The sequence below is a fragment of the Nonomuraea sp. NPDC026600 genome (assembly GCF_040638335.1).
GTDB lineage: Bacteria > Actinomycetota > Actinomycetes > Streptosporangiales > Streptosporangiaceae > Nonomuraea.
Map to the genome: position 1 here is coordinate 170,537 of NZ_JBEZYD010000001.1, position 54,762 is coordinate 225,298.

General features: G+C 70.5%; 57 protein-coding genes and 1 riboswitch (2 of these 58 only partly in view). Of the genes, 19 read left to right on the forward strand and 38 right to left on the reverse strand.

Going from position 1 to position 54,762, the window contains the following annotated elements:
• A protein-coding gene (locus AB0F17_RS00780; protein WP_358015637.1) for a LuxR C-terminal-related transcriptional regulator crosses the window boundary here: on the forward strand, window positions 1-2,388 show its 3' portion. It extends 9 nt beyond the left edge of the window; the window shows 2,388 of its 2,397 coding nt (coding positions 10-2,397); the start codon falls outside the window, past its left edge; it ends in the stop codon at window positions 2,386-2,388.
• Between the two features lie 7 nt (window positions 2,389-2,395).
• Here AB0F17_RS00780 and AB0F17_RS00785 read toward each other — a convergent pair whose 3' ends face one another.
• The 10 genes from AB0F17_RS00785 to AB0F17_RS00830 form a co-directional block, all read right to left on the reverse strand.
• On the reverse strand, window positions 2,396-3,586 hold the full coding sequence (locus AB0F17_RS00785) for an acyl-CoA dehydrogenase family protein (protein ID WP_358014002.1): 1,191 nt from the start codon (window positions 3,584-3,586) through the stop codon (window positions 2,396-2,398).
• 29 nt (window positions 3,587-3,615) lie between these two features.
• A complete protein-coding gene (locus AB0F17_RS00790; protein WP_358014004.1) occupies window positions 3,616-4,734 on the reverse strand; it encodes an alcohol dehydrogenase catalytic domain-containing protein in 1,119 nt (372 codons plus the stop codon).
• Window positions 4,735-4,811: 77 nt separating this feature from the next.
• Window positions 4,812-6,254, reverse strand: a complete 1,443-nt coding sequence (locus AB0F17_RS00795) for an AMP-binding protein (protein ID WP_358014006.1) — start codon at window positions 6,252-6,254, stop codon at window positions 4,812-4,814.
• Entirely contained in the window at window positions 6,251-7,522 is a 1,272-nt protein-coding gene (locus tag AB0F17_RS00800) for an FAD-dependent oxidoreductase (RefSeq protein ID WP_358014008.1), read from the reverse strand. Before AB0F17_RS00800 ends, AB0F17_RS00795 begins: the two co-directional genes overlap by 4 nt.
• The gene (locus AB0F17_RS00805) at window positions 7,519-7,842 is read right to left on the reverse strand and encodes a 2Fe-2S iron-sulfur cluster-binding protein (protein WP_358014010.1); all 324 of its coding nucleotides are present in this window, start codon (window positions 7,840-7,842) and stop codon (window positions 7,519-7,521) included. The genes AB0F17_RS00800 and AB0F17_RS00805 overlap by 4 nt, the downstream gene beginning before the upstream one ends.
• 22 nt (window positions 7,843-7,864) lie before the next feature.
• Window positions 7,865-9,058, reverse strand: coding sequence for a cytochrome P450 (locus AB0F17_RS00810; protein WP_358014011.1), 1,194 nt, complete (start codon window positions 9,056-9,058; stop codon window positions 7,865-7,867).
• Window positions 9,055-9,579 (reverse strand): cupin domain-containing protein, encoded by a 525-nt coding sequence (locus AB0F17_RS00815; RefSeq protein WP_358014013.1) that lies wholly within the window; start codon window positions 9,577-9,579, stop codon window positions 9,055-9,057. The genes AB0F17_RS00810 and AB0F17_RS00815 overlap by 4 nt, the downstream gene beginning before the upstream one ends.
• Before the next feature lie 159 nt (window positions 9,580-9,738).
• The gene (locus tag AB0F17_RS00820) at window positions 9,739-10,281 is read right to left on the reverse strand and encodes a MarR family transcriptional regulator (RefSeq protein WP_358014015.1); all 543 of its coding nucleotides are present in this window, start codon (window positions 10,279-10,281) and stop codon (window positions 9,739-9,741) included.
• Between the two features lie 76 nt (window positions 10,282-10,357).
• Window positions 10,358-11,206 carry a fumarylacetoacetate hydrolase family protein gene (locus AB0F17_RS00825; RefSeq protein ID WP_358014017.1) on the reverse strand — a complete coding sequence of 283 codons (849 nt, stop codon included), beginning with the start codon at window positions 11,204-11,206 and terminating at the stop codon, window positions 10,358-10,360.
• Window positions 11,203-11,790, reverse strand: a complete 588-nt coding sequence (locus AB0F17_RS00830) for a carboxymuconolactone decarboxylase family protein (RefSeq protein WP_358014019.1) — start codon at window positions 11,788-11,790, stop codon at window positions 11,203-11,205. The genes AB0F17_RS00825 and AB0F17_RS00830 overlap by 4 nt, the downstream gene beginning before the upstream one ends.
• Before the next feature lie 81 nt (window positions 11,791-11,871).
• Between AB0F17_RS00830 and AB0F17_RS00835 the strand changes: the two genes are divergently transcribed.
• Together AB0F17_RS00835 and paaZ are read left to right on the forward strand one after the other, a co-directional pair.
• Window positions 11,872-12,732, forward strand: coding sequence for a VOC family protein (locus tag AB0F17_RS00835; protein WP_358014021.1), 861 nt, complete (start codon window positions 11,872-11,874; stop codon window positions 12,730-12,732).
• Between the two features lie 40 nt (window positions 12,733-12,772).
• Window positions 12,773-14,320, forward strand: coding sequence for a phenylacetic acid degradation bifunctional protein PaaZ (gene paaZ / locus AB0F17_RS00840; RefSeq protein ID WP_358014023.1), 1,548 nt, complete (start codon window positions 12,773-12,775; stop codon window positions 14,318-14,320).
• A 178-nt stretch (window positions 14,321-14,498) separates the two neighbouring features.
• Here the strand turns inward: paaZ and AB0F17_RS00845 are convergent, their stop codons facing one another.
• The 4 genes from AB0F17_RS00845 to AB0F17_RS00860 all read right to left on the reverse strand — a co-directional run bounded on the left by AB0F17_RS00845 (window position 14,499) and on the right by AB0F17_RS00860 (window position 18,101).
• On the reverse strand, window positions 14,499-15,107 hold the full coding sequence (locus tag AB0F17_RS00845; protein WP_358014025.1) for an NYN domain-containing protein: 609 nt from the start codon (window positions 15,105-15,107) through the stop codon (window positions 14,499-14,501).
• A gap of 218 nt (window positions 15,108-15,325) precedes the next feature.
• A complete protein-coding gene (locus tag AB0F17_RS00850; protein ID WP_358014027.1) occupies window positions 15,326-16,081 on the reverse strand; it encodes an ATP-binding cassette domain-containing protein in 756 nt (251 codons plus the stop codon).
• The gene (locus AB0F17_RS00855; RefSeq protein WP_358014029.1) at window positions 16,078-17,121 is read right to left on the reverse strand and encodes an ABC transporter permease; all 1,044 of its coding nucleotides are present in this window, start codon (window positions 17,119-17,121) and stop codon (window positions 16,078-16,080) included. The genes AB0F17_RS00850 and AB0F17_RS00855 overlap by 4 nt, the downstream gene beginning before the upstream one ends.
• Window positions 17,118-18,101: a sugar ABC transporter substrate-binding protein gene (locus tag AB0F17_RS00860; RefSeq protein ID WP_358014031.1), complete on the reverse strand. Its 984-nt coding sequence runs from the start codon at window positions 18,099-18,101 to the stop codon at window positions 17,118-17,120. The genes AB0F17_RS00855 and AB0F17_RS00860 overlap by 4 nt, the downstream gene beginning before the upstream one ends.
• A 142-nt stretch (window positions 18,102-18,243) precedes the next feature.
• Between AB0F17_RS00860 and AB0F17_RS00865 the strand changes: the two genes are divergently transcribed.
• Window positions 18,244-18,885 (forward strand): TetR/AcrR family transcriptional regulator, encoded by a 642-nt coding sequence (locus AB0F17_RS00865; RefSeq protein WP_358014033.1) that lies wholly within the window; start codon window positions 18,244-18,246, stop codon window positions 18,883-18,885.
• Here AB0F17_RS00865 and AB0F17_RS00870 read toward each other — a convergent pair.
• From AB0F17_RS00870 to AB0F17_RS00885, 4 genes are read right to left on the reverse strand one after another with little or no spacing between them, the layout of a single operon-like run.
• A complete protein-coding gene (locus AB0F17_RS00870; protein WP_358014035.1) occupies window positions 18,882-19,118 on the reverse strand; it encodes a hypothetical protein in 237 nt (78 codons plus the stop codon). The two genes, AB0F17_RS00865 and AB0F17_RS00870, sit on opposite strands and share 4 nt — an antisense overlap.
• A gap of 17 nt (window positions 19,119-19,135) precedes the next feature.
• Window positions 19,136-20,473: a TRAP transporter large permease subunit gene (locus AB0F17_RS00875; RefSeq protein WP_358014036.1), complete on the reverse strand. Its 1,338-nt coding sequence runs from the start codon at window positions 20,471-20,473 to the stop codon at window positions 19,136-19,138.
• 46 nt (window positions 20,474-20,519) lie between these two features.
• A complete protein-coding gene (locus AB0F17_RS00880; RefSeq protein ID WP_358014038.1) occupies window positions 20,520-21,341 on the reverse strand; it encodes a CoA ester lyase in 822 nt (273 codons plus the stop codon).
• The gene (locus AB0F17_RS00885) at window positions 21,338-22,525 is read right to left on the reverse strand and encodes a CoA transferase (protein ID WP_358015641.1); all 1,188 of its coding nucleotides are present in this window, start codon (window positions 22,523-22,525) and stop codon (window positions 21,338-21,340) included. Before AB0F17_RS00885 ends, AB0F17_RS00880 begins: the two co-directional genes overlap by 4 nt.
• Before the next feature lie 68 nt (window positions 22,526-22,593).
• Between AB0F17_RS00885 and AB0F17_RS00890 the strand changes: the two genes are divergently transcribed.
• Window positions 22,594-23,247 carry a GntR family transcriptional regulator gene (locus AB0F17_RS00890; RefSeq protein ID WP_358014040.1) on the forward strand — a complete coding sequence of 218 codons (654 nt, stop codon included), beginning with the start codon at window positions 22,594-22,596 and terminating at the stop codon, window positions 23,245-23,247.
• A 12-nt stretch (window positions 23,248-23,259) separates the two neighbouring features.
• Here AB0F17_RS00890 and AB0F17_RS00895 read toward each other — a convergent pair whose 3' ends face one another.
• The gene (locus AB0F17_RS00895; RefSeq protein WP_358014042.1) at window positions 23,260-24,057 is read right to left on the reverse strand and encodes an SAM-dependent methyltransferase; all 798 of its coding nucleotides are present in this window, start codon (window positions 24,055-24,057) and stop codon (window positions 23,260-23,262) included.
• 48 nt (window positions 24,058-24,105) lie between these two features.
• Complete coding sequence (locus tag AB0F17_RS00900; RefSeq protein ID WP_358014044.1) at window positions 24,106-24,936, reverse strand: helix-turn-helix transcriptional regulator; 831 nt, start codon at window positions 24,934-24,936, stop codon at window positions 24,106-24,108.
• A 112-nt stretch (window positions 24,937-25,048) separates the two neighbouring features.
• On the opposite strand from AB0F17_RS00900, the gene AB0F17_RS00905 reads away from it, so the two are divergent.
• Window positions 25,049-25,828: a hypothetical protein gene (locus AB0F17_RS00905; RefSeq protein WP_358014046.1), complete on the forward strand. Its 780-nt coding sequence runs from the start codon at window positions 25,049-25,051 to the stop codon at window positions 25,826-25,828.
• Window positions 25,829-25,840: 12 nt separating this feature from the next.
• Here the strand turns inward: AB0F17_RS00905 and AB0F17_RS00910 are convergent, their stop codons facing one another.
• Window positions 25,841-26,611 carry an inositol monophosphatase family protein gene (locus tag AB0F17_RS00910; protein ID WP_358014048.1) on the reverse strand — a complete coding sequence of 257 codons (771 nt, stop codon included), beginning with the start codon at window positions 26,609-26,611 and terminating at the stop codon, window positions 25,841-25,843.
• Window positions 26,602-27,354, reverse strand: a complete 753-nt coding sequence (locus AB0F17_RS00915; protein ID WP_358014050.1) for an HAD family hydrolase — start codon at window positions 27,352-27,354, stop codon at window positions 26,602-26,604. Before AB0F17_RS00915 ends, AB0F17_RS00910 begins: the two co-directional genes overlap by 10 nt.
• Before the next feature lie 161 nt (window positions 27,355-27,515).
• Here AB0F17_RS00915 and AB0F17_RS00920 point away from each other — a divergent pair, with 161 nt between their 5' ends.
• Complete coding sequence (locus AB0F17_RS00920) at window positions 27,516-28,256, forward strand: GntR family transcriptional regulator (protein ID WP_358014053.1); 741 nt, start codon at window positions 27,516-27,518, stop codon at window positions 28,254-28,256.
• On the opposite strand, the gene AB0F17_RS00925 is transcribed toward AB0F17_RS00920, so the two are convergent.
• Window positions 28,200-28,847, reverse strand: coding sequence for a DedA family protein (locus tag AB0F17_RS00925; protein ID WP_358014056.1), 648 nt, complete (start codon window positions 28,845-28,847; stop codon window positions 28,200-28,202). The two genes, AB0F17_RS00920 and AB0F17_RS00925, sit on opposite strands and share 57 nt — an antisense overlap.
• A gap of 128 nt (window positions 28,848-28,975) precedes the next feature.
• On the opposite strand from AB0F17_RS00925, the gene AB0F17_RS00930 reads away from it, so the two are divergent.
• The 5 genes from AB0F17_RS00930 to AB0F17_RS00950 all read left to right on the forward strand — a co-directional run bounded on the left by AB0F17_RS00930 (window position 28,976) and on the right by AB0F17_RS00950 (window position 33,544).
• On the forward strand, window positions 28,976-29,332 hold the full coding sequence (locus tag AB0F17_RS00930) for a hypothetical protein (protein WP_358014059.1): 357 nt from the start codon (window positions 28,976-28,978) through the stop codon (window positions 29,330-29,332).
• Between the two features lie 42 nt (window positions 29,333-29,374).
• Window positions 29,375-30,364, forward strand: a complete 990-nt coding sequence (locus AB0F17_RS00935) for an aldo/keto reductase (protein ID WP_358014061.1) — start codon at window positions 29,375-29,377, stop codon at window positions 30,362-30,364.
• Window positions 30,365-30,377: 13 nt separating this feature from the next.
• On the forward strand, window positions 30,378-30,962 hold the full coding sequence (locus AB0F17_RS00940) for a TetR family transcriptional regulator (protein ID WP_358014064.1): 585 nt from the start codon (window positions 30,378-30,380) through the stop codon (window positions 30,960-30,962).
• Between the two features lie 533 nt (window positions 30,963-31,495).
• Entirely contained in the window at window positions 31,496-31,855 is a 360-nt protein-coding gene (locus tag AB0F17_RS00945; RefSeq protein WP_358014067.1) for an STAS domain-containing protein, read from the forward strand.
• 276 nt (window positions 31,856-32,131) lie between these two features.
• The gene (locus AB0F17_RS00950) at window positions 32,132-33,544 is read left to right on the forward strand and encodes a WGR domain-containing protein (RefSeq protein WP_358014070.1); all 1,413 of its coding nucleotides are present in this window, start codon (window positions 32,132-32,134) and stop codon (window positions 33,542-33,544) included.
• A gap of 24 nt (window positions 33,545-33,568) precedes the next feature.
• On the opposite strand, the gene AB0F17_RS00955 is transcribed toward AB0F17_RS00950, so the two are convergent.
• The 4 genes from AB0F17_RS00955 to AB0F17_RS00970 all read right to left on the reverse strand — a co-directional run bounded on the left by AB0F17_RS00955 (window position 33,569) and on the right by AB0F17_RS00970 (window position 37,823).
• Window positions 33,569-34,399: a GAF and ANTAR domain-containing protein gene (locus AB0F17_RS00955; RefSeq protein WP_358014073.1), complete on the reverse strand. Its 831-nt coding sequence runs from the start codon at window positions 34,397-34,399 to the stop codon at window positions 33,569-33,571.
• 38 nt (window positions 34,400-34,437) lie between these two features.
• Complete coding sequence (locus AB0F17_RS00960) at window positions 34,438-35,139, reverse strand: GAF domain-containing protein (RefSeq protein ID WP_358014076.1); 702 nt, start codon at window positions 35,137-35,139, stop codon at window positions 34,438-34,440.
• An 84-nt stretch (window positions 35,140-35,223) separates the two neighbouring features.
• Window positions 35,224-36,882: a 2-succinyl-5-enolpyruvyl-6-hydroxy-3-cyclohexene-1-carboxylic-acid synthase gene (gene menD, locus AB0F17_RS00965; RefSeq protein ID WP_358014079.1), complete on the reverse strand. Its 1,659-nt coding sequence runs from the start codon at window positions 36,880-36,882 to the stop codon at window positions 35,224-35,226.
• On the reverse strand, window positions 36,879-37,823 hold the full coding sequence (locus AB0F17_RS00970) for an o-succinylbenzoate synthase (protein WP_358014082.1): 945 nt from the start codon (window positions 37,821-37,823) through the stop codon (window positions 36,879-36,881). Before AB0F17_RS00970 ends, menD begins: the two co-directional genes overlap by 4 nt.
• 48 nt (window positions 37,824-37,871) lie before the next feature.
• Here AB0F17_RS00970 and AB0F17_RS00975 point away from each other — a divergent pair, with 48 nt between their 5' ends.
• The 3 genes from AB0F17_RS00975 to AB0F17_RS00985 all read left to right on the forward strand — a co-directional run bounded on the left by AB0F17_RS00975 (window position 37,872) and on the right by AB0F17_RS00985 (window position 40,916).
• Window positions 37,872-39,020, forward strand: coding sequence for an AMP-binding protein (locus tag AB0F17_RS00975; RefSeq protein ID WP_358014085.1), 1,149 nt, complete (start codon window positions 37,872-37,874; stop codon window positions 39,018-39,020).
• A 43-nt stretch (window positions 39,021-39,063) separates the two neighbouring features.
• Window positions 39,064-39,408, forward strand: a complete 345-nt coding sequence (locus AB0F17_RS00980; protein WP_358014088.1) for a hypothetical protein — start codon at window positions 39,064-39,066, stop codon at window positions 39,406-39,408.
• Between the two features lie 170 nt (window positions 39,409-39,578).
• On the forward strand, window positions 39,579-40,916 hold the full coding sequence (locus AB0F17_RS00985) for an RNA polymerase sigma factor (protein WP_358014091.1): 1,338 nt from the start codon (window positions 39,579-39,581) through the stop codon (window positions 40,914-40,916).
• A 60-nt stretch (window positions 40,917-40,976) separates the two neighbouring features.
• On the opposite strand, the gene AB0F17_RS00990 is transcribed toward AB0F17_RS00985, so the two are convergent.
• Complete coding sequence (locus AB0F17_RS00990) at window positions 40,977-41,375, reverse strand: hypothetical protein (RefSeq protein WP_358014094.1); 399 nt, start codon at window positions 41,373-41,375, stop codon at window positions 40,977-40,979.
• Between the two features lie 112 nt (window positions 41,376-41,487).
• Here AB0F17_RS00990 and AB0F17_RS00995 point away from each other — a divergent pair, with 112 nt between their 5' ends.
• Window positions 41,488-42,048: a TetR family transcriptional regulator gene (locus AB0F17_RS00995; RefSeq protein WP_358014097.1), complete on the forward strand. Its 561-nt coding sequence runs from the start codon at window positions 41,488-41,490 to the stop codon at window positions 42,046-42,048.
• 202 nt (window positions 42,049-42,250) lie between these two features.
• Window positions 42,251-42,448 carry a DUF5999 family protein gene (locus AB0F17_RS01000; protein WP_214634349.1) on the forward strand — a complete coding sequence of 66 codons (198 nt, stop codon included), beginning with the start codon at window positions 42,251-42,253 and terminating at the stop codon, window positions 42,446-42,448.
• Window positions 42,449-42,516: 68 nt separating this feature from the next.
• Here AB0F17_RS01000 and AB0F17_RS01005 read toward each other — a convergent pair whose 3' ends face one another.
• Window positions 42,517-43,107 (reverse strand): alpha/beta family hydrolase, encoded by a 591-nt coding sequence (locus tag AB0F17_RS01005; RefSeq protein ID WP_358014100.1) that lies wholly within the window; start codon window positions 43,105-43,107, stop codon window positions 42,517-42,519.
• A gap of 81 nt (window positions 43,108-43,188) precedes the next feature.
• On the opposite strand from AB0F17_RS01005, the gene AB0F17_RS01010 reads away from it, so the two are divergent.
• Window positions 43,189-43,536 (forward strand): hypothetical protein, encoded by a 348-nt coding sequence (locus tag AB0F17_RS01010; RefSeq protein WP_358014103.1) that lies wholly within the window; start codon window positions 43,189-43,191, stop codon window positions 43,534-43,536.
• 21 nt (window positions 43,537-43,557) lie between these two features.
• On the opposite strand, the gene AB0F17_RS01015 is transcribed toward AB0F17_RS01010, so the two are convergent.
• The 8 genes from AB0F17_RS01015 to AB0F17_RS01050 all read right to left on the reverse strand — a co-directional run bounded on the left by AB0F17_RS01015 (window position 43,558) and on the right by AB0F17_RS01050 (window position 53,701).
• Window positions 43,558-44,355, reverse strand: coding sequence for a tetratricopeptide repeat protein (locus tag AB0F17_RS01015; RefSeq protein ID WP_358014106.1), 798 nt, complete (start codon window positions 44,353-44,355; stop codon window positions 43,558-43,560).
• Window positions 44,356-44,539: 184 nt separating this feature from the next.
• Entirely contained in the window at window positions 44,540-47,377 is a 2,838-nt protein-coding gene (gcvP, locus tag AB0F17_RS01020; protein ID WP_358014108.1) for an aminomethyl-transferring glycine dehydrogenase, read from the reverse strand.
• 151 nt (window positions 47,378-47,528) lie between these two features.
• Window positions 47,529-47,621: riboswitch (glycine riboswitch) on the reverse strand.
• 34 nt (window positions 47,622-47,655) lie between these two features.
• Window positions 47,656-48,276, reverse strand: coding sequence for a MerR family transcriptional regulator (locus AB0F17_RS01025; RefSeq protein WP_358014111.1), 621 nt, complete (start codon window positions 48,274-48,276; stop codon window positions 47,656-47,658).
• A 148-nt stretch (window positions 48,277-48,424) separates the two neighbouring features.
• Window positions 48,425-48,895, reverse strand: a complete 471-nt coding sequence (locus AB0F17_RS01030; RefSeq protein ID WP_214634355.1) for a bifunctional nuclease family protein — start codon at window positions 48,893-48,895, stop codon at window positions 48,425-48,427.
• A 109-nt stretch (window positions 48,896-49,004) separates the two neighbouring features.
• Complete coding sequence (locus AB0F17_RS01035) at window positions 49,005-49,667, reverse strand: MerR family transcriptional regulator (protein WP_358014114.1); 663 nt, start codon at window positions 49,665-49,667, stop codon at window positions 49,005-49,007.
• A 157-nt stretch (window positions 49,668-49,824) separates the two neighbouring features.
• Window positions 49,825-50,337, reverse strand: a complete 513-nt coding sequence (locus AB0F17_RS01040) for an FHA domain-containing protein (protein WP_358014118.1) — start codon at window positions 50,335-50,337, stop codon at window positions 49,825-49,827.
• 273 nt (window positions 50,338-50,610) lie between these two features.
• Window positions 50,611-53,115 (reverse strand): mannose-1-phosphate guanyltransferase, encoded by a 2,505-nt coding sequence (locus tag AB0F17_RS01045; protein WP_358014121.1) that lies wholly within the window; start codon window positions 53,113-53,115, stop codon window positions 50,611-50,613.
• A 4-nt stretch (window positions 53,116-53,119) separates the two neighbouring features.
• Window positions 53,120-53,701, reverse strand: coding sequence for a CDP-alcohol phosphatidyltransferase family protein (locus AB0F17_RS01050; RefSeq protein WP_358014124.1), 582 nt, complete (start codon window positions 53,699-53,701; stop codon window positions 53,120-53,122).
• 424 nt (window positions 53,702-54,125) lie between these two features.
• Between AB0F17_RS01050 and AB0F17_RS01055 the strand changes: the two genes are divergently transcribed.
• Window positions 54,126-54,665: a cupin domain-containing protein gene (locus AB0F17_RS01055; protein ID WP_358014127.1), complete on the forward strand. Its 540-nt coding sequence runs from the start codon at window positions 54,126-54,128 to the stop codon at window positions 54,663-54,665.
• A 7-nt stretch (window positions 54,666-54,672) separates the two neighbouring features.
• Here the strand turns inward: AB0F17_RS01055 and AB0F17_RS01060 are convergent, their stop codons facing one another.
• Window positions 54,673-54,762, reverse strand: the 3' end of a protein-coding gene (locus tag AB0F17_RS01060) for an alpha/beta fold hydrolase (RefSeq protein WP_358014130.1). 1,065 nt of this gene lie beyond the right edge of the window; only the last 90 of its 1,155 coding nucleotides appear in the window; its start codon lies beyond the right edge, outside the window; its stop codon occupies window positions 54,673-54,675.

Here is a 54,762-nt window from a genome sequence, read left to right on the forward strand (position 1 = left end):
TCGCCTTTCATCAGGTTTGACCTGTTCGTCACCGATGCTCGGCATGATGGAACCATGGCCGGTGTGGCGTTCACGCGGCAGGTTGGCAATCTTCCTGCTGAAGTGACCAGCTTCGTGGGGCGTCGGCATGAGATGGCCGCAGTCAAGCAGCTCATGTCGACTTCGCGTCTGGTGACGCTGACCGGTGTGGGGGGCGTGGGCAAAACGCGGCTGGCGCTGCGGGTGGCTGTCGAACGCCATAGGGCGTTCGACGCGGTGTGGCTGGTGGATCTGACCGAGCTCAATGATCCGTCGCTGATTTCCCAGACGGTGGCCGCCGTCGTCGGGCTGCGGGATCAGCCGGCGTGCTCACCGACTGACGCTCTCGGTGAGTTCTTCGGCTCTCAGCGCGCCTTGCTGGTGTTGGACAATTGCGAGCACCTGATCGACTCTTGTGCTGTCTTGACCGACGCGCTACTGCGGGCAGCGCCGACGCTACAGATCCTTGCCACCAGCCGCCAGTCGCTCCGCATCTCCGGCGAGAGCATCGTGATGATTCTTCCGCTTTGCGTGCCCGACCCGGACTCGCCCATGACGGAGGGATATGAGCCATGCGAGGCGGTCGACTTGTTCGCCCAACGGGCAGCAGCTGTCCTGCCCGGGTTCGTCATCGACGAGCACAGCCACGATACGGTGATCCGGCTCTGCCGGCGGCTGGACGGCCTCCCCTTGGCTATCGAGCTGGCCGCGGTGCGGCTGCGGGCGTTTTCGCTCGGTGACATCGTCCGGCAGCTGGATGACCGGTTTCGATGGCTGACGGGTGGCAGCAGAGCATCCTTGCCGCGGCAACGGACGTTGCACGCGCTGGTCGACTGGAGCTACCAGCTTCTTACTCCTGGGGAGCGGACACTGTGGGAGCGGATCTCCCTCTTTCCAGGGCACTTTGATCTAGACGCTGTCGAGTCCGTGTGCGCATACGGCGATATCGAGCCGCGTGACGTGGTCGACCTGCTGGACGATCTCGTGGACAAGTCGCTCCTCCTGCGAGAGGAACGCGACGGCCGCGTCCGATACCGCATGTTGGAAACCCTTCGCCAGTTCTGCCACGACAAGCTTGGCGGTCCCGACGAGCGGCGCACGTTGTCGCGCCGGCATCGAGACTGGTACGGCCGGCTCGCCGAGCGGGCGGCCGCCGACTGGTTCGGGCCCGAACAGGCAGCATGGTTTGCCCGCCTCAAGCTCGAGCACTCCAATATCCGCGCCGCTCTGGACTTCTGTCTGCGCGAGCCGGGTGAGGCCGAGAGCGGGCTGCGCATGGCCATCGCACTCCAGCGGCCGTTCTGGCTCGCCAACTCCTTCTACGACGAGGGGCGGCAATGGCTGGATCGGCTGCTGCGCGCGCTGGCCGACCCTACTGCTCCACGGGCGCAGGGGCTGTATATGAACGCCCGGCTCGCGATCATGCAAGGCGACACTGCTGCGGCCCTGCCGATGCTGCGGGAAAGCCTGACTCTGGCCAAGCAGATCAATGACCCGCATTCCCTCGCGTTCGCCACCGGCCTTTCCGGAATGGCCCTGCTCTTCGAGGGACACCCGGAGAAAGCAGCGCCGCTGCTGCGTGACGCCCTTGAGCGGCACACCGCCCGCGGCGATCAGATCGGCATCACGATGGCCTCGATCTTCCTAGGCTTGACGTTGCATGAATTGGGCGATAACGACGGCGCGGATGCGCTCTGCGAGGAGTGTTTGGCGCGCAGCATGGATCTTGGCGAGAGCTGGTACTGCGCCTGGGCGCTGACCTGGCTCGCCCTGGACCTGTGGACGCGGGGGCAGACGACGCGAGCGGCATCGCTCGCGCGAGAGAGCCTGCGACGCAGCCGCAGGTACGATGATCGGCCGAACATAGCGCTGAACGTGGAGCTTCTTGCGTGGAGTGCCACCCTTGACGGGGATCACGAGCGCGGCGCCCGACTCCTCGGCGCCGCCAAGACCATTGCCGGGACGATGGTCGTTTCCGGACTCCAGACGAAGTCCCATATCCAGCAGCACGACCGTTGCACGGCTATGTTGCTGCACTCTTTGGGAGACACGGCCTTCACCAAGGCCCATGAGCGTGGCAGCCGGCTCACTCTCCCGAGGGCGGTCGAGGACGCTCTGCGCGAGCGGGCAAGCACATCGGTGCAAGAGCCCGAACGCGAGCGGACACCATCGCCGCTGACCCGGCGGGAAAGCGAGATCGCGGAACTGATCGCCAAGGGAATGAGCAACAAGGACATCGCCGCAACTCTCGTCATCGCGCAACGCACCGCCGAGGCGCACGTCGAACACATCCTGACCAAGCTCGGCTTCAGCTCACGAACCCAGATCGCGGTCTGGTTCACCACGCAGACGACCGTCGAGCAGGAATGACTTGATGTCAGCGGAACGCAGGTTGGCCGGTCAGCGCTTGGCCGATGATCAGCGTGTGCATTTCCACGGTGCCCTCATAGGTCAGGATCGACTCCAGGTTGTTGGCGTGCCGGATGACCGGATACTCCAGGGAGATGCCGTTCGCGCCCAGGATCGTGCGGGCGGTACGGCAGATCTCCAGTGCCGCTCGGGTGTTGTTGAGCTTGCCGAAGCTGATCTGCTCGGCCCGCAGCCCCCGCTCGTCCTTGGCCCGGCCGAGGTGGAGGGCGAGCAGCGTCCCCTTGGCCAGTTCGAGCGCCATGTCGGTCAGCTTGGCCTGGGTCAGCTGGAAGGAGCTGATGGGACGATCGAACTGAACCCGGTCGCCCGCGTAGGCCAGTGCCGATGTGAAGGCGGATCGGGCGGCGCCCATCGCGCCCCAGGCGATGCCGTAGCGTGCTTCGTCGAGGCATGACAGGGGTCCCCGCAACCCGCGCACTTCCGGCAGGACGGCGGTGGCGGGCAGCCGGACGGCGTCGAGCACGAGCTCACTGGTCACCGAGGCGCGCAGCGACATCTTGTGCTTCATCTCGACGGCGGAGAACCCGGCGGTGCCGGTGGGGACGACGAAGCCGCGGACCCCCTCTTCGGTACGCGCCCAGACCACCGCGACGTCGGCGACCGACCCGTTGGTGATCCACATCTTGCGGCCGTCGAGGATCCAGTCCGCGCCGTCGCGGCGAGCGACGGTCCGCATGCTGCCCGGGTCGGACCCGGCATCGGGTTCGGTGAGCCCGAAGCAGCCGATGGCCGTCCCGGCCGCGAGGCGGGGCAGCCACTCCTGCTTGTGCTCCTCCGACCCGAACGCCCAGATCGCGTACATGGCGAGCGATCCCTGGACCGAGACCAGCGAGCGCAGGCCGGAGTCGGTCGCCTCGAGCTCCATGCAGGTCAGGCCGTAGTCGACCGCGCTCATCCCGGCGCAACCGTAGCCGTCCAGGTGCATGCCCAGCACGCCGAGCTCCCCGAGCTCCTTGGTGAGCCCGCGTATGTCCTCGATGGCCCCCTGCTCGAACCACCGCGCGATGTCCGGTCCGACGCGCCGGTCGCAGAAGGCGCGGACCGAGTCGCGGACGGCGCGTTCGTCCGGCGTCAGCAGCCGGTCGAGTTCGAGCAGGTCGTAGGGATCGGCCGGGCGCGCGGCACGCTGTTCACGCATCTGAATCTCCAGTGGGGCGGTCGAACGGTCTAGGCGGTGGCCAGCGGGCTGATGATGAAGTTGCTGAAGCCGCCGTTGCGCTGGGCGATTCCGCTGATGGCCTCGTTGACCTGCTCGAGCGGGGACACGTGGTGCTCGAACGGGCTGAGGTCCAGCAGCCCGGCCTCGACCATGGCGGCCATCGCCTGGCCCTCGCCGGAGGTGAACCACGCCGAGCCGATCAGCTGGAGCTGCTGGTCCATCATGCGGTGGATGTCGACGGGCAGGTCCCCCGCGACGGCGCCGATGTTGACCGCGATCCCGCCGCGGGCCATCGCCCGCATGCCCGCGAGGAAGGTTTCGTGCGGCGCGCCGGGTCCGAGCGCGTCGATGTAGATGTCGACGCCGTACCCGCCGGTCTCCTCGCGGATCCACTCGTCGAGCGGGCCGTCGTGAAGGAAGTGCAGGTGGAAGCGCCCTGGCGCCAGTTTGGCGACCTGGTCGAGCAGGCCGCGGTCTCGGCCGGTGCCGTAGACGTGGGTCAGTCCCATGGCGGGGGCGAGCAGCGCGGCGCCGATGCCGAGCGTCCCGCTGATGCCGTTGACGAGGATCGACTTGCCGGGGGCGGCGCCGGCCTTGCGCAGCGCCGAGTACATCGTGCCGAGGTAGCCGAGACGGGCCGCGGCGTTGAAGGAAAGGGTGTCGGGCAGCTTAACGAGCGCGTAGGCGGGCGCCACCATGTACTCGGCGAGGCCGCCCTGGTAGCGGTCCAGGAGGTTGAGCGCGGTCGCGGAGAAGCCGAAGTATCCGGAGAAGGCGTAGCTGGCGCAGTTGATCGAATCGCCGTTGCGGCAGGACTGGCATGATCCGCAGTGCCGGCCCGGGTTCACGTAGACGCGGTCGCCCACGTCGAAACCCTGGACGCCCTCGCCGACCGCCTCGACCACTCCGGCGGGGTCCAGGCCGAAGATCGCCGGAAGGGTCGGAAGGGGGCTGTGCGGGAACCAGGTGGTCCACATGTTCAGGATGTTCGCGAGGTTCGGGACGATGTTGACGGCATGAACGGCCACCCGGACGTCTCCGGGCCCCGGCTGCGGGATCGGGACCTCCTCGATCCTCATCGGCTCACCGACACTGTGCATTCGCGCTGCGCGCATGGTCGCGGTCATGGCCTCTCCTCGAATGGTGGGGGGTCGTCGCCGCCGATGGTGGCGACGGCGGGCTGGTGTGTGGTGTGCCGGTCAGATCAGGATTGACCGGCCAGGCCGGTCAATCGCTGTCGCTGGAGCTTTCCGGTGGCGCCGCGGGGCAGCGCCTGGACGACGCACAGTCGCCGCGGCCACTTGTGCCGGGCCAACCTGTCGTCGAGATGCCTGCGGAGGTCGTCGAGGGACGGCTCGTACGTGCCCGGGACCACGTACGCGGTGACGACCTCGCCCCAGAGCGGGTCCGGTGAGCCGCCCACGGCGACCTCGAGGATGCCGGGCAGGTCGGCCAGGGCATTCTCGACCTCGGCCGGGTCGACGTTCTCGCCACCGGTGATGATGGTGTCCTTGGCCCGTCCGGCGACCTCGAGCCGCCCGTGCGCGTCGTACCGGCCGCGGTCTCCGGTGTGGAACCAGCCGCCGGGGTCGGTGGCGGGCCGGGGGCCGGTCCGTGTCCAGTACGCCGCGGCGACCGACGGTCCGCGCAGCCAGATCTCACCGACGTCGCCGACGGGGACGGGCGTGCCGTCGAGGTCCACGACGCGCAGCTCGACGTGCGGCACCGGGCGCCCCACGAACGTGGGCGAGTCGTCGGGGCCGGAATAGGTCACGCCCGCGCTGGACTCGGTCAGTCCGTAGGAGTTGACCACGCGGATGCCGCGCTCGAACAGCCGGGTGGTCGTCGACGAGAGCGCCGGCGACCCTCCCGCCAGCACCCAGCGCAGCGAGTCCAGGTCGGCGGTGGCGAAGCGGGGGTGCCGTGCCAGGAGGGCCAGCATGGCCGGCACCGCGAACGCCGCCGTGACCTCGTGGTCGCGGACCAGGTCGGTGAACAGGCCGGGGTCGAACCTGGGCGCCAGCACCACGATCCCGCGGCGTGCCCAGGTGTACTGCGGCAGGCCGCCGAGAACGGCGACGTGGGCCAGGGGCGTGGCGACCAGGGTGACGTCGTCCTCGCCGACCGGGAGGCGGTCCATCCCGTTGGCCATGCTCCAGTGGAGGTTGTCGTGGGTGAGCGCCACACCCTTGGGGCGGCCGGAGGTCCCGGAGGTGAACGGGATCAGCGCGATGTCGGAGCCGGCCGGAACCTGGGGCTCGTGGGTGGCCGCATCGCCGCCTTCCAGATCGTCCCATGTGAGGTGGAGACCGCCGCCCTCCAGCCCGTGGTCGGCGACGATGGCGCGCGGTGAGGTCTCCTCGCAGATGACGGCGACCTCGTGGCCGGTCATGTGCGGATGGACGGGTACGAGGACGGCGCCCATCCGCGTCGTGGCGAACAACGTGATGAGGGCCTCGGGCCGGGCGGCTCCCAGCATGACCACGCGGTCGCCCTTGCCGACCCCGCCGTCGGCGAGGCGGCGGACGGTGCGGCGGATCGCCAGGTCCAGCTCCGCATAGGTCCAGGACCTGTCCTCGAAGACGAGGGCGACCCGGGAACCGGCCTCGGCCGCGCTCGCGACGAGATGCGAGCCGAACCACGTCATGATCGCACCGCCGCGGCACGCCGGGCCCGTGCCAGGACGCCGAGAGTCGATCCGGCCAGATCCGCCGGTGACACCGGCCCGCCCCGCTCCAGCAGCCTGCGGGCGGCCAGGTGTTCAGCGGGCCAGTTCAGCGTCTCCACGGCCACCAGCCGATCGTCGCGGAAGGCGTAGGCGGCCAGCCGTTCGGGGGATTCGCCGGAGAGCACGTGAACCTCGTCGGTGCCGGTGCGGAGACCGGCGATCTGCAGCTTGATGTCGCCCTGGTCGCTCCAGAACCATGGCAGGCTCGTGTACCGTACAGGCGCACCGGCCAGCCGCCTGCCGACCGTCATGCCCTGATCGGTGGCATTCTGCACGCATTCCAGGCGTACCAGGCCGACCGCGCCGGGATGCGGGTGGCGGGCGCAGTCGCCCACCGCGGACACTCTCGGGTCGGTGACCGAGCGAAGCAGTTCGTCCACGACCACGCCGTCGTCCACCGCGAGGCCGGCGTCCCGTGCCAGCTCGTCCCTGGGCACCGCGCCGATGCCGTAGACGACCAGGTCCGCGGGCAGACGGCCGCGGTCGGTGACCACCTCGCGCACTCGCCCCGCCCCTTCGATCGCCGACACGGCCGTGCCGGTCAGCACGTGGACACCGCCACTCTCGTGACGCTCGCGCAGATGCGCCTCCAGGTGCGGCGACAGGGCCCGGCCCAGCAGCCGGTCGGCCAGCTCGACCACGGTCACGCGCGCACCCCGTGCCGCGGCGGCCTGGGCCAGCTCGAGGCCGATGAACCCGCCGCCGACCACCACCACGTCCCGGGCCGCGGCGAGCGCGGCGCCGATCCGCAGGGCGTCGTCGAACGAGCGCAGGGAATGCACACCGTCAAGCTCCGCGCCGGGCACGGGCAACGGCCGGTTGCGCGCCCCGGTGGCCAGCACGAGATGGTCATAGGCGAACCTGAGGCCCGTGCGCGTGGTCACCGCGCGGACGGCCGTGTCCACCGCGACCACCTTGTGTCCCAGGCGCAGGTCGATGTCCCGCTCGCGGTAGAAGGACTCCGGCACCAGCTCGACCCGGGTGCCGTCCGGGTCGGTGAGGAACTTCTTGGACAGCGGCGGCCGCTGGTAAGGAAGGTGGCGCTCGCCGGCCAGGACGGTGACCGGGCCGGTGTACCCGGCGCCGCGCAGTGTGGACGCGACGCTGAACCCGGCCTGGCCGCCACCGACCACGATCACGCCCCGCGCGCCGCTGTGCTGATCGATGCCCTCGCTTCGCTCGGTCATATCTGCTCCTCAGGCACGTGCACCACCAGGCCGTCCAGCGCGTCGCTGACCCGGATCTGGCAGCTGAGCCTGCTGGTGGGCGAACGCTCGGCGGCGGTGAAGTCGAGCATCTCGTCCTCGACGTCGTTGGGCGGCCCCACCAGAGCGACCTGCCGCGGGTCGACGTACACGTGGCAGGTGGCGCAGGCGGCGTTCCCGCCGCACTCGGCGACGATCCCCGCCACGTCGTGCGACACCGCCGCCTGCATGAGCGAGGAGCCGGCCGGGGCGTCCACCTTGCGCTGGGTTCCGTCGGGGGTACGGAAGATGACGATGGGCACGTGGTTCTCCTGGTGGTCTGGCTCAGGCTGCTTGCCAGGTGACGTTCAGCGAGGTCAAGCCCCGGAACACCCAGCCGTCGAGGCGGCAGTCGTCGTCGAGGCGCAGGCCCTTCAGGCGGCCGAACAGCTGGGGCCAGGCGTTCGCGGTGACCTCGTGGCGCGCGATCCAGGCCCCCATGCAGAAGTGCGGGCCGCCGCCGAAAGCGAGATGCGGCTGGTGGGGGCGGTCGATGTCGAACTCCTCGGCCCGCTCGAAGACCGACTCGTCCCGGTTTCCCGAGGCGATCACCAGCGCCACCCGGCTGCCGGCGGGCAGCGTCGTGCCCGCGATCTCGAAGTCCTGGACGAGCTGGCGCGGGTACATGCCGATCGGGGAGATCCAGCGGGCGGCCTCCTCGAACACCCGGCGCCACGCGGCGGGGTCCTGTTGGACCCGCGCCAGCAGCTCAGGGCGCCGCAGCAGCGCCAGGGCGCCCACGCCGAACAGGTCGCGCGGCTCGTTGACGCCGCCGCCGATGATGACCTTGATGTTGTTCTGGATCTCGGCGAGCTCCAGCGGCTCGGGTGCGTGGACCATGGAGGAGATCACCGAGCCGTCCGGCTCGCGCCGTACGATCTCCGCCATCTCGGCCACGGCGGCGTCGACCGCGCCGGTGGCGTTCGCGGCGCGCAGCCAGACGTCCGGGTCGTCGGCGTAGTTGCTGTTGCCGTCCATCATCGCCTGCGACCACGCGCCGATGTCAGCGGCACTGGCGTTGCGCAGGCCGAGGACCAGGGCCAGGTTCGCGGCAACGAACGGTTCGGCGAAGTCCCGGATGAGGTCCGCCGTGCCACGCGGGGCGAGCTCGTCCAGCAGGCGGCCCGCGTTCTCCTCGAACCCCCGAGCCCACAGGTCGCGGACCTGGCGCGGCCGGACCGGCGGCTCGGCCGCGGTCCGCAGCCGCCGGTGCGCCGGGTCGTCCTCGCGCAGCATGTTGGGCCCGGTGACCCGCAGGAGCAGGGACCCTTCCTCGCGGGAGCTGAACACCTCGGGCAGCTTCTCGGCGCGGACGATGTCGTGGTAGCGGGTGAGCAGGTGCCGCCCGACCGACGGGACCCACGCCAGCGGGGCCTCGCGGCGCAGCCGCGCGTAGGCCGGGTAGGGATCCCGGCGCAGCTCGGCGAGGTCGAGCTCGACAACGGGCGCCCCCGGCGCGGCCGCCGTCAAGGCGGTCACGAGGCTGCGCCGATCAGGACGAAGAAGACCGTGGCGGGGCGGGTGCCGGGGTTGCGCCAGGCGTGCCGCGTGCTGTTCTGCACCACTATGTCGCCCGTCCGGAGCAGCGTGGTCTCGCCGCCGTCGAGGTCGAGGACGATCTCTCCGTCGAGGACCACGCCGTAGTCCACGGTCGGGGTGGTGTGCATGCCGGGGGCATCGGGCTCGAACATCTCGGCGAAGCCGGGAACGACTTCGAGCTGCTCGGCGACCGCGGCGCCGGGGTCGAAGCCGGGGTCGGCGTAGACGCTGTCCGGCGGGAAGGTGACCGTCAGTGCGATCGTCTCGCCGGGGCCGGGCACCCAGGACCGCAGGGACGCCGTCGGGTCCGCCGACGGGACGGGTGGCGCCGTGGTGGTCCACACCAGGCAGTTGGCGAAGCCTGGGGTGTGGGTGTACTGACGCGAGCGCGGCGGCTCCCCATCACTGATGATCACAGGCTTGCCGCTTTCGCCGACACCGGTGACAACGCGACGGACCATGATTCCCTCCACGGGCTGAGGACGCCGGAGGCGTCGGGGGTGGCGATTGCCGGGAACGGGGCGACGGACGGGACGGTAGTCGTCAGAAGCTTGATCGTCAAGGTTCTGACGAATTTTTTGCACAAGGGGGTGCCGTAGGAGTGAATGCGCTGGGGCCGGTCAGTCGACCGGCGGGGTCTCCTGGTTGACCAGCGTGCGCAGCAGGTGGACCAGCTCGCTGAGCTGGTCGTCCCGCAGCGCCGCGGTCCATGCCCGTTCGCGGCGGGTCTGGGCGGCGATGGCCTGCCGCAGCGTGTCCAGGCCCTCGGTGGTGAGCTCCACGATCAGCTGACGACGGTCGTCCTCGGCCCGCCGGCGAACGACGAGCCCGCGGTCCTCCAAGGTCATGAGCGCGCTGGAGATGCTGGCGCGCGAGGACCCGGAGACCCGGCCGATCTCCTGCTGGGGGAGCGAACCGAAGACCCACAGGGCGTTGAGGATGCGGAAGCCCGCCCAGGTCAGCCCGAGCGGCCGGTGGACATGCCGCTCGAAGTCCTGGACCAGCCGCGCCTCCAGGCGGGTGAGGTCGGTGACCATCTCGATCGCGTCGAGGTCCCGCGGGTCGGTGGTGCCGAGCTCGCGATGGTTGTGCCGGAGCAGCTCGGAGAACTCCCTGGTCCGGCGCCGTCGGGAGGTCGCCTCGTCGTCAACGGTGTCCGTCACGATGTCCAGCCCTCCCTGCCACGACTACGCCGGTGCCGATGGCTGGACGCTACCACCCGCGGCGGCCGGGCTCGCGTCATCCGCCGACGACCGAGTTGATCATCTCACCCACACCGGCCACCTCGGTACGCACGACCATTCCGTCGTTCAGGTACAACCGGGGTGTGCGGCGCACGCCGCAGCCCGCGGGGGTGCCCGTGAAGATGAGATCGCCGGGCTCGAACGTCACCCGCCTCGACAGCCAGGCGATCAGCTCGGGCACGCTGAAGATGAGTTCCGACGTCCGCCCTCGCTGCACCTCCAGATCGTCGACGTGCCCGGCCACCTCGATGTCGTCGGGATCGGCGAACTCGTCGAGCGTCACCAGGTAGGGGCCGATCGGGCTGAAGGTGTCGTACGACTTGGGCAGGGTGAACTGGTTGATCGGTTTGCGCCACTGCTCCCTGCGGTCGCTGATGTCCTGGCCCGCGGTGACGCCGGCGACGTACGACCAGGCGTCGGACTCCGGGATGTCCTTGCCGGTCGCGCCCATGACCACCACGACCTCGGCCTCGTAGTCCACCTTGTCGCAGTCGGCCGGCACCACGATGGAGTCGAAGGGCCCGATCACGGACGAGGCGAACTTGGCGAACACCGAGGGTTCGTCGGGGATGGGCAGGTTCGACTCCTCGGCGTGCCCGCGGTAGTTGAGCGCCACCCCGATGGCTTTGTACGGCCGGGAGACGCGGCCCAGCTCACGCGGGTCGAACTCGCGCCAGTCGGCGTCCGCGGCGCGGTCGGCGAGGTTGCGCAGTTCGGCGTGCAGGGACAGGACGGAGAGCACCTCCACGCGAGCGTCGATCGCGCCCTTGCTCGCCGTGGCGATGTCGAGGGCACGGCCGCCGTGGACGATGACGGGACGGCCGGCGAGGTTGGCGAGCTTCATACTCGCGCGTCCTTCCGTTCGGCGAGCTCGACGGCGGGCAGGTCGAGCAGGAGGTCACCCTCCGGCTTGACGCCGAGGGTGTTGATGACGGTGGCGATGGTGAGGTACTGACCGACGGTGTAGAGGACGTCGATGATCTGCTGGATGCTCAGCAGCGACCGGAGCCGGGCCCACAGCTCGTCGCCGACGCCCTGGCGGTCGATGAGCGAGTCGGTGGCGGCGAGCAGGACCTGGTCAAGCTCGTCCAGGCCGTCCCACGCGCCGGTCGCGGCGGCGCGGATCTCGTCGTCGTCCAACCCGGCGCGGCGGGCGATCCGCACGTGCTGATCCCACTCGTAGACCGCCTGGGCGCGGGTGGCGATGCGCAGGATCATCAGCTCACGCGACCGCAGCGGCAGGGTGTTCTTGCCCAGCACATGGTTGCCGAACACGAGGAAGCGGCGCAACGCGTCCTCGTGATGGGCCAGGGTGGCCCAGATCGTGTAGATCCGGCCTTCCTGGTCACGGTATGGCGCCAGCGACGCCAGGGTCTTGTCCTGCAGATCCGCCTCGTCGACGGGCGGCAGACGGAGTTCTTCAGGCATGGGCAGCTCCTCATCTCGCACTCTGCCGACCATATTTGTCAAAGCATTGACCGTCAAGACCCTGACAATTATGGTGGCGCCATGACGATCCAGAGCCTTGGTTACCTCGGCATCGGCACCTCCGATCCGACGGCGTGGGCGGACTACGCCCGAGATGTGATCGGCTTGGCGGCCGTCCGCGCCGAGCCGGACGACCCGGCGCGGTACCACCTGCGCATGGACCAGCACCCGTTCCGGTTCTGGCTGGAGGAGGCGCCCGCGGGCGGGGTGACGGTCATCGGATGGGAGGCGCGCGACTCCGCCGCCATCGACGAGATGACCGACCGGCTCAAGGAGGCCGGGGTCGACGTGGTCACCGGCACAGAGGAGGAGTGCCGGCGCCGCCAGGTGGCGCGCATGGTCCATTTCGCTGGGCCCTGCGGCATTCGCACCGAGCTCTTCTGTGGCCGCCGCCTTGCCGGGAGCCAGTTCGTCTCCCCTCTGGGGGTGGATTTCGTGACCGGGGACCAGGGGCTCGGGCACGTGGTGATGAAGACGCCGCACACCCAGGAGGCGGTGGACTTCTACCGCGACGTGCTGGGTTTCCGGCTCAGCGACACCGCGGACTACCCATGGGGCACGTTCTACTTCCTGGGCTGCAATCCGCGCCACCACAGCGTCGCCTTCGTCCGCTCGCACAAGCGCGAGGGGACGCACCACATCCTGTGCGAGGTGACCTCGCCGGACGAGGTCGGCCGTGCCCTGGACCGGGTGCGTGAGCACGGCGTTCCGCTCATGGCCACTCTGGGCAAGCACGCCAACGACGGGATGTTCTCCTTCTACATGACCTCGCCGGCCGGGTTCGGCATCGAGATCGGCGCGGGCGGCGTGCAAGTCGACGAGCATTCCTGGGTCAGTCGCACCTACACCGCCGATATCTGGGGCCACCACCCGGCCACGTGACGACTTCGCCGACACCTCTCGAAGAAAGCAGTCGCATCTGATGCTCCAGAGCTACCTGCGGGACGCGTGGGTCTCCCCCACCGCCGCTCCCGACTCCGCGATCGAGGTGCGGGACGCGATCACCGGGGACGTGGTCTGCCGGGTCTCGAACGAAGGACTCGACCTGGCGGCCGCGTTCGACCACGCGCGGAACACCGGCGGTGCTTACCTCAGAGACCTCACCTTCCACCAGCGGGCCGACCTGCTCGACGCCGTCGCGGCCGCGGTGCGGGAAAGCCGCGACGACCTCTACGCGCTCTCCGCCCGGGCCGGCGCCACGCTCACCGACGCGCGCTACGACGTCGACGGCGGGATCCGCGTCCTGCGCGACTACGCGGCCCGCGCCAGAGCCGAGCTGCCCGACGCCGCCTTCCTGGTGGAAGGCGAACCCGAGCGGCTGGCCAAGGGCGAGGACTTCCTCGGCCTGCACCTGTGCACGCCCTCGCGCGGCCTCGTACTGCAGGTGAACGCCTTCAACTTCCCCGTCTGGGCGCCCCTGGAGAAGCTGGCCCAGGCGCTGCTGGCCGGCATGCCGAGCATCGTCAAGCCGGCGACCCCCACGGCGTACCTCACCGAGCGTCTGGTGCGCGTCATCGCCAACGCCGGGGTCCTGCCGCCGGGAGCGCTCCAGATGGTCGCCGGCTCCGCGCGCCCGGCCCTCGGCCTCCTTCGCGAGCAGGACGTCCTGTCCTTCACCGGATCCGCCACGACCGCCGGAGTGCTCCGCACCCATCCCGCTGTGGTCGCGCGATCGATCCGGCTCAACGCCGAAGCCGACTCGGTCAACGCCATCATGCTCGCTCCCGACGTACAGCCCGGCTCTCGGCTCTTCGCCGCCTTCGTCCGCGAGGTGACCACCGAGATGACCGTCAAGGCCGGCCAGAAATGCACCGCCATCCGGCGAGTCCTGATCCCCCGCGAGTTCGAGAGCGCCGCCCTGGAGGCGATCTCGAGCGAACTGTCAACGGTGACCATCGGCAACCCGGCCTCCGAGAACGTCCGGATGGGCGCGGTGGTCAGCCTCGAACAGCGAGACGAGGTACGCCGCGCCGCCTGGACCATCGCCGCGGCCGGCCGGTTCGTTCACGGCAGTCCCGACAAGGTCGAGGTCATCGACGCCGACCCGCGGCGCGGCGCGTTCCTGGACACCATCCTCATCTCCGCGGACGCGGACGCCGGCGCGCCGCACGAGGTGGAGCCGTTCGGACCCGTCGCCTCGGTACTGGCCTACCGCGACACCGCCCACGCCACCGAGCTGCTCGCCCGCGGCCGGGGAAGCCTGGCCGCCTCCCTGGTCAGCGACGACACGCCCTGGATGACGGGCTTCCTCCTGGACGCGGCGCCTTGGCACGGAAGGCTGCACATCCTGGACTCTGTGACCATGACGCAGACCACTGGCCACGGATCACCGCTGCCCGCCCTCAAGCACGGCGGCCCCGGCCGCGCGGGCGGAGGGGCAGAGATGGGCGGGATGCGCGGCGTCGTCGACCTGATGCAGCGAACCGCCCTCCAGGCATCCCCGGCACTGCTCGCCACATTGCGCAGCTGAAGGGCAGGGGTTATATGCGAGCTTTCGCGGAGTTCTGCCACGTTTGGGGTGGTCATGGAGCGTCTCGTTCGATCGGGGGCGAGGGTGACGATGATCCGTATGATCGCCGAGCCCACCCCTTTACAATGTAGATCTCCCGCCGCCGGTGGGGCCGGACGGCGGGAGCACGCGGGGCGGCCTACTTCTTGCGGAACTTCTCGAGCGTGAAGTCCAGGCGCGCGGCATTGCTGTACAGACCGCGGTCGATCGGGATGGCCTCGTCGACCACCTCGGTGTAGGCGCCGGAGCGCACACCGTCGGGATGAGCCGCCACGATGGTCTTCCCCGGCGCGTACCACCTGGCCTCGCGGATCGCCGCGGCCAGGTCGGCGTCGGAGCTGACCACCAGCGCCGCCTCGCACTCGCGGGTGCACAGGTCACCGACCAGCTGGGCCGCCAGCCGCACGTCGACCTGCTTCTCCTTGAAGCTGCCGGTCTTGTCGTCGTACTTGGTCTGCCCCATGAACGGCTGGAACTGCCTGCCGTAGACGCTGATGGTGTCCTGCTCGAACTGCTTCTGATCCGCCCCGGCCTGGCCGCTCAGCGCGGTGGTGAAGTACTTCACCTTGATCAGCTTGCCGGCGTACCCCTTCAGCAACTGGTCGCACATCCTGACGACGTCCACCCGCCAGAACCGCGCGCCCGCCGTCTCGCAGATCCCGTAGTACAGGTTGGACGCGTCGATGTAGGCGATCCACCTGCTGTCGCGGCCCAGGCCGGTGGTGGCCTCTGCGGATGAGGAATGCATGATCGTGTCCCCCTTGCTGCGATGGATGAGATGTGCGGCATGCCGGCCCGCCCAGAACCCCCCGGGAGGCGCGGCCGGCTCAGCCGCAGACGCATCACAATCGTTCGCGATAGCAAAACGCTGGACGCCTGATTGCCGCCCAGCAGAACACGGACCGGGTCCGGATTACCGCCGTATTACAGCGAGGCCGAATCTCACCGCGGGCGTGGCCTCCAGGATCACTCCTGGTCCAGCTCATGCGACAGCTGCTCCAGCTCCGCTCCTCCCGCCATCAACCCGGTCAGCTCCTCCCGGGTGATGTCGCCCTTGCCGAATTCGCCCAGGCTCGTCCCCCGGTTGAGCAGCAGGAACCGATCCCCCACCGGATAGGCATGGTGCGGATTGTGCGTGATGAACACCACGCCGAGCCCCCGATCGCGGGCCCTGGCGATGTAGCGCAGGACGACGCCCGCCTGCTTGACGCCCAGCGCCGAGGTGGGCTCGTCGAGGATGAGCACCCGGGCGCCGAAGTGGACGGCCCTGGCGATCGCCACCGACTGCCGCTCGCCGCCGGACAGCGTGCCGACGGGCTGGTCGACGTCGCGGATGTCGATGCCCATGGCCTGGAGTTCCTCGCGGGCCACCCGGCGGGCGGTGGCCACGTCGAAGGCCAGGCCCTTGCGGGGTTCGGAGCCGAGGAAGAAGTTTCGCCAGACCGACATCAGGGGGATCATCGCCAGGTCCTGGTAGACGGTGGCGATGCCGCGATCCAGCGCCTCTCTCGGGCTGCCGAAGCGCACCTCGGCGCCGTCGACGAGGAAGGACCCGGTGTCGTGCTGGTGCACCCCGGCGAGGATCTTGATGAGCGTCGACTTGCCGGCGCCGTTGTCACCCAGGACGCAGGTGACCTTGCCCGCCTCGACGCTCATCGACACCTCGCGCAGCGCGAGCACCGAGCCGAAGGCCTTGCCGATGTCGCGCGTCTGGATGATCAATGCTTCACCTCCTCGGCGTACCGCCGCACCAGGCGGTTGGCCAGTGTGGCCAGCAGGAGCATCGCGCCGAGGAAGAACTTGAACCAGTCGGCGTCCCAGCCCAGGAAGACGATGCCCTTGTCGGCCATGCCGAAGATCACCGCGCCGATGGCGGCGCCGATCGCCGAGCCGTACCCGCCCGTGAGCAGGCACCCGCCGATCACGGCCGCGATGATGTAGATGAACTCCTGCCCGATGCCGATGTTGGCCTGCACGGAGGTGTACCGCAGGGCCAGGATCGAGCCGACCAGCCAGGCGGCGACCGCGGTCGTCATGAACAGCGCGATCTTGGTACGGGCGGCGGGCACGCCGACCGCGCGGGCGGCCTGCTCGTTGCCGCCGACCGCGAAGATCCAGTTACCCGCCCTGGAACGCATGAGCACCCAGGTCGCCGCGGCGGTGACCAACACCCACCACAGGATCGCCACGCGGAAAGAGGTGCCGCCGATCTCGATGGTGCCCGCGAAGATCGTCCGGGCGCTCTCGTAGCCCGCGGCCCTGCGCAGGCCGCTGACCTGCACGGTGCCGGTCAGCGCCTTGGTGACGCCCAGGTTGATGCCCTGCAGCATGAGGAACGTGCCGAGCGTCACGATGAAGCTGGGCAGCCGGGTCCTGGTGACGATCAGCCCGTTGGCGAGTCCGATGAGCAGCGCGACGACCAGCCCGGCGAGCATGGCCGTCCACACGTCGAAGCCGTAGCGGGTGGCGAGCGTGACCAGGATGAGCCCGGTCGTGCCGGTCAGCACGCCGGCCGACAGGTCGAACTCGCCGCCGATCATCAGCAGCGCGATCGCGACGGCCATGATGCCGAGTGTCGCGGCCGGGTCGAGCCAGTTCGCGATGCCGGCGGGTGAGCGGAACACCGGTGACTGGGCGGCGAAGAACACGAACACCGCGATCAGGCCGACGACCGCGCCCAGTTCCGGACGGATCAGCAGGCGGCGTGCCAGGCCGACCTTGCCGATCCGTTCGTCGGAGGGGACGGTGGGGGCGACGGTCACCGGGTGCCGGCTTCGGCCAGTTTGGCCACCTGCTCGGCGTTGTCCTTGGTCACGAAGCCGGGGCCGGTGTTGACCGGCAGGCCGCCGCCGACGGTGTTGAGGTTGTTCTTGTACAGGTAGAGGAAGACGATCGGCAGGTAGCCCTGCAGATACTGCTGCTGGTCCACCGCGAACAGGATGTCCCCGTCCTTGATCGCGCTCACCACGTCGCCCGACAGGTCGAACGTGCCCAGTTTGGTCTGCGCCCCGGCGTCCTTGATGGCGTCGCGGGCGGCGACGGCGACCGCCGGGTTGAGCGTGAGCACGCCGTTGAGCTGCTTGTCGGACTGGAGCTTGGCGGTGACCTTGGAGGTCACGTCCGCCAGGTTGCTCACGTCGACCTGCAGCCGCTCGACCGTGCCGCCGAGCGTGGCCTCGGCGCCCTTGCACCGCTGGTCGAGGCCGACGTTGCCGGCCTCGTGGATGACGCACAGCAGTTTGGTGACACCGGCGGCCTTGAGCTGCTCGCCCGCGCCGCGCCCGGCCACCTCCTCGGACTGACCGACATGGGTGATGGCGCCGAACGCCTTGGAGGAGTCGCCGCCGGAGTTGATCGTCACGACGGGGATCTTGGCGGCGACGGCCTTGCCGATGGACTCCTTGAGCGCGTCGGGGTTGGCCATGGAGACCACGAGACCGTCGACCTTCTCCGACACCGCCTGGTCGATGAGCTGCGACTGCTTGGCCGGGTCGCCGTCGCCCTGGTAGGTGACCTTCACGGCGTACTGCTTGCCGGCCGCCTCGGCGCCGTTCTTGACCACGTCCCAGAAGGAGTCTCCGGGTCCGGCGTGGGTGATGACGGCGAAGGTGCCGCCGCTCGCCGCGGCGGGCGCGGATCCGGCGGCGGGGGCACTGCTCTGCGCGCCGGGTTGCTGCGCCGAGGAGCAGCCGCTCAACGTCAGAGCGCCCAGTAACGCCACCACGATCGGGATTCGTCTCATCCGACACCTCCAAGACCAACGGGCTCGCCCTGGTTGTACCTCAATGTCATCTCTTTGTATAGACATGCGGACTAATGGTCTGATCAAGGTCACTCCCCGCTGATTGGTAGAACGGAATTATCCGTTCCCGTATGCTGGGCGCATGACCTCTGTACCGATGAGCGGCCGCAAGGCACAGGCCGCCCGCAACGACGAGTTGATCCTCCAGGCGGCACAGGCGGTGTTCACCGCCGATCCGGGGGCCCCGATAGCCTCCGTGGCCGAGCGGGCGGGCGTCGGGATCAGCGCCCTCTACCGGCGCTATCCCAGCAAGGAGGCCCTGTTGCAGAAGCTCTGCTTCGACGGGCTGACGTTGTACATCGCCGCCGCGGAGAAGGCGATGGCCGACCAGGGCGACCCGTGGGGCGCCTTCGCCACCTACATGCGGGAGATCGTCGACGCCGACACCCACTCGCTCACGATCGCGCTGGCCGGGACGTTCCAGCCGACGGAGGAGCTCTACCAGGCCGCCACGCGGGCCAGCGACCTGGCGATCCAGGTGCACGGCAAGGCGTCCGGGGCGGGGGTGCTCCGGCAGGACATCACGGTGTCCGACGTGGCGCTGCTGTTCGAACAGCTCGCCTCGGTCAAGCTGGGTGACCACGGGCGCACCGAGCAGCTCCGGCACCGCTACCTGGCGCTGGTGCTCGACTCGCTGCGGCTGCCGGCGGACAAGCGGCCGCTGCCCGGCCCGCCGCCGGAGGACGCCGAACTGCGGGCCCGCTGGGCGCCCGGCTCGGCTTAGTCCTCCCCCGCCTTCCAGTGGAACAGGTACGACATCACGAAGCCGAGCAGCCCGGTGAGCCCGGCCGCCACGGTCATCGCCGTACCGAGGCTCGACACGGCGCCGGAGACCAGCCCCGGGTCACCGGCGACCAGGCCGGCGGCCTGGGCCAGCACCACCGCGATGCCGAGGGCCAGGAACACGACCAGCCCGATCTTGAAAAGGGTCATCGTCGCGCGCTTGAGGGTGTCCACTGCGAGGTTCCTTTCGATCAGATCGGCAGCACGCCGGTCGCCACCAGCACGCCGAGGGCCAGGACCGGGACGACGAACCAGAGGATGAGCCGGCCGAAGATCCTGGCCGGGTCGATGCCGGCGATGCCGCTGGCGATGTAGATCGGAGCCGCGCCGGGAGGCGAGGCGCCCTCGGTGGAGGCGAAGATCATGATGGCGGTGGCCGCGGCGGCCGGCGCGACTCCGGCCGCCGTCAGCGCGCTGAAGGCCACTCCGCCGACGGCGGCGATCGTCGCGGTCCCGGTCAGCGGCGCCGCGATGATCACGATCAGCAGCCCGACCAGCGTGGCGATGACGACCGGCGGCGCGTCCAGCTCCTTCATGATGGCGGTGAGCTGGTCGACCAGGCCGAGCTCGCCCAGGCTGGCCGCGGCCGCGAAGGCGAAGAACAGCGTCGCGCCGATCACCGCGTAGCGCGGGGCCATGTCGCCGAGCAGCTCACTCCAGGCGCGCCCGGTGCGCGGCAGCCGCTTCCAGGCGACGGCCAGCGTGGCCAGGACGGTCAGCACGGGGATCCAGACGACGATGCTGATGTCGTCCGCGGCCTCGCCGACACGCGACTCCATCCATGTGACGCCGAAGTCGAGCGTCAGGACCACCGGCACGGCGATGCCCGCGTACACCAGCAGCGACGCCCACCCGGCGCGCAGGGCGGCCCGCAGCGGGATCAGGTCGGCGGCGTCGGTGGCCTCGATGCGGTGGCGCCGCACCCAGACGAACACGACGACGAAGCGGTAGAGCACGGTCCACAGCCCGCCGACGAGCGCGGGCACGAAGAGCTGGTCGGCCGTCAGCACGGGCGCCACGGCGGCCGAGCCGAGTAGCAGGAACATCGACGAGCTCGGCGGGATCGAGATGCCCAGCCCGGCGTTGCCCGCCACCAGCGCGGCGGCCAGGTCGGGCCGCCAGTTGGACCTGGTCATCCACGGGATCGTCACCGACCCCACCGAGGCGGCGATGCCGGACCCGGAGCCCGCGGGCCCGCCGAGCAGCGCCGCGGCCGAGGTGGAGACGTATCCGGCGCCGCCGCGCAGCCGCCCGAAGATCGAGTTGAGCACCGTCACCTGCTCCTGGATCAACCCCAGCTTCGTGAGCAGGTAGCCCATGAACACGAAGGCCAGGGCGGCGAACACGACCTCCTCGGCCAGCGCGTCGGAGATGCCCGCCCAGGCCAGGCCGAAGAATCCGGTGCCACCGAACAGGCACACCCCGAGGAACCCGATGAGCATCGCCTCACCGATGTTGCGTTTCAGCACGCCGTTCCAGACGACGATGATGGCGATGTAGGCGAGGAGTGCCCAGACGGCGCTGCCCATGGCGAAATAGCCTCCTGTTCCGGAAAAAAATGAGAGAACTGCGAGGTCAGTCCTCGGGCGCGAGGCGCTCGGCGAGCGCGAGGGTACGGCGGGCCCTGGCGACGATCGGCGCGTCGACGAAGCGTCCGTCGGGCAGCGCGACAGCACCCGTCCCGGCCCGCTCGGCCTCCTCGGCGGCCTGGACGATCTCGGTGGCCCGGTCCGTCTCCTCCCGCGTGGGGCTGAACGCCCGCCTGATCACCGGGATCTGACGCGGATGGATGGCGGTCCTGCCGAACAGGCCGAGCGCGCGACCGGCCCGGCAGGAGGCCGCCAGGCCCGTCTCGTCCTTGACATCGGGATAGACCGACATGGGAACAGGCGGCAGGCCCGCGGCCGCGGCGGCCAGGACCACCTGGAGCCGCAGATGGTTCATGGCCGTCTCGTCGGTGATCGACAGCTCGGCCGCCAGGTCCTGCTCACCGAGCGCGACGCCCGCCACGCCCGGGTGGGCGGCGATGGCGTGGGCGGCGACGATCCCGGCCGCCGACTCCAGCAGCGCGTACGCCTTGACCGACAGCCCGTCCAGGACCCGGGTCGAGTCGACCTTGGGCAGCCGGACCGCGTCGAGCCCCGGCAGGCCGCCGAGCGCGTCGAGGTCGTCCCGGCCCCGCCCGCTCGCCAGGTCGTTGATCCGGACGTGCACCGCGGCGGATCCGGTACGGCGCGCCAGGTAGGCGGCGGCGTTGGCCCTGGCCTCGTCCTTGCGGGCGGGCACGACGGCGTCCTCCAGGTCGATGATGACCACGTCGGCCCCGGAGGCGGCGGCCTTGTCGAAACGCTCCGGCCGGTCGCCGGGGACGTACAGCCAGGTGACGGGGATGCTCATGCGATCACCCCGTCCTCGCGCAGCCGGGCGATCTCCTCGGGCCCGTAGGCGAGCTCGCCGAGCACCTGGTCGGTGTCGCGGCCGAGGCGCCGGCCCGGCCAGGCGACCGCGCCGGGCGTATCGGACAGGCGGAACAGCACGTTCTGCATGGTGACCGCGCCCAGCTCCTCGTCCGGCACCTCGATGAAGGTGTCCAGAGCCGCGTACTGCGGGTCCTTGGCGATGTCGGAGACGTCGTAGATGGGGGCGATGGCCGCCTGGACCTCCTCGAAGCGGGCGATGACCTCTTCGGCGTCGCGTTCGGCGATCCAGGAGGCGACGGCCTCGTCGAGTTCGTCGACGTGCTGGACCCGGCCGTGGCCGCTGGCGAACCAGGGCTGCTCGACCAGGTCGGGCCGGCCGACCAGGGTGACCACACGCTCGGCGATGGGCTGGGCGCTGGTGGAGATGGCCAGCCAGCGGCCGTCGCGGGTGCGGTAGGTGTTGCGCGGGGCGTTGCTGCTGGAGCGGTTGCCGGTGCGCTGGGGCACGACGCCGAGCGCCTTGAACGCGCTCATCTGCGGCCCGAGCAGGCCCAGGATCGGCTCGATGATGGCCATGTCGATGACCTGGCCGCGCCCGCTCTGCTCGCGGGCGCGCAGGGCGACCATGACGGCGTAGGACATGGCCAGCCCGGCGATGCCGTCGGCCAGGGCCAGCGGCGGCAGCGTGGGCGGGCCGTCCGGCTGGCCGGTCATGGCCGCGAACCCGCTCATCGCCTCGGCCAGCGTGCCGAAGCCGGGCTGCTTGGCCATCGGGCCGAACTGCCCGAAGCCGGTCATCCGCGCCACGATCAGGCGCGGGTTGATGTCCATGAGGTCGCCGGGGGCCAGGCCCCAGCGTTCCAGGGTGCCGGGGCGGAAGTTCTCGACCAGGACGTCGGAGCGCTCGACCAGGCGGCGCAGGATCTCCTGCCCTTCGGCGCGCGACAGGTCGACGGCGGCGGCGCGCTTGTTGCGCGACAGCGTCTTCCACCACAGGCCCACCCCGTCGACCGAGGCGCCGTGGCCGCGTGACGGGTCACCGCGGCGGGGATGCTCGATCTTGATCACGTCGGCGCCGAAGTCGCCGAGCATCATCGCGGCGGATGGCCCGGCGAACAACGTCGCGGCGTCGATGACCCGCAGGTCGGCGAGGGGCGTCATGGACATGTAACTTATAAGAAATATCTCATAGGTCAACCGTCGTCCTGGATTGCGGGACACTGAGGGACATGCCGACCAGCGAGCCGCGGCCGCCCATGAGCAAGGCCGAATACGTCTACAGCGTGCTGCTCGACGAGATCCGCACGGCCAGGATCCCGGGCGGCACCGCCCTGCGCGCCGGAGCGGTGGCCCGCAGGCTGGGCGTATCGGTCACACCGGTCCGCGAAGCACTGCGCAGGCTGGAGAAGGACCGGCTGATCAGCTACGAGGCCCATCACGGCGCGACCGTGGTCGACCTGGGCGACGACGCGCTGGAGGAGTACTACGGCCTGCGCGCGGTCGTCGAGGGCCTGGGCGCCCGCCTGGCCGCCGCCAGGATCACCACCGCCGACCTGACCGGGCTGCGCGAGCTGCACACCTCGATGGCCCGCGACGCCGAGGAGGGCAGGAACGACCGGCTGGGCGAGCAGAGCAGGCTCTTCCACCTGCGCATCGCCGACATCGGCGGCCCGGCCTTCCTCGGTCAGCACGCCAGGGCGGTGCGCGACAGCCTCCCCGTGCCCGCCGAGGCGTCACTATGGCTCGACGCCGAGCAGGTCAGGATGCAGCTCGACGCGCACGAGGGCATCCTGGCCGCGCTCGACGGCGCCGACGGCGTCGCGGCCGAGCGCATCATGATCGAGCATGTCCGCCAGGCCGGCGACTATCGCAAGGGGCACTGACGGGCGTGGCGCTCACCTGATCCTGGCCACGCCCCCCAGCCAGCCCGTACGCGCCGGAGCGATCTCGACCTCGGTGCCGTCGGGACGCCACTGCGGCACCCAGACCAGCCCGGGATCCAGCAGTTCGAGGCCGTCGAACAGGGCCAGCGCCTGCTCACGGGTACGCAGGTGCATGACCAGGCCGAGCTCGCGATGACTGACCGCCACCGCCCGGCGTACCGCGTCGTCGTAGCCGTCGAGGCTGATCACGGTCAGCCACAGGTGACTGCCGGGGACCATGGCCTCGCGCAGCCTGGCGAGCTGGGCGGTGTCGTCGGCCGGGATCTCGTGCATGGACAGCACGCCCACCACCACCGGCCGCTCCCAGTCCACGAACGTCCGCACCACCGGGTCGTCGAGCAGGTCGGCCGGATGCGGCAGGTCGCAGCCGACGATCCTGACCCGGTCGGTGCCGCGGCCGATGATCGCCTCGGCGTAGGCCAGCATGTACGGGTCGCGCTCGGCGTAGACCACCCGGGCCATCGGGTAGATCTCGTGGATGACCTCGTGGGCATGGCCCTGGCCGGGCAACCCGGTGCCGACCAGCACATACTGCTCGGCGCCCGCCTTGGCCAGGTGGCGGACCACCCGGCCCACGTGCTGGTGGTGCGCGACGAGCGCGTTGCCCGCGTCCTCGCTGATCCGCCGCGCCGCGCGCAGCGCCGCACGGTCGGCGGCGAAGTTCTGCTTGCCGCCCTGGGCGGCGTCGTACATCCGGGCCGTGCTGACCGCCGCCAAGGACGCGACCGGGCTGTCGCCGTCGGTCTCCACGTCGCCTCCGTCGAGAGTGACTCGTCCGTCTTGAGGTGACTTATCCTCTCAGCCGGCGAGCGTCCCGCGGACCGTGTCGAGCACGTCGAAGGTGTCGTCCACGCGGAAGGCCGACAGCGACAGCCGGGCGAACGCCTGCTGGTAGTCCTCCGCCTGCCGCCGGTCCTCGACGAGAGCCGGCCCGTGCAGCAGGTGCAGCACCAGCACGTCGGGCCTGTCCCGCTCGGGGAAGCGCAGCAGGGTGAACGGCGCGCCGTGGTAGAGGTAGCCGGTGTCGGCGCTGGGCCGGGCGATCTGCACGGCGATGTTGGGCCGCTTGGCGGCCGAGACCAGCGCGTCCAGTTGCGCCAGCCGGTCGGAGGACCGCGTCAGCGGCGGGTCGACGAGCGCCTTGCGGTCGAGCACCGCCCACAGGTGCGGGCCGCCGGGCCGCTCGAGCAGCTCCTGCCGGCGCATGATGAGGTCGGCGCCGCCGTTGACCTGCTCGGGGGTGGCGCCGGGGTGGTGGGCGGCGCGGACCGCGGCCTCGGTGTAGGCGCGGGTCTGCAGCAGCGCCGGGACGTACTGCGGGCCGTAGGTGTAGATGACCTGCGCCTGGTCCTCCAGCGCGAGGAAGCCGGTCAGCCACAGCGGCACCTGCGGCGCGTCGAACCAGCCGGGCGGGCGCTCACCGCGCAGCAGCGACAGCAGCGGCCGCTCGTGCGCCTGCTCGCCGTACCGGGCCAGCAGGAGACGCACGGTCGATTCGCGCGGCGCGACGAGGCCGTGTTCAATGCGATAGATCGTGGAGGTGTTCAGCCCGGCCGCGTCGGCGGCGGCCTTCATCGACAGCCCGCGCGCCCCGCGCAGGCAGCGCAGCCGCTCGGCCACGAGCCTCATATGCATACGGCGAGCCGTCCGCGCCGCTGGCGAAAAGTTTCGCCTCTGCCTGGCCTGTTGCAAGTACCCGACGGCTGATGCACGATAGCCACCCTAGGCGATCTCCCCCTGAATGCATGCGCCGATCCGGAAGGCTCTGGACACCGTGGCCGACACGTTCACGTTGCACCCCGACTACCGGACGCCTCCGGTCCCCACGGGTGGCCGCCTCACTCCCGGCCCCTGGCGTCACCCCGACGGCGGGCAGGTCATGAACGGCACCTACGAGCGGCTGCGGCCCGGCCGCCAGGTGGAGGTCGTCGCGATCTGGTACGGCTACGCGCTGACCCGCTGGCAGGGCCCGAGCATGCCGCGCTTCAGCAGCCCGCTGGTCTCGGCCTGGAACCCGGTCCTGGCCCAGGGGCTGCGGGCCGACCCCAAGACGCCGGCCCCCTACCTCGACGACTTGTGGTGCGACCGGTGGATCGCCGGGGCCCTGCTGTACGGCCGCAAACCGTACGGGGCGTTCACGCTCCCGGCCGGGGAGGCACTGCGCTGGTTCGGCAAGAGCGGCGGCACCGGGCTGGTCTACCGGGCCGAGACGCTCGCCTCCCGCGATCAGGCCGCCGCCGGCCTGATCCGCGTCGTGGCGGGGACAGTGGAGACCTACGCGCACCTGTTCGACGTGGACGCGCTGATCGCCGACTACCGCAACGCGCTGCCCGCCGAGCTGGCCGAGCCGCAGGTGCAGGCGCTGAGCGCGCACCGCTCGGGCTCCCCCGCCTTACGTTATGTCCTGAACGAGGACGCCGAGGCGTCGTTCTGGCGGGCGCCGCTGTCGGTACGCGGCCTGACACTCGGCTACCCACCCCGCGAGACCGCCGCCCGCATCCTGGCCGAGGCCGGCGAGTGAGCATCGGCCCGATCAGGGCGCCACTTCGGCGAGGACGGAGCCGCGCAGGTCGAAGCCGCCGACGCAGGCCAGATAGTCACCCTTCTCCAGCGGGTCACCGATGTAGACGCCGCCCGCCTGGCGTACCAGCAGAGCACCCGCCGCCACGTCCCAAGGGCTGGAGTGCGTGCCGTACGCGGCGTCCGCCCACCCGGCCGCGACGTGCGCGAGCTTGAGCGCGGCGCTGCCCGGCCGGCGCACCGCGGCGAACGACTCCAGGAAGCGGCCGTAGCGGCGCAGCGCCTGCTCGCCGTCGGCGGCCAGGTCCAGCGGCGTGGGATAGCTGGACAGCAGCATCGCCTCCCGGTCGGTCGCCGCCCCCTTGCTGCGGATCGGGGTGCCGTTGCACCAGGCGCCCTCCGTCGAGGCGGTGAACTCGTCCTCGCGCACCGGGTCGTAGACGACGCCCGCCACCAGTTCGCCGTCCACCGCGGCGGCGATGGAGACGCAGAAGAACGGCAGGCCGGCGGCGAAGTTGGCGGTGCCGTCGATCGGGTCGACATACCAGCGCAGCTCGCCGGAGCCGGTGACGCCGCCCTCCTCGCCCACGATCGCGCTGCCGGGCCAATGGGCGGTGATGACGGCGCGGATCGTCTCCTCCGCGGCCCGGTCGTGCTCGGTGACCGGATCGTGGAAGTCACGCTTGGTGGCGACCGGGGGCCGCGACCTGAACGCCTCGCGCAGCCTCGGTCCGACCGCCCTGGCCGCCTCCGAGGCGGTGCCGAGCAACCGTGTCACGTCCATGTCTCCTCCAACAGCTTGTCCATCAGGGCGAAGGCGTCGTCCACGACGGCCGCCGGGCGTTGTCGTACCCGGTACGGGATGTGGGCGGTGCTCTTCGAGGTCATCAGCACGGTCATGCCCACTCCCGCGCGCCGGCCGCAGACGACGTCCCTGTCGAGGTTGTCGCCGACGTACCAGACGTCGGCCGGATCGACGCCGAGGGCGCGGGTGGCGATCCAGATCATCTCCGGGTTCGGCTTCCTGACGCCGGCCTCGTCGCTGTAGACCTGCTGGGCCACCTCGACGCCCTGGGCGGCCAGGAAGTCACGGTGCACCGCCCCGCACCGGGCGTTGCTCACCACCGCCACCGGCACCTGCCTGGCCCGGCAGGCGGCCAGCAACTCGGGGATGCCGGGGCGCAGCGCGCAGTCCTGGCGCAGCTCGCCCATCCGCTTGCACAGGGCGGTGGCCTCGGCCGCCACCACGGCACGGGCGGCCTCGGGCCAGTCGGCGGCGACGAAGTCGGCCCAGAACTCGCGGTGCGTCAGCTCCCTGGGCGCTCGCGGCCTGGACATGGCGTCCTTCCAGCACGTGTCGGCCGCCGCGCCCGCCCTGATGTCGATCTCCGCCTCGGCCACGCCCAGCTCGGGACACCCGGCGCCGATCAATCGCCGGTGCACCTCCTCGGCCAGCTCGGCGGCCCACGACGGGCGCCTGACGCCCTCGACGAGCACACCGCCGAAGTCCAGCAGCAGGGCCCTCATCGGATGCCCACCCTCCCCTACGGACGCCGTCGGCGCGGTGGCCCGCCCTCCGGACGAAGGAGCGCGGGCGGCGAGCCAGCACCATTATGTCAAGACATGATGTCATATTTCTTGCTGGTGATAATTGTCAGGACATTCTGACCTCGGCTAATCTGATCAGCATGACCGCGAACCTGGCGATCGACCTGGACCGCTCCAGCCCCGTGCCGCTCTACTTCCAGGTGGCTGAGCAGATCGCCGAGGCGATCCGGCGAGGCGACCTGGCGCCCGGTTCCCGGTTGGACAACGAGATCCTGCTCGCCGACAAGCTGGGCCTGTCGAGGCCCACCATCCGCCAGGCCATCCAGTATCTGGTGGACAAGGGCCTGCTGGTCCGCAAGCGCGGCGTCGGCACCCAGGTGGTGCACGGCCAGGTCAAGCGCTCGGTCGAGCTCACCAGCCTCTACGACGACCTGCGCCGCGCGGGCCAGGAACCGGCGACCCAGGTCCTGGCCCTGGAGCCCCGGCCGGTGCCCGAGGAGGTCGCCGCCGTCCTCGGCGCCGAACCCGGCACCGAGGTGCTCTACGTCGAACGACTCCGCTTCGCCGCCGGCGAGCCACTGGCCTTGCTCCACAACTGGCTGCCGCTGGGCCTGGCCCAGCTCACGGCGGCCGACCTGGAGGGGCGCGGCCTGTACGAGCTGCTGCGCGGCGCGGGCGTGCGGATGCGGGTCGCCAACCAGCGCATCGGCGCCCGCGCGGCCACCCAGGCCGAGGCCAAGCTGCTGGACGAACGGCGCGGCGCACCGCTCCTCACCATGCTCCGCACCACCTACGACGACCAGGGCAGGGCCGTCGAGCACGGCTCACACGTCTACCGGGCCACGCTCTACTCCCTCGAGGTCACCCTCATCGAGCGCTGAGGCGGCCCGCCGCTTGATGAACCAGGTGGTGGCGATGCCGCACAGCACCGCCGCCACCAGCCCCACCCACGAGAACCCCTTCAGCCACTTCTCGGCGACCACACCGAGATAGAAGATCACCGCGGTGGTGCCGCCCGCCCAGACGATCCCGCCGAGCACGTTCGCGACCAGGAACCTCCAGTACGGCATGCGCAACGCCCCCGCCAGCGGACCGGCCAGAATGCGCAGCAACGCGATGAACCGCCCGACGAACACGGCCCACACCCCGAACCGGTCGAAGTAGTGCTCGGCCTTACCGATGTGGCGGGGCCCGAAGTGCTTGGGGAATCGGCGCCCGAGCCGCTCGAACAGCGGCCTGCCGCCCCTGCGCCCGATGGCGTACCCGATGGAGTCGCCGACGATCGCCCCCGTGCTCGCGCAGACGCCCACCCACACCGGGCTGACGACCCCCTTGGCAGCCAGGAGCGCCGCACTGACCAGCACGATCTCGCCCGGCAGCGGGATGCCGAGACTCTCGATCCCGATCACCAGGCCGACCAGAGCGCAGAGCCACACGGGCGGAATGGCCTGCAGCAGTTCGTCGATGTGCACTCGGCAACCCTAGCTCGGCGCGCGGCCCGGCGAACGCCATCGGCGAACCGCGGCGACTCCGTCACAGAGAGTATCCCTATCGTGCCAATATGAAGGCGCCCACGCGCCTTAGGCCGAAAGGACGGAAGATGATGAGAAAGCCGATACCTGCCGTGGCGGCCATCGTGACCGGTGCCACGCTCGCGCTCTCGACCGGCACGGCCCTGGAGGGAGCGGCCCACGCCGCCGCGCGCGAGTGCGCGCCGTCCGACTACCACACCAGCGGCAACGTCGCCTCCTACCACCACTGCGAGCATCGCAGGGGCCTGGTGATGGTCGAGAGAGTGGACAACACGCACGAGTGGACCTACTGCTCGCGCCCCTGGGAGGACAGGCCGCTCGGCCCGGCCGACGAGATCTTGTGGGCCCACGTGATCGGCGCCTGCAAGCGGCCGGCGATCGGACCGCCGGCGCGGTCGGGACCCAGGGGAAGGCAGAGCGAATGACAGATATTGAAATCTGTCATCTGTAATGCCATAGTTGTCAGCATGAGAACTCTGGGAAACAACGGACCGCAGGTGTCCGATCTCGGCCTCGGTTGCATGGGCATGTCCGACCTCTACGGCCCGGCCGACGAGAGCGAGTCCATCGCCACCGTCCATGCCGCCCTCGATGCCGGCATCACCCTCCTCGACACCGGCGACTTCTACGGGATGGGCCACAACGAGCTGCTCATCCGGCAGGCGCTGAAAGACCGTGACCGCGACTCCGTGCGGATCAGCGTCAAGTTCGGCGCCCAGCGCGACTACGACGGCAACTGGCTCGGCTACGACGCCCGCCCGGTCGCCGTCAGGACCGCGCTCGCCTACACCCTGCGCCGCCTCGGCACCGACCACATCGATGTGTACCGCCCCGCCAGAGTCGACCCGAACGTCCCCATCGAGGAGACCGTCGGCGCCATCGCCGAGGAGGTCGCCAAGGGCCACGTCCGCCACATCGGCCTGTCAGAGGTGGGCGCCGAGACGATCAGGCGCGCGCACGCCGTCCACCCCGTCAGCGACCTCCAGATCGAGTACTCCCTGCTGTCCAGGGGCATCGAGGCCGAGATCCTGCCCACCTGCCGCGAGCTGGGCATCGGCATCACCGCGTACGGCGTGCTGTCACGCGGGCTGCTGAGCGGCCACTGGTCGAAGGACCGCGCGCTGGCCGGCAACGACTTCCGCGCCCTCAGCCCCCGCTTCTCCGGCGACAACCTGGCGCACAACCTCACGCTCGTCGAAGCCCTCCGCGACCTGGCCGAGGCCAAGGGTGCGACGGTCGCGCAACTGGCCATCGGCTGGGTCCACGCGCAGGGCAGCGACATCGTGCCACTCGTCGGGGCCCGCCGCCGAGACCGCCTCGCCGAAGCCCTGGGCGCCCTCGACGTGACACTCACGGCCGAGGACCTGACCCGCGTCCAGGCCGCCATCCCCGCCGGCGCCGCCGCCGGCGAACGCTACGCGGCTCCGCAGATGGCCCACCTGGACAGCGAGCACTGACAGAATTGGATATATGACAGATGGCATCCTGACGCCCGACCAGATCCTCACCGCGGCTCAGGACGTCCTACGCCGCTACGGCCCCGCCAAGGCCACGGTCGTCGACGTCGCCAGGGCACTCGGGGTCAGTCACGGCAGCGTGTACCGGCACTTTCCCAGCAAGGCCGCGCTGCGGGAGGCGGTCACGCAGCGGTGGCTGGAGGAGTCGCACACCCTGCTCACCGCCGTCATGGCCGCGGACGGTCCAGCCGATGTACGGCTCCGCGCGTGGCTGTCGGCGCTGTTCGCCGCCAAGCGCAAGAAGGCGCTCGACGACCCGGAGCTGTTCGCGACGTACACGGTGCTGGTGGGCGAGGCGAGCCAGGTGATCGAGCGGCACGTCGAGGACCTCGTGGGCCAGCTCCAGCAGATCATCACCACCGGCCTGGCCAAGGGCGAACTCGTCACCTCGGACCCGGCCGCGACGGCCAGAGCGGTGTTCGACGCCACGATCCGCTTCCACGACCCCGTGCACGTGGCCGACTGGGACCAGCCGGGCATCGAGGACGCCTTCGACACGCTGTGCACCCTCATCTGGCTGGGCCTCAGCCCGCGCTGACACCACCAGCCGACAAACCACCCGAGCGCGCCCATCTGGCACAGCCGGACAACCTCCTCCGCTCAGCGGCAGTCCGGGGCGATCCCGAAAGCGCTCCACATCCAAGAGCTGGCCAGCCCTCCGCATCCAGCAGCCGACCGACCACCCAGATACGCCCCTATGGAGAGCCGCCCAGACGCCCGATGGGGCAAATGGGTTGATTTGCGAAATTTTCCCGCCGCGCCAACGACGCAGGTCAGCGTGGTTACGGAACTGAGGCCATCATTTCCGGCTGTTATCACGGCTCTTGCCGTGCGAGCAGTTATGGACTTGTACACTTCGTTCTGGAAGCGCATAGTTACACAGAGTAATGAATCCATACATCTGGTACAAATCGCATTTGCGATTCCTCGTGACGTCCGGACCCCGCGCCACGTCAGGTGTCGAATGTGGCGGCCGGGCATGTCCCCGGACTCGCGAGGGTCCTCATGGGAAGACGGCTCCCACAGTCGGCAGATGTTCCAGTGTGGGAACACAACAGGGGAGCCGAGCCCATGGAGCCACTGCACCTGACGACAAGGCGTCAGGGGGCGACAGTTATCGTGCACGTCTCCGGGGAGCTGGACATCGCCACCACCTCGGTACTACGTGACCACCTGCTCGACATCCTGCGGGAGACATACCACGGGCACCGGAAGATCGACGAGGTCGTCATGGAGCTGAGCGGGCTGTCGTTCATCGACGCGGCCGGTTTGGGCGCCCTGGTGAGCATCAACGATCACGCACGGCGCAATGCGACACCGTTCCTCCTGTCCGGGATCTCGCCGCAGGTCAAACGGCTGCTCCTGATCACCGGACTCGCCAGGCACTTCCCCATACGCCCCCAGTCCCCCGGAACCTACAACGCCGTTTAGGGCGGGCCGAAGAACATCGGCGGCAAATCATCCACTATGCCGCATTCATCCCGGCGGGCGACCGACAGGGGGTCGGCGGCGGCAAGCCGGAAATCATCCCGCTCCGGTACCCGAGCGCCGGCTCCCGGGCCCATGGCTTGACCATCACTTCACGGGTGACCTCATGCCCCCACAAAGCGCCCATCAGCCCCATGAGCAGCAAAAACACGACTTTGTCGCTCCCGTACTCTAGTGTCCCGGGCAGTTGATCAAGCTCGGCACCTGGAGACCGCGGACATGACGTACCTGGAGCTGTCGGAGGACGGCAGCGGAGCACACAAGTTCTACGAGGTGACCGTGGCCGGCACCGAGGTGACCATCACCTACGGGCGCATCGGCGAGAGCGGTCAGACGAAGGTCGCGGCGTTCCCCTCCGTGGCGAAGGCCCAGGCGGCCGCGGCCAAGAAGATCGGCGAGAAGACCCGCAAGGGGTACGCGCCGGCCGTGCGCGGTGTGCGCCAGCGCCGGGCGATCACCCGCAGGGTGATCGCGAGCACCCGCTCGACCGCCCGGCAGGCGCCCGTGTTGTGGCGGTTCAACAGCGGTGCCGCGGCGTTCGGCATCTTCGTGGACGAGCAGCGCTGCTGGGTCGGCAACCAGCGCGGCGACGTCTACACCGTCGCCCACTCCGGCACCGTGACGGGCCGCTTCCGGCTTCCGGACGGCGTCAAGTGCATCGTCGCCGATGACTTCTGGATCTACGCCGGCTGCGACGACGGCCGCGTGTACGACCTGAGCGGCAAGGTGCCGCGGGCCGCGTACGAGATCGCGGCCGACGTCGACATCTACTGGTTGGACGTCCACGACGGCGTCCTCGGCGTGTCCGACCGGGCCGGCCGGGTCACCGCGATCGACTACGAGGACGAGTTCCAGTGGGCGCGTCCAGGCGGCGGCGATTCGGCCTGGATGGTCAGGTGCGACGACGAGGCCGTCTACCGGGGCCACTCCGGCGGCGTCGCCCGCTACGACATCTCCGACGGCGCGCTCGTGTGGGAGAACCGGGCGGCCGACGGCGTCCTGTTCGGCTGGCAGGAGGCCCACTCCGTGTACGCGGGCACGGCCCGCCACACCGTACATCGTCTGGCCAAGGGCGACGGCCGCGTCGAGGCCGTCTACCGGTGCGACGCCCCCGTCTACTCATGCGCCACGTCTCCGGGCGGCCGCCACGTGTTCGCCGGCGACAGCCATTCCTCCATCTACTGTTTCGACACCTCCGGCGAGCGGCTGTGGAAGCTCGGCACCGGCTGCGGGTCGGCCTTCTCCATGCAGTTCCTCGACGACCGCCTCTACATCGTCACCACCGACGGCTCGCTGGCCTGCATCGACGCCAGTGAGTCGGCGATCGCCGCGGCCCGGCAGGGCACCGTCCCTCAGCCGGTGGACGTCAAGGCGGCGGCGTCGCTGGCGGTGGTGGAGCCGTCGGTCGTGGTGGAGACGACCACGCACGTCGGCGATGGCGTGGTCGTGGAGTGCGAGCAGGAGGGCGAGCGGCTGCGCGTACGCGTGATCAGCCCGGGGTACGAGGGATGGAACGTGCAGTTCCCCAAGGACATCCGGGAGGCGGGCGCCCGCTACCTCGTCGACGGGGTGCGCCCTGCCGGGCGGGGCGGCTTCTACCGTGCGTACGGGGAGATCAAGCGCCTCCTGTGACCCGCCGCCACGGCTCGGCGGCGGCTAGCGGCGCGGACGCGAGTCGGAGCGCCCCGAGGTCGGGTCGTCGAGGTCGGCTCCGTACGAGACGACCTCCTGGGCCACCTCCGCCAGCCGCCGGTTGTGGTCGCGGGCGTAGCCGCGCAGCCGGGTGAACGCCTCGTCCATCGCCCAGCCGTGCCGCTCGGCCAGCACCCCTTTGGCCTGCTCGATGATGACGCGGCTGCTGAGCGCGGTCCGCAGCTGCCCGGTCAGCAACTGCCCGCCGCGCACGGCCCGCTCGTGCAGCAGCCCGATGGTGGCCATGTCCGCCAGCGCCTGTCCCAGCGCGAGGGTCTCGGCGGGCAGGTCGCCCGGGGTTTCACGGAACAGGTCGAGGGCGCCGATCACTTCGTCGCGCAGTCGCAGGGGCAGCGCGCTCACCGCGCCGAAGCCGCGACCGCGGGCCTGCTGGGCGAAGCGCGGCCAGCTCCGCCGCGCCGTGGGACCGTACATGTCGGAGCAGTGCACGACCTCGCCGGTGCCGAAGCAGTCGAGGCAGGGTGCCCGCGCGTACCGCAGCTGGAACAGCTCCAGTAAGCGGGCCTGCTCGCTGGAGGCGGCCATCAGCCGCAGTTCCCCCCGCTGGTCGGTCACCAGCAGCCCGGCGGCGTCCACTCCCAGGAGTTCCACGCAGCGTTCGGCGAGCAGGTGCATGAAGTCGACCACGTCGAACCCGGTGACCAGCGTGTCGGCCAGCGCGACGAACGCCTTCGCGACCCCCCTCGGCGGCACCGTGTCAGCGGCCGAGAGACGCGGCTGAGCGGGCTCCGTTTCCGCCATCGCGGAACGCGGCTGCGCCGGCTCGGTTGCCACAGCCGCAGGATACGCCAAGCCCGGCGAAATCGGCGGAATCACCTGCCGGACGGATCGGGGCTGAACCGCAGCCGCCGCCGCACCACCCGCCGCGCCACCCGGCTCAGGGGCTCGTCGTGGGTGAAGGCGTACGCGCGCAGCCGCAGCAGCGCCTCCTCCACCGAGGTGTCCAGCTGCACCGACATCATCCCGGCCGCCTGGTAGATCTCCACCTCGAGGGCCGGCGACGCGGCCGGCAGCACCCCGTGGCCGCTCATCGGGCTGCGGCCGTCGAGCAGCAGCGTCAGGGCGGCGGCGGCGAGGATCAGCGCATCCGTCTGCTCGCGGGCGGCCAGTCCGCCGGGCCGGTCCCGGCACAGCACCAGCACTCCCACCTTGACGGCCCCCATCACCAGCGGGAACGCGAACACCGCCCCCACCCGGGCGACCTCGCTGAACACCGGCCAGCGCCCCTCGCAGGCCGCCATGTCAGGGACCAGCACCGGCCCGCTCCCCCACACGGCCTCGACGCAGGGCCCGTCGCCGGTGGTCAGCTCAGCCTCCAGCAGCTCACGACCGAGCCTGCCCGCCCGGTGCGCCGGCTCCAGCCGTTCGTGCGAGACCAGCGACACCCCGGCCCCGCTGACCGCGACCGCCTCCACGCTGGCGGCGCAGACGTCCTGGACGGACATCGGCGAACCACGCCGCCTGGCGCTGCCCGCGATCAGCGCCCAGATCCGGGCCTCATCGTCGCCGGCCACCCCGAACCCGCCTCGAGTCGATCAGCATCGTCCCCACCATTATCCGCGGCTCCGCGGTCGGCGGGCTGAGGTCCGCGGATCAGGTCAGGTCATGCAGTCGCGGACCGCGGTCTGGGCGGCGTCGCGCAGGCGGGCATGCACCACGGCGTTCGCCTCCCGGTCCGTACGCACCTCCACCAGGCGCGGCCCCTCGCCACGCAGCGCCTTGGGCAGGTCGGACAGGTCCTCCACCAGTTGGTACGGAGTGCCCGTCGAAGCCGCCACGTAGCCGAGATCGACGCCGTGCGGCGTACCGAAGACCCGCTCGAACGCATCCCTGACCGCGGCCTGCGGCAGCAGCGAGAAGATGCCGCCCCCGTCGTTGTTCACCACCACGAGGCACAGGTCCGGCCGCGGCTCCCGGGGGCCCAGGACGAGCCCGTTCTGGTCGTGCAGGAACGACAGGTCGCCTATGAGCGCGTACGACGGCCCGTTGTGCGCCAGCGCCGCGCCCATGGCCGACGACACCAGCCCGTCGATGCCCGAGGCGCCCCGGTTGGCCAGCAGCCGGAGCCCCCGCCGGGGCCGCATCGCCTGGTCCAGGTCGCGGATCGGCATCGACGAGCCGCAGAACAGCAGCGCCCCGTTGGGCATCGCGTCCACCAGGTCGCGGGCCAGCCGGGGCTCGCTGGTGCCCGACGTGTCGAGCACCTCGTCGATGGCCGTCCTGGCCGCCTGGTCGGCCTGCCGCCAGGCGTGCAGCCACGTGTCGTCACCCGAGGCGACGGGGATCTCCACTGCCTGGGCGACCTGCGTCGCCGACCGGGTCGGATCGGGCCAGCGGTCGAGGTCGGTGGCGACCACGATGTGCTCTTCGGCCCGTCCGAGCCATGACAGCAGCGGCCGCGACAGCCCGGGACGGCCGAGCGTGACCACCACGTCGGGCCGGTGGGCGTCGGCGAACTCGGGCGTGCCGAGCAGGTAGTGGTAGGTGGACACGGCATGGTCGCCGTAGCGCCCGCCGCCGTTCGGTTCCGACACCACCGGCCAGCCGGCCATGCCGGCCGCGGCGACGTAGCGGCGCACGTTCGCGGCGCCGTCGCCGACCACGAGCACGCCGCGCCGGGTCGGCGGGATGTGCAGGGCGATGGGCGGCGGCGCGACGCGGGCGCGCACCCAGGGGCCGTTGGCGTCGCCGTCGAGCGACTCGCACCAGGAGGTGTCGCCGTCGGGGATCAGCGGCTCCCTGAACGCCAGGTTCAGGTGCACCGGCCCCGGCGTGGCGGGCCCGGACGCGCGCTGGTAGGCCCGGCAGGCCAGCGACCGCCAGTAGGCCACCTGCCCCGGCCGGTCCTCGGGCACCCCGACCTCGGCGAACCAGCGGACCGCCGAACCGTACAGCTTGATCTGGTCGATCGTCTGGTTGGCGCCGGTGCCGCGCAGCTCGGGCGGGCGGTCGGCGGTGAGCACGAGCAGCGGGACGCCCGACTCGCTCGCCTCGATGACGGCCGGGTGGAAGTTGGCGGTGGCCGTGCCGGACGAGCAGATCAGCGCGACCGGCCGCTCGGCGCGCTTGGCCAGCCCGAGCGCCAGGTAGGAGGCCGACCGCTCGTCGATGCGCACGTGCAGCCGCACCCGCGACTCGGCGTGCAGCGCCAGGGCCAGCGGGGCCGACCGCGAGCCGGGCGCGACCACGACGTCGGTGAGGCCGCAGCGCACCAGCTCGTCGACCAGGACCGTGGCCAGCGCGGTAGCGGGGTTCACAGTGACGCCTCCTGCATCCGGCGAAGCCACGAGGGGGATTCAATCTCAAATGCCGACAGAAGCTCAGGATTCACCGCAGGGCGGCGTACGGCCAGCCGCCCGTCCACGGGCACCAGCGAATCGTCGACCACGTCGCCCGTCAGCAGCGGCATCGTGCCCAGCCCGCACGCGTACGGCAACTCCGGCAGCGCGGCGGCCAGCGCGAGCCCGGCCGCCAGCCCCACCGAGGTCTCCACGGCGCTCGACACCACCGCGGGCAGCCCGCACGCCTCCACCACCCGCAACGCGTTGCGCACCCCGCCGAGCGGCTGCGCCTTCACCACCGCGATGTCGGCCGCCTCCGCGGCCTTGACCCGCAGCGGGTCCTCGGCGCGCCGGATCGACTCGTCGGCCGCGATCGGCACGTCGACGGCCCGCCGCACCGCCGCCAGCTCGTCGAGCGTGGCGCAGGGCTGCTCGGCGTACTCCAGGTCGAAGCGGTCGAGCTCTTTGAGATGGCGTACGGCCTCGCCGACGTCCCAGGCGCCGTTGGCGTCGACGCGCAGCCTGCCCGCCGAACCGAGCGCGTCACGCACCGCCTCCACCCTGGCCAGGTCCTCGGCGAACGTCTGGCCCCGCTCGGCCACCTTGACCTTCGCCGTGGCGCAGCCCGACCCGCGTACCAGCTCGAAGGCCCGCTCGGCGGCCACGGCGGGCACGGTCGCGTTGACGGGCACGCTGTCGCGCACCGGCTCCGGCCAGCCCTCGAAGGCGGCCTCGCGAGCGCACGCCAGCCAGCGGGCGCACTCGCGCGGGCCGTATTCGGGAAACGGCGAGAACTCACCCCAACCGGCCGGACCGTGCAGCAGGACCCCTTCTCTGACGGTCTGCCCCCGGAAACGAGTGCGCATCGCCACCCGAAAAACGACGGGAGCCCGGAAAAGCACGGGAGAACGCGTCACGACCCTCCCTGCACCGCTGTCCGACCTGTCGCCATTAACCTTACGAGCATGTTGAGGAACCCGTCGCATCCGGAGCGGCCGTTGCACGCCGTGGTAGGAACTCCTGGGCCCGAGCTGTTCGCAGCGGTTCGTCAGGCTCTGTCCGGCGACGGGCCGGCGATCCTCCCCCTCCCTGCCGCGGGCCCCGCCGGAAGCGCCGCCGACGCGCTCCGGCCGACCCACGTCAACGGTGTACGGCAGGCCGGCGGCGAGGGCGTTCCGGAGGACGTGGCGGTGGTGATCGCCACCAGCGGCAGCACCGGGGAGCCCAAGGGCGTCATGCTGTCGGCCACCGCGTTGCGCACCTCGGCGGCCTCCTCGCTGCGGCGCCTGGAGGCGGTCAAGGGCGAGCGCTGGCTGTGCTGCCTGCCGCCGTCCCACGTGTCGGGCCTCCAGGTGCTGGTCCGCGCCCTGCTCTGCGAGACCGAGCCGATCATCCACCCGCACTTCGACGCGCACGAGGTGCTCGCCTCAGGCGCCGAACACGTGTCGCTGGTGCCGACCCAGCTCCACCGGCTGGTCGAGCTGGAGGCCGATCTGTCGGTGTTCCGCACCATCCTGCTCGGCGGCGCCGCCCCGCGGGCCGGCCTGGTCGCCGAGGCCCGGGCGCTCGGCGCGCGGGTGGTCACGACGTACGGGATGAGCGAGACGAGCGGCGGCTGCGTGTACGACGGCCGACCCCTTTACAATGTAGATCTCAAAATCGGCGACGACGGGCGCATCCGCGTCGCCGGCCCGGTGCTGTTCTCCGGCTACCGCTTCGGCGAGCCCGCCCCCTTCGACGGCGACTGGTACGTCACCTCCGACCTGGGCGAGCTGACCGGAGGCCGGCTGCGGGTGCTGGGCCGGGCCGACGACGTCATCAACACCGGCGGCGAGAAGGTGGTGGCCGCCTCGGTGGCCGAGGTGCTCGGCGGCCATCCCGAGGTGGCCGACGTGGCCGTGATCGGCCGGCCGGACCCCGAGTGGGGAGAGATCGTCGTCGCCGTCGTGGTGCCCGCCGACCCCGCGGGCCCGCTCACGCTCGACCAGCTCCGCGCCTACGCCACCGACCGGCTCCCCGCCTACGCCGCGCCGCGCGAGCTGCGACTGATGTCCCGGTTGCCACTGCTACCGAATGGTAAAACCGATCTCGTAAGCCTTAGGACAGGAACCTGATGAGTTGCGGGTGCGTCTTATGGACGAGAGGGAAGGAGCCTTCATGAACCAGACCCGCAAGATGTGGGCATCCGCGGCGGTAGTCGGCGTGATCCTCGTCGGCGGAGCCTCAGTCGCGGCGGCCGCCTCGGCGGGCAGGCTCGAACAGGTCGGTAAGGAGACCCGAGCGGTGGTGGAGAAGGAGCCGTCCACGGGGACCTCGGCCGATCAGATACCGGCCGATCGCGTCGCCGAACTGACCGCCTCGCCCGCGCCGAGCGATGGCACCGTGGTGTCCAAGGAGCTCAACCCGGACCCGCAGAAGGTCATCGAGTACTGGACGGACAAGCGCATGGAGGACGCGCAACCCATGCCCATGCCCGAGGTGTCACTCTCCACTGGAGAGTGACCTCCCCACGCCTGGGGTGGGTCGCCTTTAGGGTGGTCCGCCCCTTTTTTGGCTCTCCGGGAACAAATGGCGCTCGACGGCGTTATTGATACTGGTGCGCCGAGCGGCCGCAGCCGCCCCACCACAACCTTCGACTGATCTATTCGACTCCGTATGGAGGAGGTGTCCTCATGCCCCGAACCGCCGTGGCGACCCCGCCCACGACCCTCGACCAACTGCTTGACCGAGGGCGAGCTCAGGGTCACCTTTCTCTGGCGGAGCTGCGTGACGCGTTCGCCGAGGCCGGCATCAGCCCCTCGAGCGGCCGTTCGATACTGCGCGAGCTCACTGAGGCGGGTGTCAGCCTGGCCGCCGAGGACGAGCCGTCCCTCAGCAAGGCGGCCGCGCGCAAGCCGACCGGCAAGACCACGACCAAGCGGGCGAAGTCTACCGCCTCGAAGGCCGCGGAGCCAAAGACGAACTCCGCGGAGCAGGATGAGGACGCTCCCGAGGACCTGGACCCGGACGCCCTGGCCCCCGACGCCGTGAGCCCGGCCGCCGCGGGCGCGGACGACGCCGAGCTGGAGGCCGAGACGATCGACCTCGACGACAACCAGTCGGTCATGGGCGACTCGGTGCACACCTACCTCAAGTCGATCGGCCGCCGCACGCTGCTCACCGCGGCGCAGGAGGTCGAGCTGGCCCGGCGGATCGAGGCCGGCCTGTACGCCGAGTACAAGCTGGAGACCGTGCCCGGCCTGACCGCCGCCGCCCGCGGCGACCTCGAACTGGTCATCGAGGACGGCAAGGCGGCCAAGGACCACATGCTGGAGGCCAACCTCCGGCTCGTCGTCTCGGTCGCCAAGAAGTACACCGACCGCGGCATGTCCCTGCTCGACGTGGTCCAGGAGGGCAACCTGGGCCTGATCAGGGCCGTGGAGAAGTTCGACTACACCAAGGGCTTCAAGTTCTCCACGTACGCCATGTGGTGGATCAGACAGGCCATCCAGCGCGGCTTCGCCGACTCGGCCCGGACGATCCGCCTGCCCGTACACGTCCTGGAGATGCTCTCGAAGCTGTCGCGCATCGAGCGCGACATGCACCAGCGACTGGGCCGCGAGCCCACCCCCGAGGAGTTGGGGATCGAGCTCGACAAGACGCCCGACCAGATCGAGGAACTGCTGCGCACCAGCCGCCAGCCCATCTCGCTGAACGCGACGATCGGCGAGGACGGCGAGACCACGATCGGCGACCTCATCGAGGACGTCGACTCCCCCGAGGCGTCGGAGATCGTCGACCGCCAGCTGCTGGGCGACCAGTTGCGCGGCGTGCTCGGCAACCTCTCGCCGCGCGAGGCGAAGATCATGGCACTGCGCTTCGGCCTGGTGGACGGCAAGCCGCACACGCTCGACGAGATCGGCAAGCACCTGGGCCTGACCCGGGAGCGCATCCGGCAGCTCGAGAAGGAATCGCTTTCGAAGCTGCGCCACCCGAGCAACACCCGCCCGTTGCTCGACTGGGCCAGCTGATCCGCGACGAAGCCCCGGCACTTCACGTGCCGGGGCTTCGTCATGTCTCCTGCTGAAGAGTCAGCGGGAGGCGGGCACCAGGCGCGGCACGCGCGGGATGCCCCACATCCGGTTGTCCTCGCGCAGCGTGCGCAGCCGGTCGACCTCGGCGGTCCACATGGCCCCAGCGGGCGTCGCCTTGGCCTTGCGGCGGGCGATGCGGTCGTCATAGGCCTTGACCCCGAACGTGGCCCGCTGCCCGCTCTCGGCCGCCCGCAGCGCCTCGCTCAGCGTCTTGTCGAACGCCTGCCCGGCGGCGAGCAACTCGATCTCATCCGCGGCGGCGGCCCGCAGATCGCGCAGCAGCTGCTCGCTCTCCCGAGCCTTGTCGAGCAACTCGGGGAAGCTCTTGGAGATCTCCAGGTCCGCGTGGTAGCGGACCTCGGCCTCGCGGCTCACCCGCGGACGGAAAAACGCCATCGACTCTGCCCCTCATCCCAATCGGCTCGTACAGGCGACCAGGGTACGCCCGTCCGCGACACGCTCCATAATCGGACCCGCGCGGCGCCCTTTACATAGTAAGATGATCTCCATGCCGGCCAAGAGACCGCCCGTTCCGCTGTCCCGCGAGCGCATCATCGACGCCGCCCTCCACATCGCCGACTCCCAGGGGCTGCGGCGCCTGACGATGCGCCGGCTCGGCGACGCCCTGCAGGTGGAGGCGATGGCCATCTACCACCATCTGCCCCGGGGCAAGGAGGCGCTGATGGACGCGCTGGCCGAGCACGTCACCGCCGTCCACGTCGAGCAGGGCCCCACCTGGCAGGACACGGCCAGGGCGTGGTGCCGGGCCGGTCGTGAGCTGCTGCGCGAGCATCCCGGCGTCCTGGCGCTCGCGCTGACCAAACCGCCCAAGGGCGGCACGGCGCTGGCCATCAGGGAGCAGACCGAGCAGCTCGCCGACGCGGGCCTGGAGCAGGCGCCGGACGCGGTGCGGGCGCTGCGGGCCTTCGTGTTCGGCAGCGTCGCGGTCGAGGTCCAGCAGTCAGGCTGGGCCGACCCCGAGGTCGACGAGTGGACCAGGCGCGACGAGCGCGCCGACGTCGACTTCGAGCGCGGCCTCGACGCCTTGCTGCGAGGCTTGCAAAGCTAGTGGGCGTGTCGAGCTTGGACCGTTATCCTGTATAAGGCACGCTGTGTCGAAGGTCACACTTTCGCATCCTCCTGTAACAGTCCTAACGGACTATGTCCGAACGTGTGACATACGCCGCACACTTGAAAGAAAGACAGCACCCACACAGTTCCCGCCCCTACCTGTCCGCGGGAGCCATTCACGAGATATCGGAGGCACGCCGATGTGCCCGCACGACCCGGCCTGTCCGGCAGCTGAGGCGCCCGACCGCGAGGCCGCACGTACCCTCGCCTGCCACCCCGAGCAGGGGTGGAGCCTTCTCTGCAACGGCGTCGTCCTCTTCGAGGACACCGGGGAGCTCCTGCCTGGCGGCACCGCCATCGCTCCGCACCGCCCGGACCCGCTCGTCGGCGCCGCCTGAGCGACCCGCTCGCGCGAAGCGCCCCTTGAGCCGCGACCCACTCGCAGGCGTCCCCTGAGCCGCGCCGCTCACACGTAGCCGGCGATCCACTCGGCGACCACCTCGCCCACCCGGGCGGGGTTCTTTTTCAGCTCGTGCCCCTCGCCCGGCAGCACCACGAGGCGGGCCGCGTCGGCGGCGTCGGGCACCCCGAACGGATCCCGGTCCCCGTTGACCACCAGCACGTCCACGCCCGCCTCGCGCAACTCGCCGGCCCTCGACTTCTCGGGCCTGCCCGGCGGATGCAGCGGGAACGCCAGCGCCACCGCCGCGACCGCGCCGACCGCCTTGGCCGTACGGCAGGCCACCCTGGCCCCGTTGCTCCGGCCGCCCTGCACCAGCGGCAGCTCCGGCCACCGCGCCCGCAGCTCGCCCAGCACGGCCTCCCACGCCTCGTCCTGGCGTGCGGCGGAGCCCGGCGCGCGGGCCCCCGCGAGCCGGAACGGCTGCGTCACCCTGGCCACCACGGCCCCCGCGCCCAGGGTCGCGTCGCGCACCGCCAGCAGATCGGGCGCGTCCACTCCCCCGGCCGACCCATGGGTCAGCACCAGCAGCAGCCGGGGCCGCTCCACCTCGTCGAACTCGACCAGCGCCGGGCCGCGCGGCGTCGTGATCCGCATGTCAGAACCGTACCTGGGGATGAGTTCGCCATAGCTCTCAGGGCTGATGACGGCGTGCCGCCTACCCGCGATGATGGCCTCATGCCAGAGATGCGCCCCATCCGCGAGGACCTGCAGGCGACGCTCGACGCCCGACGCGACCTCGGCCCCGAATACGAAGCCGCCCTGGTCGAGTCGTTCGTGGAGCGGCTCGACGCCACGATCGCGGCGCGGGTGCGCGCCGAGCTCCACGCCCACGGCGCCGGCTCGGGCAGGTCCAAGAACCCTGGAGCGGCGATGATCCCGATCGCGCTGGGGTCGATGGGCATCGGCATCCCGCTGACGGCCATCGCGGTGCATGAAGGCGGCGGGCTGGGCCTGGTGATCACCTGGTTCGCCATCGTCCTGATCAACGTCGCCGCGGCCGCCGCCATCATGCGCCGCGGCTGACCATCGCGCCTCCGCCGCAGGTCAGGCGTCGCGGTCGTAACGCAGGCGCACCTCGGCCGCCAGCGTCTCGTCCGCGTGTTCCAGCCCGTACGTCCAGACGCGGTCCGCGTCGTCGGCGCGGCCACGCAGCGGCAGGGTCCTGGCCAGCAGCTCGATGGCCAGCGCGCTCGTCGGCGCGTCACCGCCGTCCTCCACCGCCCCCGCGAACTCCGCGCAGGCGAGCTCCAGGTGCGCGATGCCGAGCTGCACCCGCAGCCGGGCCACCTCGTCCTCGGGGGCCACCTCGAGCGCCTCCAGCAGCACCTCAGCCGCCTCCCCCGGCTCCCCGCGCTCCAGCAGCAGGTCGGCCAGTTGCTGCGCGGCGTGCGCGGCCACGTCCGGCCCGGCGACGGCCAGGGCGGCCCGCAGCTCGTCCTCCGCCTCGTCGTAGTCGCCCGCCTCCACGGCCAGCCGGGCCAGGGCGAGCCGCGCCAGCGGGACGTAGGCGGCCGTGCCGACGCCCAGGACGGCCTGCCACGCTCCCCTGGCCTGCTCGGCCCTGCCTTCCCGCTCGAAGCCCTGCGCGAGGTGACAGGCCGCCTGCGCGGCGAACTCCGGATGCCCGGTGGCCAGCGCGACCCTGGCGGCCGCCCGGGCCGCCTCGTGGTCGCCCCGCTCGTCGAGCACCACGGCCAGGCCCACGGCCGCCTGCGCCCTGTCGGGCCCGTCGGGGTCGGCGACCAGCTCGGTGAGTATGGCCACCGCGCCGTCGAGGTCACCGTCCTCGGCCAGGCGGCGGGCGGTGTCGAGAGGCGGGACCTGCAGCTCTGAGAACGTCAAGAGAGCTCCTTAGGCGACGGTCGGACCGAAGCCTAACGACTTCCGGTGATCATGTCTTCTCAGCGGCCACCTTGGGTGGGTGACAAGGGACGAAACCTCCGACACCGACGAACGGGCGTGGCCCTCTCCACCGAGCGCAGCGGCGGAGAGGGCCACGGTCGATCACATCGCGGCGGTGATCCGGTCAGTCCTCGTACGCCTCCAGCGGCGGGCACGAGCAGACCAGGTTGCGGTCACCGTAGGCCTGGTCGATGCGCCGCACCGGCACCCAGTACTTGCCCTCGCGCAGCGACGGCAGGGGGTAGGCCGCCTCGGTGCGGGTGTAGGGGTGGGTCCACTCGTCGGCCGCGACGGCCTCGGCGGTGTGGGGGGCGTTGCGCAGCGGGTTGTCGGCGCGGTCGTAGTCGCCCGACGCGACCCGGGCGATCTCGCCCCTGATGGCGACCATCGCGTCCACGAACCGGTCGAGCTCGGCCAGATCCTCGCTCTCGGTCGGCTCGATCATCAGCGTGCCGGCCACCGGGAAGGACATGGTCGGCGCGTGGAAGCCGTAGTCGATGAGCCGCTTGGCCACGTCGTCGACCGTGACACCGGTCTCCTTGGTGATCTGCCGCAGGTCGACGATGCACTCGTGGGCCACCAGCCCGCCGCGCCCGGTGTAGAGCACCGGGTAGTGCGGGGCCAGCCGCCGCGCCAGGTAGTTGGCCGACAGGATCGCCTGCTCGGTGGCCGCGGCCAGGCCGTCGGCGCCCATCATCCTGATGTACGCCCAGGAGATCGGCAGGATGCCCGCCGAGCCGTAGGGGGCCGCGGAGACCGCGCCGACGGGCGAGCCGGTGCGCAGCGGGTGGCCCGGCAGGTAGGCGGCGAGGTGGCCGCGGACCGCGACCGGGCCGACGCCGGGGCCGCCGCCGCCGTGCGGGATGCAGAACGTCTTGTGCAGGTTGAGGTGGGAGACGTCGGCCCCGAACTCGCCCGGCTTGGCCAGCCCGACCAGCGCGTTGAGGTTGGCCCCGTCGACGTAGACCTGGCCGCCCGCGTCGTGCACCTTGGCGCAGACCTCGGTGATCGTCTCCTCGAAGACGCCGTGCGTCGACGGGTAGGTGAGCATGATCGCGGCCAGCCCGTCACGGTGCTTGTCGATCTTGGCGTCGAGGTCGGCCAGGTCCACGTTGCCCTCGGCGTCGCAGGCCACGACCACGACGCGCATGCCGGCCATGACGGCGCTGGCCGCGTTCGTCCCGTGCGCGGAGGCCGGGATGAGGCAGATGTCGCGGTGCTCGTCGCCGTGGTCGCGGTGGTAGGCCCGGATCGCGAGCAGCCCGGCGAACTCGCCCTGGGAGCCGGCGTTCGGCTGGATGGAGACCTCGTCGTAGCCGGTCACCTCGGCCAGCAACTCCTCCAGGGTCTCGATGAGGTGGCGGTAGCCCTCGGCCTGCGCGATGGGCGCGAAGGGGTGGATCCCGGCGAACTCCGGCCAGGTGATCGGCTCCATCTCGGTGGTCGCGTTCAGCTTCATCGTGCAGGAGCCGAGCGGGATCATGGAGCGGTCTAGCGCGATGTCCTTGTCCTGGAGCCTGCGCAGGTAGCGCAGCATCGCGGTCTCGGAGTGGTGGCTGTGGAAGACCGGGTGGGTGAGGTAGGCGGACTCGCGCGTCAGCGAGCCGGGCAGCGTGTCCAGCCCCTCGTCGGCGACGAGGGCGGCCACCGGCCCGCCGGCGCCGAAGGCGGCGGCGACCTTCTCGAGGTCGGCCGCCGTGGTCTTCTCGTCGCAGGACACCGAGACGTGGTCGGCGTCGGCCTGCCACACGTTGACGCCGCGTTCGGCGGCCTGCCGGACGACCTCGGCGGCCCGGCCGGGCACCCTGGCCAGCACGGTGTCGAAGAACTCGCGGTGCACGACCTCGACGCCGCCCCGGCGCAGGCACTCGGCCAGCGCGGCGGCGTGCCGGTGGACGCGGGCGGCGATGCGGCGCAGCCCGTCGGGCCCGTGGTAGACGGCGTACATGCCGGCGATGATGGCCAGCAGGACCTGCGCGGTGCAGATGTTGCTGGTGGCCTTCTCGCGCCTGATGTGCTGCTCGCGGGTCTGCAGGGCCAGCCGGTAGGCGGGCGCGCCGTCGGCGTCGACGGAGACGCCCACGAGGCGGCCGGGCATCTGCCGCTGCAGTCCCTCGCGTACGGACATGTAGGCGGCGTGCGGCCCGCCGAAGCCGAGCGGCACGCCGAAACGCTGCGAGGAGCCGATCGCGATGTCGGCGCCGAGCTCGCCGGGGGCGGTGACCAGGGTGAGCGCGAGGAGGTCGGCGGCGGCCACGACGAGCGCGCCGGCCGCGTGCGCCCGCTCGGCCACGGCGCGGAAGTCGCGCAACCGGCCGGAGGCGCCCGGGTACTGGACGAGTACGCCGAAGCATTCGGGCAGTTCGCCGTCGAGCGGGTCCTCGACGAGGGTGATGCCCAGCGGCTCGGCGCGGGTGGCCAGCACCGCCTTGGTCTGGGGCAGCGCGTCGGCGTCGACGACGAACACCTGGCTCTTGGACTTGCCCGCGCGCCGGGCCAGCGTCATCGCCTCGGCGGCGGCCGTGCTCTCGTCGAGCAGCGAGGCGCCCGCGACGGCGAGCCCGGTCAGGTCGGTGACGACGGTCTGGAAGTTGAGCAGCGCCTCCAGACGGCCCTGCGAGATCTCCGGCTGGTAGGGGGTGTAGGCGGTGTACCAGCCCGGGTTCTCCAGCAGGTTGCGGCGGATCACCGCGGGGGTGATCGTGTCGTGGTAGCCCAGGCCGATCATCGAGGTGAACACCCGGTTGCGGTCCGCGATGGCCCGCAGCTCGGCGATGACCTCGGTCTCACTGGCCGCGTCGGGCAGGCTGAGCCGGTCCTTGATCCTGATGGACTCCGGTACGGCCACCGCCACCAGGTCGGCCACGGACTCGAAACCCACGGCCTCGAGCATGCGCTGCTGCTCGGGTTCGGACGGGCCGATGTGCCGGGTCGAGAACGGCGGAGCAGACAGATCGGTCATAGAGGTGCCTCCCGAGGGCTTTGGAGACCGGCGCCAGGGCGCGGGCTTGCCGGATCTCCCCCTCTGTCATGGCGACCTGAGAGCTTCACCCATGTGGGCTTGCACCGTCGGTGAGGTGCGCCTGGCGGGCGCACCTGCTTTCCAGAGTTGCCTACCCCGAGCGGTACAGGTGCCTGAGAGATTCCGGGGAGGTTGCTCCTTCGGCGCCCCGGAACCAGCCCGGGGACTCTCCCGCATGGGGTCATCAGCCTTGCGCTCTACAGGTTACTACCCAATTGCTACCCTATGCGGCGCGCGCGCCGCCGCTGGGCCAGCTCGTCAGCGGGGTGCTCGGCCGGGACGCTGTCCTCGACCGCCGCCCTTTCCCCCGGCAGCTCCGCGAGCGAGCCCTCGACCTCTCGCCAGACCCGGCCGAGCGCGATGCCGAACACGCCCTGGCCGCCCTGGAGCAGATCGATCACCTCGTCGGCCGAGGTGCACTCATAGACGCTGACGCCGTCACTCATGAGCGTGATCTGCGCGAGGTCGCCGACCCCGCGGTCACGCAGATGTTGTACGGCCGTACGGATCTGCTGGAGGGAGACTCCGGTGTCGAGGAGCCGCTTGACGACCTTGAGCACCAGGATGTCGCGGAAGCTGTAGAGCCGCTGCGAGCCCGAGCCGTGTGCGGCTCTTATCGTCGGCTGGACCAGCTCCGTGCGCGCCCAGTAATCGAGCTGCCGGTAGGTGATGCCGGCCGCCGCGCACGCCGTCGGGCCTCGGTATCCGATGTCCGCCGGCAGCGACGAAGGCTGCTCGTCGAAGAGCAGCCCCTGCTCTCCGGCACGCTGCCGCGCACTCTCACGCCGCACCGGATCTTCCTGGCCGGTCGTCTTTCCCTCGCCGCTGCTGACCGCCACGCGGACCTCCGGCTTTCTCTCATCCCGTGGCCTGATCTGGGGGTTCGTAAAAGCACGACCACGGGTTTCACTTGCACCGTAGGACCGTGACCATGCGCAGTCAACGATCCCGCTCGGCGCGTCGTGAAGCGTAAATGCACTGAAATACCTACCCCGCCCGGCCAAAGTCTTCGGGGGTGATCGTGTCAAGGAACTCCCTGAACTTCTCCACCTCGTCCTCCTGGTCGTCCGGAATGATCACACCGGCCTCCTGGACGACCTCTTCGCTGGCGAAGATACGCGCTCCGGTGCGGAGCGCGAGCGCGATCGAGTCGGACGGGCGCGCGCTCACCTCCACGCCGTTGGAGAACACCAGGTCGGCGAAGAAGATCCCGTCACGCAGGGCAACGATGTTGACCGCGCGCAGGCCCACGCCAAGAGCGCTCAGCACGTCCCTGAACAGGTCGTGCGTGAGCGGACGGGCTGGAGGCTCCTCCGCTTGGGCCAGCGCGATGGCCGTGGCTTCGGTCATCCCAATCCAAATCGGCAGGAACCTCTCCCCGTGTGCCTCCTTGAGCAAGACGATCGGCTGATTTGTGGGCATCTCTACGCGAACACCCACGACCTCCATCTGCAACACGGGCTGCTCCATATTCGACTGGTCGGCGTCCCCGGCACAGCTATTTGGCCGGTCCGCTTCTGCATTTCAACGTAACACCCGAGGGGCCTTGTATGTCCCGCTGGTCCGGTCATCGGCCTAGAACGGTCCGCACGCCCGTACGGACGAGAGAGGCATGCAGGTCGAGCAGCAACGCCGACAACTCCCTGGCGGCCTCGTCGGCCTCTCCGATGGCCCCTGGGGCGCGTCGTTTGAGTATGGGCGCGATCGCCTGCTCCACCAGCCCGCACTCGCGCTCGGCCGCGGCCTTGACCGCGCGTAGATGCCGGGCGCGCAGGCCGAACCGGGCCAGGGCGCCGACGCTGCGCGCCACGTTGAGCGCCTCCTCGTCGTAGCGCCTGGCCGTCGCCGCGAGCAGCCCGTAGTCCTCGAGCTCGGCGAGCGTCTCCTCGTCGAGCCCGGCCGCCTCCAGCAGCTCGGCACGGCTCAGCCGTACTTCCTGCCGTTCCGGCCGATCGGTCAAGGCCCGCGGACGGCCGAAGTGCTCGGCCATCTTGTCCTTGATCACCCGCAACGGCAGGTAGTGGTCGCGCTGCTCGGTGAGGATGTAGCGGAGCTGCTCGACGTGCAGGTGCGTGAACTTGCGGTAACCCGACGGGCTGCGCTCCGGCTCGATGAGCCCCTCGCCCTCCAAGAAGCGGATCTTGGAGATCGTCACATCGGGGAACTCGCCCTGGAGCATGGCGAGCACCTCCCCGATGCTCATGTGCGAGCGTGCCGCCTGCGCGTTCATGCGGCCTCCTCCGTGGGCCGCATGAATGCGCAGGACGCCAGGTCCATCGGTCGCTCGCCGCGCTCGACTGCTCCCATCGGTCGCCGGCCGCGCTCGGCCGCGTCCATCAGTCGCTCGCTGCGCTCGGCTGCTCCCATCAGTCGCTCGCTGCGCTCGCTCATGCGCCGGCGGCGGTCCGCATCAGGAAGACGAGGCGGAACTTGCCGATCTGCACCTCGTCACCGGAGTGCAGCGGCACCTCCTCGATGCGTTCCCTGTTGACATAGGTGCCGTTGAGGCTGCCCACGTCGCGCACGGAGAACTGGCCGCCGCGCAGGCGGTAGAACTCCACGTGCCGCCGGGAGACCGTGATGTCGTCGAGGAAGATGTCGCTTTCGGGATGTCGGCCCGTGGTGGTGAGCTCCTTGTCGAGCCGGAAGCGGCTTCCTTGGTTGGGCCCCCTGGTCACCGTGAGCAACGCCGTGCCAGGCGGCAGCTGCTCCACCAGCGCGCGCTCGGCGAGGAGCATGTCACCGGTCTCAGCCTCGTACGCCTCGATTCCCGCGACGGAGATCGTCGATGTGGTGTCCCCGGCGACCTCCGTTCTGGTCAGCGGTGACCCACAACGGGAACAGAAACGGGCATCCTCGGGGTTGGCGTGCCCGCACTGCGTGCAGTAGACGCTCGGCATCGATCGGCTCGGCCTCCTACCGCGAAGACGCGGCAACGGGGATCTGGACGCGCCTCGCTTCGCTCTTCAAGTTTACGAATGCCGCAACTTACGCTGATCAGCGGCAAAGGTCAAGGCGAGGCGCTGGACGACGGGTTCGGACGGTGACAAAGTTACCGCCGCCCGAGCCTCAAGGTCCATGCCGCCGCGCGTTTCAACATTACGATCTTGTACGTTCCACCGCCACCTATCCACCAGAGTTACCCTATGTGACGGTGTGGCGCGAATTACGGATCACGAGGAGGCCTCCTCGACCAGACGGGCCCAGTGCTCCAGGAGGGACTGGGCGGTGTCCACATCGGCGGCCTCGGCCCACAGATCGGTGACCGGTTCGGTGGCGGCGGGCAGGATCAGCACCCAGCTCCCGTCGTCCGAGGCCACCCGCACCCCGTCGGTGGTGTCGATGCGGTAGCCGTTCGGCTCGGCCTCGGCGGCCTCGATGACCGAGCGCATCACGGCGCCCTTGGCCGCCCACGGGGTCGGTACCGTGCGCTTGAGCAGCTTGGCCTCGGGGATCCGCGCGTCGATCTGGCTGAGCGAGAGCCGGGTGCGGGCGACCAGGCCGAGCAGCCGCATGAACGCCGCCACCCCGTCGATCGCCGGCCCGAACTCGGGCACCACGAAACCGCCCCGCCCGTCGCCCGCGAAGATCATGTCGTCGTCCACCGCGGCCGAGGTGAGGGCGTCGACCGCCGTGGAGGTCCACCGCACCTGCACACCGTGGAAGCGGCAGACCTGCTCGGCGACCCTGGTGGTGGTCACGGGCAGCGCCACCCGGCCGGCCCGGCGCTCGGCGGCGATCAGGTCGAGCACGACGAGCAGGGCGCGTTCCTCGCCGATCAGCTGGCCCATCTCGTCCACCAGCGCGATGCGCTCGCCGACGGGGTCGAACCGCACCCCGAAGGCCGCCCTGGAGGAGCTCACGAGCTCCGAGAGGCGCTGGAGGTCCCGGCGGCGCTCGGCGAGCGTCTCCGTGGGCGAGATGTCGTCCAGGCGGGCGTTCACGGTGAGCACCTCGACGCCGACCCGGCCGAGCAGCGTGGGCAGCACCAGCGAGGAGGTTCCTCCGGCGCAGTCGACGACGACCTTCATGTCCCTGATGCCGGTCATGTCCACGCAGCGCAGCAGCTCGTACGCGTAGTCCTCGACCGCCCTGGCGGGAAAGCGGAGCTCGGCGATCTCGCCCGGGAAGGCGCGCCGGAACTCCTGGCGCGAGAAGACCCGCTCCAGCTTGCGCTGGGCGGCCGGGGGCAGGTCGGCGCCGCGGTCGTCCATGATGACGATGTCGATGCTCTGCGGGTCGCCCGCGGTGGTGCGCAGCGCGATGCCGCCCGCGGCCGACTCCCTGGCCGTGTGGAAGCGGGTCACGGGCAGCGGCGCGGCCTCCAGGTCGAGGACGTTGATGGCGCTGGCGTTGAGCGCGCCGATCACGGCCCGCTTCAGCGCCCTGGCGGCCAGCGAGGAGTCGCGCGAGGTGACGACGTGCTCGCCCTTCTTCAGGGTGGTGGCGTACGCGCTGGCCAGCCGTACGCACAGCTCGGGGGTGATCTCCACGTTGACCAGGCCGCTGACGCCGCGGGGGCCGAACAGGCTGCGCTGGCCGCGCGACTCCCAGATGACGCTGGTGTTGACGACGGCGCCGGCCTCGATGGTCTTGAACGGGTAGACCTTGACGCCGCTGGAGACGTACGCCTCGGGCTCGATGACGCACTCGTCGCCGATGACGGCGCCCTCCTCGATGCGGGCCCCGGCCATCACGTCGGTGCTCTTGCCGATCACGCAGCCGCGCAGATGGGCGCCCGGGCCCAGGTAGACGTTGTCGTGGACGACGGCCCGGTGCAGGAAGGCGCCTTCGCGGACGACCGCGTTGTTGCCGAGCACCGTGTACTCGCGCAGCTCGGCGCCGCCTTCGACCTTGGCGTACTCGCCGACGAGCAGCGGGCCCTTGAGCACCGCGTCGGGGTCGACCGAGGCCGACTCGGCCACCCGGACGCCCGGCGACACCTCGAAGCCGCCGATGTCCACGGCGACCCGGCCGGACAGGGCGTCGGCCTGGGCCTTGAGGTAGCTCTCGTGGGTGCCGACGTCCTCCCAATAGCCCTCGGCGACATAGCCGTAGATGGGGGCGCCGCGCTCCAGCAGAGCAGGGAAGACGTCGGCCGACCAGTCGACGGGCTCTCCTGAGGCGACCGCGTCGAGCACCTCGGGTTCCATGACGTAGATGCCGGTGTTGACGGTGTCGGAGAAGACCTGGCCCCAGGTGGGCTTCTCCAGGAAGCGCTGGACCCGGTGCTCCTCGTCGACGATCACGATGCCGAACTCGAGGGGGTTCGGCACCCGTTTCAGACCGATGGTCACAAGCGCCGATTTTTCACGATGAAAACGGACCATATCCGACAAATCGATATCGGTCAGGGCGTCGCCGGAGATCACCAGGAATCGGTCGTCGCGCAGGCGGGCCGCGGCGTTCTTCACGCTGCCCGCCGTACCGAGGGGAACGTCTTCGGTGGCGTATTGCAAGCTCATGCCGAGTTCGTCGCCGTCGCCGAAGTAGTTGCGCACGAGCGCGGCCAGGAACTGGAGGGTGACCACGGTCTCGGTGATGTCGTGCCGTTTGAGCAGGCGCAGCACGTGCTCCATGATCGGGCGGTTGACCACGGGCAGCAGGGGCTTGGGCTGGTTGGCCGTCATCGGACGCAGCCGAGTGCCCTCTCCACCCGCCATGACGACCGCCTTCACCCGATCACTCCTCCTTGGCCGCGGTTACGAGCCGGCGTACCTGCACTGCATAGAGCACCCCCGACCACCAGTACAGGCCCGTTCCCCAGAGCGCAAATGCCCATCCGACAATTCGTGCTATATCGGCATACCACCCAGTGTGGGATGCGAGGAAGAGCAGAGGGAAGGCGTACATGAGGTTGAACATGGCGGCTTTGCCCAAGAAATGCACCTGAAGTGCCTTGTAACCGCTCTTCCGAAGTACGGGAATGAAACACGCGACGAACAGTTCGCGCCCGAGGATGATCACCACCAGCCACCACGGAATGACGTCGCGCAGCAGCAGCGCCAGGATCGTGGCGAAGACATAGAGCTTGTCGGCCGCCGGGTCGATGATCCGGCCGAGCCTGCTCATCTGGTTGAAGGCTCGAGCGATCTTGCCGTCCAGCCAGTCGGTGAATCCGGCGACCGCGAGGACGATGATCGCCCAGGCGTCCGCCTTGGGCCCCAATACCAGCCAGAGGAAGACAGGCACGCCGAGGAGGCGCAAGAAGCTCAGTAGGTTCGGAACCGTCCAGATCCGATCCTCGGCGGAAGTTTCGCTCACGTTGCCGACCCTACTGCCTCGTCTTTCCCGGCAGCGGCCTGGACATCCGCTCGTCGCGAGAGGTTGGGGCCATCCGTCACCGCGCAGGGGAAGAGGAACGTCCTGATCGTGATGTGCGCGGGCCTGTTCGTCGTCCTGCTGGACGTGACCATCGTGAACGTGGCGCTGCCGTCCATCGCGGCCGACCGGCACGCCGGCGGGTGGTGCTGGCGGGGTTCGCACTGTTCGGCGCGCGCGCCATCTGTGACCCGGTGGTGGCGCTATGGTGCCTCGACTCCCCCGCAAGGCGCCGCAGACCTGATCTGGGCAAATCACATGACACCTATCGAAGGTGCTGATAGACGGCTCTATTGCGCGGTGTGGAGCGATTCTCGTTGACTCGAAGCCACGAGCCTGCGTCGCTGAGACAGGAGACGAGAGCAGCATGAGCCGAGTTCCCCGCCGGGTGGTGACCGGGCACACGCCGGCCGGTGTGTCCGTCGTCGTTTCAGACGGCCCGGTGCCGGTGACCCGTGAGATCCCTGAGGACGGGGTGGCCTTCCACGAGATCTGGAACACCACCGGCGCCCCAGCGATGATCACCGCGGTCGAGTACACCGACCCGACGGAGCGGGAGCTGGCGGTTCCGCCGCCCCCACTGGGCACCAAGATCCGTATCAACGACTTCGCGCCGGGCTGCCTGGACGCGCGCGGCCTGCAGTCACCGGTGCACCGGACGGCGTCGATCGACTACGGGATCGTGCTCGAAGGCGAGATCACCCTGGTGCTGGACGACTCCGAGGTCACGCTGCGCGCGGGCGACGTGGTGGTCCAGCGGGGCACGGACCACGCCTGGGCCAACCGTGGAGAAGTGCCGGCCCGGGTGGCCTTCATCCTGGTGGACGGCCGGTTCGACGACGGCCTCGCCGAGAGGCTGCCGGAAGGGGCCGTGCACGGGCTGATGAAGGCCGGCCCCAGGGACTGAACGCTGATCAGCGCGACTCGGAGAAGGTGTCCGTCACCCAGTCCGCGATGAACGAGGCGACGTGGGGAAGGTGGTCGAGGCCGACGTGCTCCGCGCC

Excerpts from the sequence above, each read along its gene's own strand:
- AB0F17_RS00945 (WP_358014067.1), top strand. The coding sequence starts at position 31,496 with ATGGAGCCACTGCACCTGACGACAAGGCGTCAGGGGGCGACAGTTATC.
- AB0F17_RS00885 (WP_358015641.1), bottom strand. The coding sequence starts at position 22,525 with ATGACGCCCCTCGCCGACCTGCGGGTCATCGACGCCGCGACGTTGTTC.
- AB0F17_RS00930 (WP_358014059.1), top strand. The coding sequence starts at position 28,976 with ATGATGAGAAAGCCGATACCTGCCGTGGCGGCCATCGTGACCGGTGCC.
- AB0F17_RS01010 (WP_358014103.1), top strand. The coding sequence starts at position 43,189 with ATGCCAGAGATGCGCCCCATCCGCGAGGACCTGCAGGCGACGCTCGAC.
- AB0F17_RS00795 (WP_358014006.1), bottom strand. The coding sequence starts at position 6,254 with ATGACGTGGTTCGGCTCGCATCTCGTCGCGAGCGCGGCCGAGGCCGGT.
- AB0F17_RS00920 (WP_358014053.1), top strand. The coding sequence starts at position 27,516 with ATGACCGCGAACCTGGCGATCGACCTGGACCGCTCCAGCCCCGTGCCG.
- AB0F17_RS00865 (WP_358014033.1), top strand. The coding sequence starts at position 18,244 with ATGACCTCTGTACCGATGAGCGGCCGCAAGGCACAGGCCGCCCGCAAC.
- AB0F17_RS00980 (WP_358014088.1), top strand. The coding sequence starts at position 39,064 with ATGAACCAGACCCGCAAGATGTGGGCATCCGCGGCGGTAGTCGGCGTG.
- AB0F17_RS00950 (WP_358014070.1), top strand. The coding sequence starts at position 32,132 with ATGACGTACCTGGAGCTGTCGGAGGACGGCAGCGGAGCACACAAGTTC.
- AB0F17_RS00910 (WP_358014048.1), bottom strand. The coding sequence starts at position 26,611 with ATGGACGTGACACGGTTGCTCGGCACCGCCTCGGAGGCGGCCAGGGCG.
- AB0F17_RS00900 (WP_358014044.1), bottom strand. The coding sequence starts at position 24,936 with ATGAGGCTCGTGGCCGAGCGGCTGCGCTGCCTGCGCGGGGCGCGCGGG.
- AB0F17_RS00990 (WP_358014094.1), bottom strand. The coding sequence starts at position 41,375 with ATGGCGTTTTTCCGTCCGCGGGTGAGCCGCGAGGCCGAGGTCCGCTAC.
- AB0F17_RS01040 (WP_358014118.1), bottom strand. The coding sequence starts at position 50,337 with ATGCCGAGCGTCTACTGCACGCAGTGCGGGCACGCCAACCCCGAGGAT.
- AB0F17_RS00935 (WP_358014061.1), top strand. The coding sequence starts at position 29,375 with ATGAGAACTCTGGGAAACAACGGACCGCAGGTGTCCGATCTCGGCCTC.
- AB0F17_RS00995 (WP_358014097.1), top strand. The coding sequence starts at position 41,488 with ATGCCGGCCAAGAGACCGCCCGTTCCGCTGTCCCGCGAGCGCATCATC.
- AB0F17_RS00815 (WP_358014013.1), bottom strand. The coding sequence starts at position 9,579 with ATGGTCCGTCGCGTTGTCACCGGTGTCGGCGAAAGCGGCAAGCCTGTG.
- AB0F17_RS00790 (WP_358014004.1), bottom strand. The coding sequence starts at position 4,734 with ATGACCGCGACCATGCGCGCAGCGCGAATGCACAGTGTCGGTGAGCCG.
- AB0F17_RS00905 (WP_358014046.1), top strand. The coding sequence starts at position 25,049 with ATGCATGCGCCGATCCGGAAGGCTCTGGACACCGTGGCCGACACGTTC.
- gcvP (WP_358014108.1), bottom strand. The coding sequence starts at position 47,377 with ATGACCGATCTGTCTGCTCCGCCGTTCTCGACCCGGCACATCGGCCCG.
- AB0F17_RS00890 (WP_358014040.1), top strand. The coding sequence starts at position 22,594 with ATGCCGACCAGCGAGCCGCGGCCGCCCATGAGCAAGGCCGAATACGTC.
- AB0F17_RS01000 (WP_214634349.1), top strand. The coding sequence starts at position 42,251 with ATGTGCCCGCACGACCCGGCCTGTCCGGCAGCTGAGGCGCCCGACCGC.
- AB0F17_RS00800 (WP_358014008.1), bottom strand. The coding sequence starts at position 7,522 with ATGACCGAGCGAAGCGAGGGCATCGATCAGCACAGCGGCGCGCGGGGC.
- paaZ (WP_358014023.1), top strand. The coding sequence starts at position 12,773 with ATGCTCCAGAGCTACCTGCGGGACGCGTGGGTCTCCCCCACCGCCGCT.
- AB0F17_RS00830 (WP_358014019.1), bottom strand. The coding sequence starts at position 11,790 with ATGCCTGAAGAACTCCGTCTGCCGCCCGTCGACGAGGCGGATCTGCAG.
- AB0F17_RS00975 (WP_358014085.1), top strand. The coding sequence starts at position 37,872 with ATGTTGAGGAACCCGTCGCATCCGGAGCGGCCGTTGCACGCCGTGGTA.
- AB0F17_RS00860 (WP_358014031.1), bottom strand. The coding sequence starts at position 18,101 with ATGAGACGAATCCCGATCGTGGTGGCGTTACTGGGCGCTCTGACGTTG.
- AB0F17_RS01005 (WP_358014100.1), bottom strand. The coding sequence starts at position 43,107 with ATGCGGATCACGACGCCGCGCGGCCCGGCGCTGGTCGAGTTCGACGAG.
- AB0F17_RS00940 (WP_358014064.1), top strand. The coding sequence starts at position 30,378 with ATGACAGATGGCATCCTGACGCCCGACCAGATCCTCACCGCGGCTCAG.
- AB0F17_RS00785 (WP_358014002.1), bottom strand. The coding sequence starts at position 3,586 with ATGCGTGAACAGCGTGCCGCGCGCCCGGCCGATCCCTACGACCTGCTC.
- AB0F17_RS00915 (WP_358014050.1), bottom strand. The coding sequence starts at position 27,354 with ATGAGGGCCCTGCTGCTGGACTTCGGCGGTGTGCTCGTCGAGGGCGTC.
- AB0F17_RS00825 (WP_358014017.1), bottom strand. The coding sequence starts at position 11,206 with ATGAAGCTCGCCAACCTCGCCGGCCGTCCCGTCATCGTCCACGGCGGC.
- AB0F17_RS01035 (WP_358014114.1), bottom strand. The coding sequence starts at position 49,667 with ATGAACGCGCAGGCGGCACGCTCGCACATGAGCATCGGGGAGGTGCTC.
- AB0F17_RS00875 (WP_358014036.1), bottom strand. The coding sequence starts at position 20,473 with ATGGGCAGCGCCGTCTGGGCACTCCTCGCCTACATCGCCATCATCGTC.
- AB0F17_RS01055 (WP_358014127.1), top strand. The coding sequence starts at position 54,126 with ATGAGCCGAGTTCCCCGCCGGGTGGTGACCGGGCACACGCCGGCCGGT.
- AB0F17_RS00880 (WP_358014038.1), bottom strand. The coding sequence starts at position 21,341 with ATGAGCATCCCCGTCACCTGGCTGTACGTCCCCGGCGACCGGCCGGAG.
- AB0F17_RS00845 (WP_358014025.1), bottom strand. The coding sequence starts at position 15,107 with ATGCATTCCTCATCCGCAGAGGCCACCACCGGCCTGGGCCGCGACAGC.
- AB0F17_RS00835 (WP_358014021.1), top strand. The coding sequence starts at position 11,872 with ATGACGATCCAGAGCCTTGGTTACCTCGGCATCGGCACCTCCGATCCG.
- AB0F17_RS00985 (WP_358014091.1), top strand. The coding sequence starts at position 39,579 with ATGCCCCGAACCGCCGTGGCGACCCCGCCCACGACCCTCGACCAACTG.